48 protein-coding genes and 3 riboswitches (1 of these 51 running past the window's edge) are annotated in these 57,671 nt (G+C 49.1%); of the genes, 36 read left to right on the top strand and 12 right to left on the bottom strand.

The features are described 5' to 3' along the window. The 15 genes from E0496_RS04455 to kduD all read left to right on the top strand — a co-directional run. Window positions 1-1,172, top strand: partial view of a sensor histidine kinase gene (locus E0496_RS04455; RefSeq protein WP_141500546.1) — the 3' portion only. The gene continues 556 nt to the left of window position 1, outside the view; the window shows 1,172 of its 1,728 coding nt (coding positions 557-1,728); the start codon falls outside the window, past its left edge; the stop codon is at window positions 1,170-1,172. Window positions 1,173-1,271: 99 nt separating this feature from the next. Continuing rightward, a complete protein-coding gene (locus E0496_RS04450; protein ID WP_175598010.1) occupies window positions 1,272-3,008 on the top strand; it encodes a type 2 periplasmic-binding domain-containing protein in 1,737 nt (578 codons plus the stop codon). A 94-nt stretch (window positions 3,009-3,102) separates the two neighbouring features. After that, window positions 3,103-4,077 carry an ABC transporter permease gene (locus tag E0496_RS04445; RefSeq protein ID WP_139993699.1) on the top strand — a complete coding sequence of 325 codons (975 nt, stop codon included), beginning with the start codon at window positions 3,103-3,105 and terminating at the stop codon, window positions 4,075-4,077. 15 nt (window positions 4,078-4,092) lie between these two features. Further along, window positions 4,093-5,037, top strand: coding sequence for a carbohydrate ABC transporter permease (locus E0496_RS04440; protein ID WP_141500457.1), 945 nt, complete (start codon window positions 4,093-4,095; stop codon window positions 5,035-5,037). Window positions 5,038-5,056: 19 nt separating this feature from the next. Beyond that, complete coding sequence (locus E0496_RS04435) at window positions 5,057-6,076, top strand: endo-1,4-beta-xylanase (protein WP_141500456.1); 1,020 nt, start codon at window positions 5,057-5,059, stop codon at window positions 6,074-6,076. A 36-nt stretch (window positions 6,077-6,112) separates the two neighbouring features. Beyond that, window positions 6,113-8,158, top strand: coding sequence for an alpha-glucuronidase family glycosyl hydrolase (locus E0496_RS04430; RefSeq protein WP_141500455.1), 2,046 nt, complete (start codon window positions 6,113-6,115; stop codon window positions 8,156-8,158). An 853-nt stretch (window positions 8,159-9,011) separates the two neighbouring features. Further along, the gene (locus E0496_RS04425) at window positions 9,012-9,839 is read left to right on the top strand and encodes a DUF4362 domain-containing protein (protein WP_161601310.1); all 828 of its coding nucleotides are present in this window, start codon (window positions 9,012-9,014) and stop codon (window positions 9,837-9,839) included. Window positions 9,840-9,917: 78 nt separating this feature from the next. Continuing rightward, a complete protein-coding gene (locus E0496_RS04420; RefSeq protein WP_241674578.1) occupies window positions 9,918-10,388 on the top strand; it encodes a hypothetical protein in 471 nt (156 codons plus the stop codon). 89 nt (window positions 10,389-10,477) lie between these two features. Next, the gene (locus E0496_RS04415) at window positions 10,478-11,395 is read left to right on the top strand and encodes a helix-turn-helix transcriptional regulator (RefSeq protein ID WP_141500454.1); all 918 of its coding nucleotides are present in this window, start codon (window positions 10,478-10,480) and stop codon (window positions 11,393-11,395) included. A 90-nt stretch (window positions 11,396-11,485) separates the two neighbouring features. Then, window positions 11,486-12,049, top strand: a complete 564-nt coding sequence (locus tag E0496_RS04410) for a hypothetical protein (protein ID WP_141500453.1) — start codon at window positions 11,486-11,488, stop codon at window positions 12,047-12,049. 24 nt (window positions 12,050-12,073) lie between these two features. Further along, window positions 12,074-12,343, top strand: a complete 270-nt coding sequence (locus E0496_RS04405) for a histidine phosphatase family protein (protein WP_141500452.1) — start codon at window positions 12,074-12,076, stop codon at window positions 12,341-12,343. Window positions 12,344-12,461: 118 nt separating this feature from the next. Further along, entirely contained in the window at window positions 12,462-12,737 is a 276-nt protein-coding gene (locus E0496_RS04400) for a hypothetical protein (RefSeq protein WP_175598009.1), read from the top strand. Between the two features lie 227 nt (window positions 12,738-12,964). Then, complete coding sequence (gene kduI / locus E0496_RS04395; RefSeq protein WP_141500451.1) at window positions 12,965-13,795, top strand: 5-dehydro-4-deoxy-D-glucuronate isomerase; 831 nt, start codon at window positions 12,965-12,967, stop codon at window positions 13,793-13,795. Window positions 13,796-13,820: 25 nt separating this feature from the next. Continuing rightward, complete coding sequence (locus E0496_RS04390; RefSeq protein ID WP_141500450.1) at window positions 13,821-14,615, top strand: DeoR/GlpR family DNA-binding transcription regulator; 795 nt, start codon at window positions 13,821-13,823, stop codon at window positions 14,613-14,615. 4 nt (window positions 14,616-14,619) lie between these two features. Continuing rightward, window positions 14,620-15,375, top strand: coding sequence for a 2-dehydro-3-deoxy-D-gluconate 5-dehydrogenase KduD (gene kduD / locus E0496_RS04385; RefSeq protein WP_141500449.1), 756 nt, complete (start codon window positions 14,620-14,622; stop codon window positions 15,373-15,375). A 127-nt stretch (window positions 15,376-15,502) separates the two neighbouring features. Here kduD and E0496_RS04380 read toward each other — a convergent pair whose 3' ends face one another. Both E0496_RS04380 and E0496_RS04375 read right to left on the bottom strand, forming a co-directional pair. Further along, the gene (locus E0496_RS04380; protein ID WP_141500448.1) at window positions 15,503-15,928 is read right to left on the bottom strand and encodes a hypothetical protein; all 426 of its coding nucleotides are present in this window, start codon (window positions 15,926-15,928) and stop codon (window positions 15,503-15,505) included. A 5-nt stretch (window positions 15,929-15,933) separates the two neighbouring features. After that, a riboswitch (cyclic di-AMP (ydaO/yuaA leader) is annotated at window positions 15,934-16,095 on the bottom strand. A 46-nt stretch (window positions 16,096-16,141) separates the two neighbouring features. Continuing rightward, window positions 16,142-16,576, bottom strand: a complete 435-nt coding sequence (locus E0496_RS04375) for a hypothetical protein (RefSeq protein WP_141500447.1) — start codon at window positions 16,574-16,576, stop codon at window positions 16,142-16,144. A 441-nt stretch (window positions 16,577-17,017) separates the two neighbouring features. Then, window positions 17,018-17,216, top strand: a riboswitch (cyclic di-AMP (ydaO/yuaA leader). An 88-nt stretch (window positions 17,217-17,304) separates the two neighbouring features. Then, window positions 17,305-17,477, top strand: a riboswitch (cyclic di-AMP (ydaO/yuaA leader). Between the two features lie 119 nt (window positions 17,478-17,596). Here E0496_RS04375 and E0496_RS04370 point away from each other — a divergent pair. From E0496_RS04370 to E0496_RS04345, 6 genes are all read left to right on the top strand, one after another. Beyond that, window positions 17,597-17,995, top strand: a complete 399-nt coding sequence (locus E0496_RS04370; RefSeq protein ID WP_141500446.1) for a hypothetical protein — start codon at window positions 17,597-17,599, stop codon at window positions 17,993-17,995. A 147-nt stretch (window positions 17,996-18,142) separates the two neighbouring features. Then, window positions 18,143-18,196 carry a K(+)-transporting ATPase subunit F gene (gene kdpF / locus E0496_RS37125; protein WP_421923233.1) on the top strand — a complete coding sequence of 18 codons (54 nt, stop codon included), beginning with the start codon at window positions 18,143-18,145 and terminating at the stop codon, window positions 18,194-18,196. 19 nt (window positions 18,197-18,215) lie between these two features. Continuing rightward, window positions 18,216-19,895, top strand: coding sequence for a potassium-transporting ATPase subunit KdpA (kdpA, locus tag E0496_RS04360; protein WP_141500445.1), 1,680 nt, complete (start codon window positions 18,216-18,218; stop codon window positions 19,893-19,895). A 12-nt stretch (window positions 19,896-19,907) separates the two neighbouring features. After that, the gene (gene kdpB, locus E0496_RS04355) at window positions 19,908-21,947 is read left to right on the top strand and encodes a potassium-transporting ATPase subunit KdpB (protein WP_421923189.1); all 2,040 of its coding nucleotides are present in this window, start codon (window positions 19,908-19,910) and stop codon (window positions 21,945-21,947) included. A gap of 30 nt (window positions 21,948-21,977) precedes the next feature. Next, window positions 21,978-22,586: a potassium-transporting ATPase subunit KdpC gene (kdpC, locus tag E0496_RS04350; RefSeq protein ID WP_141500443.1), complete on the top strand. Its 609-nt coding sequence runs from the start codon at window positions 21,978-21,980 to the stop codon at window positions 22,584-22,586. A gap of 4 nt (window positions 22,587-22,590) precedes the next feature. Next, complete coding sequence (locus E0496_RS04345; protein WP_141500442.1) at window positions 22,591-24,915, top strand: histidine kinase; 2,325 nt, start codon at window positions 22,591-22,593, stop codon at window positions 24,913-24,915. Between the two features lie 80 nt (window positions 24,916-24,995). Here the strand turns inward: E0496_RS04345 and E0496_RS04340 are convergent, their stop codons facing one another. Further along, window positions 24,996-25,319: a winged helix-turn-helix transcriptional regulator gene (locus tag E0496_RS04340; protein WP_141500441.1), complete on the bottom strand. Its 324-nt coding sequence runs from the start codon at window positions 25,317-25,319 to the stop codon at window positions 24,996-24,998. 198 nt (window positions 25,320-25,517) lie between these two features. Here E0496_RS04340 and E0496_RS04335 point away from each other — a divergent pair, with 198 nt between their 5' ends. The 3 genes from E0496_RS04335 to E0496_RS04325 all read left to right on the top strand — a co-directional run bounded on the left by E0496_RS04335 (window position 25,518) and on the right by E0496_RS04325 (window position 27,963). Then, complete coding sequence (locus tag E0496_RS04335) at window positions 25,518-25,838, top strand: DODA-type extradiol aromatic ring-opening family dioxygenase (protein WP_241674576.1); 321 nt, start codon at window positions 25,518-25,520, stop codon at window positions 25,836-25,838. A gap of 68 nt (window positions 25,839-25,906) precedes the next feature. Continuing rightward, a complete protein-coding gene (locus E0496_RS04330) occupies window positions 25,907-26,653 on the top strand; it encodes a GTP cyclohydrolase II (RefSeq protein ID WP_141500440.1) in 747 nt (248 codons plus the stop codon). Window positions 26,654-27,000: 347 nt separating this feature from the next. Continuing rightward, a complete protein-coding gene (locus E0496_RS04325; RefSeq protein WP_141500439.1) occupies window positions 27,001-27,963 on the top strand; it encodes an aldolase catalytic domain-containing protein in 963 nt (320 codons plus the stop codon). Window positions 27,964-28,020: 57 nt separating this feature from the next. On the opposite strand, the gene E0496_RS04320 is transcribed toward E0496_RS04325, so the two are convergent. Then, window positions 28,021-28,323 carry a hypothetical protein gene (locus E0496_RS04320; protein WP_141500438.1) on the bottom strand — a complete coding sequence of 101 codons (303 nt, stop codon included), beginning with the start codon at window positions 28,321-28,323 and terminating at the stop codon, window positions 28,021-28,023. A gap of 153 nt (window positions 28,324-28,476) precedes the next feature. On the opposite strand from E0496_RS04320, the gene E0496_RS04315 reads away from it, so the two are divergent. Then, the gene (locus E0496_RS04315; protein WP_141500437.1) at window positions 28,477-29,814 is read left to right on the top strand and encodes a VWA domain-containing protein; all 1,338 of its coding nucleotides are present in this window, start codon (window positions 28,477-28,479) and stop codon (window positions 29,812-29,814) included. Between the two features lie 205 nt (window positions 29,815-30,019). On the opposite strand, the gene E0496_RS04310 is transcribed toward E0496_RS04315, so the two are convergent. From E0496_RS04310 to E0496_RS04295, 4 genes are all read right to left on the bottom strand, one after another. After that, the gene (locus E0496_RS04310) at window positions 30,020-31,399 is read right to left on the bottom strand and encodes a Glu/Leu/Phe/Val family dehydrogenase (RefSeq protein ID WP_141500436.1); all 1,380 of its coding nucleotides are present in this window, start codon (window positions 31,397-31,399) and stop codon (window positions 30,020-30,022) included. A gap of 78 nt (window positions 31,400-31,477) precedes the next feature. Next, window positions 31,478-31,738, bottom strand: coding sequence for a hypothetical protein (locus E0496_RS04305; protein WP_206669707.1), 261 nt, complete (start codon window positions 31,736-31,738; stop codon window positions 31,478-31,480). A 192-nt stretch (window positions 31,739-31,930) separates the two neighbouring features. After that, on the bottom strand, window positions 31,931-33,220 hold the full coding sequence (locus tag E0496_RS04300; RefSeq protein WP_141500434.1) for a glycoside hydrolase family 27 protein: 1,290 nt from the start codon (window positions 33,218-33,220) through the stop codon (window positions 31,931-31,933). A gap of 110 nt (window positions 33,221-33,330) precedes the next feature. After that, window positions 33,331-34,221 (bottom strand): AraC family transcriptional regulator, encoded by an 891-nt coding sequence (locus E0496_RS04295; protein ID WP_161601309.1) that lies wholly within the window; start codon window positions 34,219-34,221, stop codon window positions 33,331-33,333. A 60-nt stretch (window positions 34,222-34,281) separates the two neighbouring features. Here E0496_RS04295 and E0496_RS04290 point away from each other — a divergent pair, with 60 nt between their 5' ends. Further along, the gene (locus E0496_RS04290) at window positions 34,282-34,692 is read left to right on the top strand and encodes a gamma-glutamylcyclotransferase family protein (RefSeq protein ID WP_141500432.1); all 411 of its coding nucleotides are present in this window, start codon (window positions 34,282-34,284) and stop codon (window positions 34,690-34,692) included. A 107-nt stretch (window positions 34,693-34,799) separates the two neighbouring features. Here the strand turns inward: E0496_RS04290 and E0496_RS35500 are convergent, their stop codons facing one another. Then, on the bottom strand, window positions 34,800-34,955 hold the full coding sequence (locus E0496_RS35500) for a hypothetical protein (RefSeq protein WP_161601308.1): 156 nt from the start codon (window positions 34,953-34,955) through the stop codon (window positions 34,800-34,802). A gap of 189 nt (window positions 34,956-35,144) precedes the next feature. Between E0496_RS35500 and E0496_RS04285 the strand changes: the two genes are divergently transcribed. The 4 genes from E0496_RS04285 to E0496_RS04270 are packed head-to-tail and all read left to right on the top strand — an operon-like array spanning window position 35,145 to window position 39,812. Next, window positions 35,145-36,542, top strand: a complete 1,398-nt coding sequence (locus E0496_RS04285) for a copper resistance D family protein (RefSeq protein ID WP_161601307.1) — start codon at window positions 35,145-35,147, stop codon at window positions 36,540-36,542. Window positions 36,543-36,566: 24 nt separating this feature from the next. Next, window positions 36,567-37,421: a sensor histidine kinase gene (locus E0496_RS04280; protein ID WP_141500430.1), complete on the top strand. Its 855-nt coding sequence runs from the start codon at window positions 36,567-36,569 to the stop codon at window positions 37,419-37,421. After that, window positions 37,421-38,125: a response regulator gene (locus E0496_RS04275; RefSeq protein WP_141500429.1), complete on the top strand. Its 705-nt coding sequence runs from the start codon at window positions 37,421-37,423 to the stop codon at window positions 38,123-38,125. The genes E0496_RS04280 and E0496_RS04275 overlap by 1 nt, the downstream gene beginning before the upstream one ends. 34 nt (window positions 38,126-38,159) lie before the next feature. Further along, window positions 38,160-39,812, top strand: a complete 1,653-nt coding sequence (locus tag E0496_RS04270) for a GDSL-type esterase/lipase family protein (RefSeq protein WP_141500428.1) — start codon at window positions 38,160-38,162, stop codon at window positions 39,810-39,812. Window positions 39,813-39,953: 141 nt separating this feature from the next. Here E0496_RS04270 and E0496_RS04265 read toward each other — a convergent pair whose 3' ends face one another. Next, complete coding sequence (locus tag E0496_RS04265) at window positions 39,954-41,264, bottom strand: class II aldolase/adducin family protein (RefSeq protein WP_241674574.1); 1,311 nt, start codon at window positions 41,262-41,264, stop codon at window positions 39,954-39,956. 152 nt (window positions 41,265-41,416) lie between these two features. On the opposite strand from E0496_RS04265, the gene E0496_RS04260 reads away from it, so the two are divergent. Further along, window positions 41,417-41,812 (top strand): VOC family protein, encoded by a 396-nt coding sequence (locus E0496_RS04260; RefSeq protein ID WP_141500426.1) that lies wholly within the window; start codon window positions 41,417-41,419, stop codon window positions 41,810-41,812. A 51-nt stretch (window positions 41,813-41,863) separates the two neighbouring features. Here E0496_RS04260 and E0496_RS04255 read toward each other — a convergent pair whose 3' ends face one another. Then, on the bottom strand, window positions 41,864-42,709 hold the full coding sequence (locus E0496_RS04255; RefSeq protein WP_141500425.1) for a hypothetical protein: 846 nt from the start codon (window positions 42,707-42,709) through the stop codon (window positions 41,864-41,866). A 264-nt stretch (window positions 42,710-42,973) separates the two neighbouring features. Between E0496_RS04255 and E0496_RS04250 the strand changes: the two genes are divergently transcribed. From E0496_RS04250 to E0496_RS04235, 4 genes are all read left to right on the top strand, one after another. Next, the gene (locus E0496_RS04250; protein WP_338325818.1) at window positions 42,974-43,948 is read left to right on the top strand and encodes a DUF5071 domain-containing protein; all 975 of its coding nucleotides are present in this window, start codon (window positions 42,974-42,976) and stop codon (window positions 43,946-43,948) included. A 448-nt stretch (window positions 43,949-44,396) separates the two neighbouring features. Continuing rightward, window positions 44,397-45,431 (top strand): phenylalanine--tRNA ligase subunit alpha, encoded by a 1,035-nt coding sequence (pheS, locus tag E0496_RS04245; protein WP_141500423.1) that lies wholly within the window; start codon window positions 44,397-44,399, stop codon window positions 45,429-45,431. A 24-nt stretch (window positions 45,432-45,455) separates the two neighbouring features. Beyond that, window positions 45,456-47,897 (top strand): phenylalanine--tRNA ligase subunit beta, encoded by a 2,442-nt coding sequence (gene pheT, locus E0496_RS04240; RefSeq protein WP_141500422.1) that lies wholly within the window; start codon window positions 45,456-45,458, stop codon window positions 47,895-47,897. Window positions 47,898-48,097: 200 nt separating this feature from the next. After that, window positions 48,098-51,802, top strand: coding sequence for a cell division protein ZapA (locus tag E0496_RS04235; RefSeq protein WP_141500421.1), 3,705 nt, complete (start codon window positions 48,098-48,100; stop codon window positions 51,800-51,802). Between the two features lie 96 nt (window positions 51,803-51,898). Here E0496_RS04235 and E0496_RS04230 read toward each other — a convergent pair whose 3' ends face one another. Then, entirely contained in the window at window positions 51,899-52,579 is a 681-nt protein-coding gene (locus tag E0496_RS04230; RefSeq protein ID WP_141500542.1) for an SDR family NAD(P)-dependent oxidoreductase, read from the bottom strand. Window positions 52,580-52,841: 262 nt separating this feature from the next. On the opposite strand from E0496_RS04230, the gene E0496_RS04225 reads away from it, so the two are divergent. Then, window positions 52,842-57,482: a glycoside hydrolase family 3 C-terminal domain-containing protein gene (locus E0496_RS04225; RefSeq protein WP_141500420.1), complete on the top strand. Its 4,641-nt coding sequence runs from the start codon at window positions 52,842-52,844 to the stop codon at window positions 57,480-57,482. Window positions 57,483-57,671 lie beyond the last annotated feature (189 nt).

The raw sequence follows: 57,671 nt of genomic DNA, 5'->3' as shown, positions 1-57,671 counted from the left end.
ATTTGAAGATTGATCTAAAGGCAAGCACGATCGAGCAAATTTTCCAGAACCAGAATTTACAGGGCAATATCTACTTAGTGAACGATAAAGGGGACATCGAATTTACGACGGACCCTGCGGTGGATTGGCGCATGGATTCCGTTGCCTATAAGGCGCTGGAGTTTCCGAAGGATGCGATTGAATTTCAGGCCGAATACTCGTATGTGAGTTATTTGGAGGACTGGCGCATTATTGCGACGATTTCGGAGGAAGAGGTGCTGAAGGATGTGCGGCAGTCGAGAGAGTTTATTTTCGTACTGGCCTGCCTGAATATCTTTATTCCGACTTTAATTATTTTATGGATTACGCGTTCTTTGAACGAGCGGCTGGTTCGGATTTTGCGGCATATGAAAAAAGTGAAAAACCAAAATTTCGATACGATCAAGCAAGGCGAATACTTGGACGAAATCGGGCAATTAACGAGTGAATTCAATCGAATGACGATCCAGGTGAAAAGCTTGATTGATGATGTGTATGTTGCGGACATCCAAACAAAGTCTCTTGAGCTGGAAAGACGGAAGGCTCAGTTGAACGCTCTGCAAAGCCAAATTAATCCGCATTTTCTATTCAACGCGCTGGAAACGATCCGGATGCGCAGCTTGATTAAGGATGAGACGGAGACAGCGAAAATTATTCATAATATGGCTAAAATATTTAGAACCTCGCTCACATGGGGCAAGGACCGCGTGATGGTAAGCGAGGAAATTGAATTTATTGTTTGTTTTCTGGAAATTCAGAAGTACCGCTTTGAGGACCGGATGGATTACCACATTGATGTTGCTCCTTCGGCCAAAGACTGTCCGGTGCCGAAAATGATGTTTTTGCCTTTTGTCGAGAATGCGAGCATTCACGGCATCGAGCCGCTGAGGCATGGAGGCAAAATTGAGGTAAAGGTCGAGCGTGAAGCGAATGAGCTGATCTTTACCATTAGAGATAACGGCATCGGCATGAATGAGGACAAGGTTAGGCAGTTTTACGGTTATTTAGACAGCGAGGAAGAGATCGGTGAGCGGATTGGTGTACAAAATGTCATTTACCGCATGAAGCTGATCTATGGCGATCGTTTTCACTTATTGATTGAGAGCAGCCCCGGAGCAGGCACGTATATTCGGGTTAGGGTTCCGTTGGAATAGTGATGCTGCTGCTGGCCAGCGATTGAAGATATATGCTTTCCTAAGCAGGAACTATAGTTTAATGGGTAATCAAAGTGCATGGCATTTTTTATAATGAAAATGCTTACAAAAACAAATCGAACACGAGAGGGGTTAGAAAAAGTGAAAAAGAGAATGGTAATGATTTGTTTGGCTGCTTTCATGGTATTTACTGCTGCATGCTCGAATAGCAATGGCGGCAATACAAAGCCAACAGACAGCACGAACAACCCTAGTGAAACGACAAATTCAGACACAAAGCCAGTTGAAAAAGTAACCTTTAGTTATTTTAACGGCGTAGCCGCAGCTAAGGATACGAACACAAACGAGACAACAATCGGAAAAATTTTGGAGGACCAGACAGGTGTCAATTTTAAAATTGAGCATTTGGTCGGTGACCTGAATACGAAGGTTGGAACGATGATTGCTTCCAATGCTTATCCGGATGTCATGATTCCGGATGCTGCAATCGACAAAATTTTAGACGCTGGTGCTTTTATCGCCCTGGATGACCTTATTGAGAAATATGGTCCGAACATTAAACGGGTATATGGTCCATATTTTAATCAAATGAAAGCTGCGGATGGGAAAATTTACTTCCTGCCTTTCTCTAATACAGTTGGAGAATATATTCCAGATCCAAATATCAACCAAGGTGCTTTCTGGGTTCAACGCCGCGTGTTAAAAGAAGCTGGCTACCCAAAAATCAAAACGCTTGACGAATACATGGAACTCATCAAGAACTTTGTGGAGAAGCACAAAGATGAGGACTTAACTGGTTACGTAGCCCTGACACATGACTGGAGATTTTTCGCAACAGCAAACCCGCCAATGCATTTGGCTGGTTATCCGAATGACGGAAATGTCATTGTCGATATGAACACGTTTGATGCGAAGACATATGCAGCAGATGAGAATACGAAGCGCTGGTTGCAGAAGCTGAATCAAATCAATGCAGATGGTTTGTTCGATAAAGCTTCCTTTGTAGACAACTACGATCAATATTTGGCGAAATTGACTTCTCATAAAGTGGTTGGATTCTTCGATTACGGCTGGCAGTTTGCCAATGCGCAAAATGCGCTTAAAGACGCAGCTAAAGTAGACCCGACGCAGGATGATTTTGTATACTACCCGCTTCCGATTACATTTGACGGTCAAAAGGATCAATATCTTGACCCTCCTGGCTTTGTTAAAAACCGCGGCATGGGCATTACCGTAAGTGCCAAGGACCCTGAACGCATCGTTCAGTACTTGGATAATCTGTTGACAGACGAGAACCAAATTCTTCAAAAATGGGGCATTAAAGGGGAAACGTACGAAGTCAACGATCAAGGTCGGATGTACCGTACAGAAGAACAAATCGCCAAGATTGATGAACCTTTCAACGAAAAGTTTGGCTTTAAGTATTATTCTTGGAACTGGCCGCTGTACAACAACGGATCATCCTTGCCGGATGGCAACTCCGTAGCGCCGGGAATGCAAGCAGAAGTATTTCAAATGAGCTTGACCAATGAAGACAAAGCTATTCTCGAAAAATATGGTGTGAAAACCTATTCGGAAATGTTCGCAGCGCCAGATGACCGTCCATGGTATCCGGCATGGGGCATTCCGAAGGAGCAAGGCTCCTCGCAGCAAATTTGGGAAACGAAGAAAGACGAAGTTACGAAAAAGTATTTCCCGAAACTCGTCTTGGCTAAACCGGCTGACTTTGAGACGGTGTGGACAGAGTACACTGACGCTTTCGGCAAGCTGGACACGGCAGCCTATGAGAAATGGACGACGGAAGAAGTGAAAAAGCTGATTGAAGCAGTTAAATAAAAGGGTTAAGTAACGGTGGAGGACCGGACTTATGCAAGTGTAAGCCGGTCCTTCTTCTTATTCGCCTGATTCAGTCCGGAAGGAGAGAGATATGATGGATAGTAAACCAACAATGTCAACGTCAAGCCTGGTGTTGCCTAAGAAGCCAAAAGGACTGAAATATTTTGGTATCAAGCTGATTGAGCAGCGCGTGCTCGTTCTGATGTCTGTTCCATTCCTAGTATGGTTGTTTATTTTCAAGTACATGCCTCTGTGGGGGTGGACCATCGCATTTCAAGACTATAAGCCGGCCAAAAGCTTCGGTGAGCAGAAATGGATCGGGTTCGATCATTTTCAATTTTTGTTTCAGGATGAACGCTTTATCCGTGTTTTGCGCAATACATTGGCGATGAGCGGAATCAATCTGGTTCTCGGCTTTGTAACGGCGATTACGCTGGCATTGCTGCTTAATGAGGTTCGCAAGGTTGCTTTTAAACGGATCGTGCAAACGGTTAGTTATTTGCCGCATTTTATTTCATGGGTCGTTGCGGCAAGCATTGTCCAAACGACGTTATCGCCGGATGGCATTATTAATCAGATTTTGCTTTGGACTGGTTTTGTAGAAAAGGGCGAGGAAATTTTATTTCTAGGCATTCCTGAATATTTCTGGGGCATCTTCGGAGCAAGCTCCGTGTGGAAGGATGTAGGCTGGAATACGATCGTTTATTTAGCTGCCATGACGATGATTGATCCTGCTCAGTATGAAGCGGCAGAGATGGACGGGGCAGGACGCATCAAACGGATGTGGTACGTCACGCTTCCGGGTATTAAACCGGTCATTATCGTACTGCTGATTATGAATATCGGGTATTTGCTGGAATCGGGCTTCGAGCCGCAATATTTGCTGGGCAACGGCATGAACGTCGACTTTTCCGAAAACCTTGACATATTTGTTCTAAAATACGGAATTGCGCAAGGCAACTACTCGCTCTCGATTGCGGCGGGCATGTTCAAAACGATCATTAGCTTCATTTTATTATTTGCAGCGAATAATCTAGCGAAACGGATGGGTGAGTCCAGACTGTTCTAGAAGGAGGGGTACAGCATGAGTCAATCAGCAGCAAAAGCTGTGTCGTCGAAAAAAAGCCGCATACGCTCGTCGAACGGCGATCGAATTTTTGATATCTGCAATTATATTTTTCTTACCTTATTAATGGTTGTAACCTTGTATCCTTTCCTGAATACGGCCGCGGTCTCGCTCAACAATGCGACGGATTCGATCAAGGGCGGTATTTATTTGCTGCCAAGGATATGGACGCTGGACAATTATGCTTATGTACTGAAGGAGTCAACAATCTTCCATGCTACGCTCATATCGATCCTTAGAACCGTTATAGGAACGATTGCCACGGTGTTTTGCTCGGCGATGGTTGCTTATACGATTACGAGGCAGGAATATGTACTGCGGAAATTTGTGACGATTGCCTTTATTTTGACCATGTATTTTAACGGTGGATTAATTCCAAACTTCTTGCTTATCCGCGACTTGGGACTGATCAATAACTTCTGGGTTTATATTTTTCCGGGCTTGATAGGCGTGTTCAATTTGATTATCATTCGTTCCTTTATCGAAGGGCTGCCGGAGAGCATTTTGGAGTCGGCGAGAATTGATGGGGCTGGCGATTTTAAAATGTTTTACAGTATCGTCCTGCCGCTTTGTGTTCCGGTGCTGGCGACGGTCGCGCTGTTCTCAGCGGTATACCAATGGAATCAATGGTTTGACGTCTTTCTGTACAATTCATCGAATATCGATCTCAGCACGCTTCAATATGAACTGCAGAAGATTCTTCAGAATTCCAATGCATCGCTGACGACGAAGTCAGCGGGTGACGCCTTTGCGAATGCTGGAAACTCGGGTGCTAATACAGTGACGCCATTTGCAATTCGTGCAACGATGACGATTGTGGCATCCCTGCCGATCATCATGGTATATCCGTTCCTGCAAAAATACTTCGTCAAAGGAATGACGGTTGGCGGGGTAAAAGGCTAATGAGTGAGGAGGATAGGAGATGGATCACTTGGAGAATAAGCGTATTCCAAAGCTATCCGATGCTTTCGGAGCAGCATTCGATATCGGCGCTGCGGTTAATCCGCGCACCATTGAACGGGCTGGCGGGCTGATCGCTCACCATTACAATAGTCTGACCGCCGAAAATGAAATGAAGTTTGTCAGCCTTCATCCGGCAGAGGAGCGGTATACGTTCGAGGCGGCAGACCGCATCGTTGCGTTCGCTAGAGAGCATGGCAAGAAAATGAGAGGCCATACGCTGGTCTGGCATAACCAGACCTCGGATTGGCTGTTTCAGGAGGCCGACGGCAGCACGGTTAGCCGCGAGAAGCTATTTGACCGCTTGAAGTCCCATATTGATACGGTTGTTTCGCGGTACAAAGATGATATTTATGCATGGGACGTTGTCAATGAAGTCATTGCGGATGAAGGCTCCGAACTGCTGCGGCCATCGAAGTGGCTGGATATCGGAGGGCCGGAGTTTATCGCCAAGGCATTCCAATTCGCCCATGAGGCCGATCCGAATGCCCAGCTTTTTTACAACGATTATAATGAATCCGATCCGCTTAAGCGCGACAAGATCTATGCCTTGGTTAAATTGCTGATTGAGCAGGGCGTACCGATCCACGGCATTGGCCTTCAGGCGCATTGGAGCCTCTATGCTCCTGCGTTAGATGAAATCCGTGCAGCCATTGAGAAATATGCTTCGCTCGGGCTGCGGCTGCAACTGACAGAGCTTGATGTGTCGATGTTCCGGCATGAGGATAAGCGTACCGATTTGACTGCTCCAAGCGAGAAAATGCTGGAGCTTCAGGCAGCTCGTTATGAAGCTTTGTTTCAACTGCTGCTGGAGTATCGCAGCCATATCGACGCGGTAACCTTCTGGGGCGCCGCCGATGATTATACCTGGCTGAACGATTTTCCCGTACGGGGCAGAAAAAACTGGCCGATGCTGTTTAATGAGCGACACGAGCCGAAGGATTCATTCTGGAGCGTCATCAAGCAGGCGTCGCAGGTTTAAGCAGATGCAGCCAGAGTTAGCAAGGAGGCAGAACGAATGACGGGCAGTACAGCTTACAAGGCTTGGCTGAATTACAGCCAAGTCCCGGATGAGCAGTTGCGTGAAAAATATAGACGTATACTAGGCCAGATCAGTTTTGCGGGGACACCCTCCGGGATATTAGCGACAGCGGTCGAGGAGCTTCGCGAAGGCATTTTAGCAATGCTGGACATGACCCCAAGCCTCGTTACAAAACCGGAAACGGGTGGTTATCTGCGCATCGGGGTCCAAGCGGAGATGGAAGGCTCAGAAGAATGGAACTTGGGCAAGGAAGGGTATACGATTCAGTACATCGAGCAGCAGGAGCAATCGTTTATTAACCTAACTGGGGGATCGGAAATCGGTGTTTTGTATGGTGTGTTCCACCTGTTGCGATTCATTGGACAAGGGAATCCGGTGGAAGAGCTAGCTGTGAAGGAATCCCCTACGAATGAGCTGCGGATGATAAACCATTGGGATAATGCAGATGGCTCAATAGAACGAGGCTATGCCGGTCGTTCGATTTTTTACAGAAACGGGAAGATTGGCGAAGACACGCAAAGAATAAAGGATTATGCCCGGCTGCTAGCTTCGGTCGGCCTTAATGCGATTTCTATTAATAATGTGAATGTCCATGAGCTGGAAACGAAGTTTATTACCGAAGAACTGCTGCCTTCCGTTGCGGGTATTGCTGATATTTTTCGCGGATATGGGGTGACGCTGTTTCTGAGCGTGAATTTTGCGGCCCCTTTGCAGCTGGGAGACTTGAATACGGCCGATCCGCTGGATGCCGCTGTTCAAGGCTGGTGGAAGCAGGCTGTGGATAAGGTATACTCGTACCTCCCTGATTTTGGGGGCTTTATTGTAAAAGCGGACTCGGAGCATCGGCCAGGGCCTTTCGCCTATGGACGCGACCATGCGGATGGAGCGAATATGCTGGCTGATGCGCTGGCAGCTCATGGCGGGCTGGCGATTTGGCGCTGCTTCGTTTATGACTGCATGCAGGATTGGCGTGATCGGAAGACGGATCGTGCTCGCGCGGCCTTTGATCATTTTATGCCGCTGGACGGTCGCTTTCGCGATAATGTTTTGCTGCAAATCAAGAATGGCCCGATGGACTTTCAGGTTAGGGAGCCGGTATCGCCTTTGTTTGGCGCGATGAAGCAGACGAATCAGGTGATGGAATTCCAGATCACGCAGGAGTATACCGGACAGCAGCGGCATTTATGTTATCTGGTGCCGCAATGGAAGCAGGCTTTGGATTTCGATACGCAAGTGAATGGTGAAGGGTCCGAGGTGAAAAAAGTCGCGGACGGCTCGCTATTTGGGATGAAGCATAGCGGAGTGGCTGCTGTATCCAATATTGGCAGCGATGACAGCTGGACAGGACATATTCTTGCTCAGGCTAATTTGTTTGGTTATGGTAGGCTGGCATGGAATCCAGAAATAACCGCTGACGAAATTACCCTTGATTGGATTAGGGCAACCTTTGGGTGCGATCAGATTGTGATAGAAGCGATAAGTGGAATGCTGCTGCATTCTTGGTCGATCTACGAGAGTTACACCGCGCCGCTTGGCGTCGGTTGGATGGTGGCACCCAATCATCACTACGGGCCGGATGTCGACGGTTACGAATATTCGAGATGGGGGACCTACCATTTTGCGGATCGGGACGGCATTGGCGTTGATCGGACACAGGCGACCGGAACGGGATACACGGCGCAATATGCCGAGCCGAATGCTTCGCTGTACGAGAATATAGACACCTGCCCTGACGAGCTGCTGCTCTTTTTCCATCATGTCCCATATACTCATAAGCTGCACAGTGGAAAAACTGTCATCCAGCACATTTACGACACTCACTTTGCAGGCGCCGAGGATGCGAAATGGCTGGAGCGGGAGTGGGCAGGCTTGGAAGGTAGGATCGACGAAGGCCGGTTTGCGGACGTTGCGTCCCGCTTGGCAGAGCAGTCGCAGCATGCGAAGCAGTGGCGCGATATCATCAATACGTATTTCTACCGAAAATCCGGCATACCCGATGAAGGCGGTAGGGTGATTTATTAGTGGTGGGGTGTTAGGCAGTAAAGCGGGAGAACTTGAACGAATAGTTGGTCTAATCCGGCTGAGCAGCCCCAAATGGGCAGTATATGGCGGTGTTTTTGAGAAATAGATCTAATTTGTAGATCTATATTAGCGGAAACAGCCGAAATGGAAGAAATAGGTCTAAAAAATAGACCTATTTTGGCTGAGTTGCACCAAATGGGCAGTGTATAGCGGTGGTTTTGAGAAATAGATCTAATTTATAGATCTATATTAGCGGAAACAGCTGAAATGGAAGGAATAGGTCTAAAAAATAGACCTATTTTGGCTGAGTTGCCCCAAATGGGCAGTGTATGGCTGCGTTTTTGAGAAATAGATCTAATTTATAGATCTATTTTAGCGGAAACAGCCGAAATGGAAGAAATAGGTCTAAAAAATAGACCTATTTTGGCTGAGTTGCTCCAAATGAGCGGCAAGTGGCTTTGGATTAAAGAAATGTATTCAAGCTTCTGATGCGAAACGAGGATCGACCATTGCATGTGGGTAGATGTGCCTCACTTGCGCAAAGGAAATAAGTCCAAGCAAGTGAAGAGCCAGCGAAGGCGATTCTAACTTTCCAAAAAGCTATTTCTAACTCACCGCGAGGTGAAGTTGAAATAGCTTTTTTGATTGCACGATGTAAGTAAAGCAAGGATGCCAAGTCGAGTGGCTCTAATATCGCAAAGAGTTATCTTAAGAAGCGAGAGCGTTGCCTAGCTAAAAGCTGCTCACGGATCTAACACTCCAAGCTAAAAGCTGCACACGAGCTAGATTACCACCTAAGTCGAAGATGCAACTTTTACAATTTTGTAAACGTTTGTATAATTGGGGTGATAGCATGTTTTGGGCGAAAATGAAGTTTGCTATCGTCATGCTCGCAAGCACGGCAGCTATTACGGGCTGTATGTCCATTTCTGAGCAGACGATTGTTCCAACTAATAGCAGTGAGAAGCTGGTGCATGCTATTGAGGCTGGGGAGAAGGCTGCGGCGGCGCAGGTGACGGTAAGCAGGTCGATGCAATTTGGCCATGTGAATACCGATGTTTATGGCATTTTTGAGCAGGCGGAAGATGTCCGCGTTTTTGAAGATGCGTTTCGCAACGCAAGCCGAATCATGGGCATTCTTGATGTCAGAAGACCAGATTATGACATTGTCGTAAATCGCAATGGAGTGGAGCGTTCTGTTCATTTGTGGCTTCAACCGAGAATGGAGACAGGCATGTATACCGAGGTAGACGATACGGGTACCGGATACCGGCTAACTGCTGCCGCGACAGAAACGCTCAAGAAAATGATTTGGGGCCTTTATTACGACGAGGAATTAGCCAATCAAAACGGGAATGTTGTGCAATTGATGGGGAAATGGAGCAATCTGAACAAGTGGCATTCTTTCGTCGACAACGTAAAAGAAGGAATAGCGGATACCCTTCATATTACTTCCTATACTTTTGAAGGAGGGCCAATATTTTATGACTTGCTGTTTGACGGAAACCAAATTGAATATACGTTTGATAATACGCATGATGCGTATGGCAGCCCAATCAAGCCGACATCTGCTTGCAGTGCAATAACAAAGAAAAAAACGAATAAAGGCAAAGAGTATCGATTAACCGGTTGCGTTGGCAGTGAGCTCGAAAACCCTACCTTTAGTTTGCTTATTCCCTAATTATGAGGAGAAGCGGGCACAAGCCAAGTTGATCTGCCTTTTGCAACCAAACCTCTGTAAAGGAGCGGAGCTATAAATATGAAAAGAAGTCTGTTTCGATTAGCGGCAATGATGCCATTCATTGTGCTAGGATTTGCTTTTATACTGTTAAGTGGGTGCAGCGCGTCTGAGAAAGTGGAACACATTGAAGCTTTTACGACTGTGACGGATGAGGAAAATGAAGAGGGCATATTTGTGATAACAGGTTATATGAAGGTAAATGCTATTTCTAATATCGTACAAGGAAAAGGCTATATCAAGTCCGATGTGAAAACGATTGAAGATTCCTATGATTTGGAAGGGAATTTTATAAAGTCCGAATTTAAGTATTCTAGCGGAAGCAAGTCCAGTGTCACGATGCACGATGATGGTGGTAGCCGCAAAAAAGACCTCAAATCGCCTTCGACCATACTGATTCCTGATGGGCATGATGAAGGCGTTCATTCGATTTCATTGTCAGAGGAAGAAAAGAAACAGGTGAAAGCGCATGTGTTGTCTTATTTGAAATAAAAGAATTAAGAAGGGGATCAGCAGCCAGATGCAGAATGAATGATTAGCTGAAAAAGCCATAAATCGGATTGATGAAGGAGAAACCTCGAATGAAGCTGGACCGACTGCTCGCGATAACGATGACTTTGCTTAATCAAACCCGGGTCAGCGCAACATCGCTTGCCGAGCGCTTCGAGGTCTCTTTGCGTACAATATACCGGGATATGGAATCGATTAATCAAGCAGGCATTCCAATTGTTTCCTTTCCCGGCTCGGATGGCGGCTATGAGATTATGTCAGGGTACCGCATTGACAAGCAAATTCTGTCGCTCGATGATTTTTCTTCTATTTTCTCTGCCCTGCGGGGTGTCCGTTCCGTTACGGACAGCACTGACTTTGATGGTCTGCTTGAGAGAATTGGGGCAATCATGCCGAATCAGGCAAGAGCTGACCAAATGAATGTGGATTTTGATTTAACACCGACCCCGAACGATAAACAGAAAATTGTTCTGATCCACCAAGCGATTAAAGATTGCCAGCTTGTCCAAATCGATTACTTGGACAATAAAGGAACGGAAACCGAGCGGACGATTGAACCGATGGGGCTTTTTCTAAAAGGCTATGTCTGGTATTTGTATGGGTATTGCCTAATGCGTTCCGACATTAGAGTATTTCGTCTTTCTCGTATGCTGCAGATTAGGACCATGCCAGAGCGATTCAGCCGTCGCAATTATTCGCTGCAGGATGTGGAGCAGCAGTTCATGGGGATAGCCATTTTTGCCAGAGTGAGGGCAGAATTGCTGTTCGATCAGGAGTTAAAGACGAGAGTAAGGGATGAATTCGGAAGTGACGAGGTTGTGGCGAATGCAGACGGAACTATAACGGTCATCACTTTTTATTCATCCATGGAGAATGCGATTCGGAGCATTCTTAGCTATAGCAGCTATGTTACGGTCATCGAACCTCCGGACGTCATAGAGGAGCTGCAGCTGCATATTCGGAAGTTGGCCCTAAAGTACAAGGTATGAATAAGGTTATACAAGCTTCCGTGAAACCTTTCCTCTCTTTTATGCGTTTGGAAGTTCATAATGGAAATATTACGCATAATAGGAGGTATCATGAAGCGGATTGTTTTACTGGTCATGATCATCATTCTAACCTCATGCAGCAGCAAGGGCAGCGGAAATAATGAGGAAAAGGCAATGGACCCTATACTTATGGGGAAAATGGCGGCACCTAAACAGCAGCATAAAGATGAGCTTTTTGAAATGAGCGTTCATCTGGATAAGACTACCTTTGCGGAGGGAGAGCCGATCGTCTATTCCGCAAGCATAACTTATATCGGCGACGAATCTTCGATAACGGTTTGGGGGCCTCAAGCGAAAATCGTATTTTATATCACGGATGGCAAGCAGTTTGAAATGGAAGGCGCAAGTACAACGGAGCTTGCCCCAACGACTTATATAAAGGGTGAAAAACATCAATTTCCGTTCCAAAAAAGCGGTGGTTATGCCAGTGACGATCCAAAGGCTAGCTATTGGAAATCATTTTATGGGGAGAGGGATTTGCTGCTGCCGAAGGGAACCTACCTCATTGCTGCGAACAGCAATTTCTCGTTGGATGAGTCGGTAGTGGACAGCCATTACAATGGCTCCGTGTACGCTACCATTACGGTGGAATGAAAAGAAAAGGAGCAAGGAAAACGAATGACCAATCTCTATTTTGTGCGGCATGCCCATTCCGTATATACGCCAGATGAGGTCAATCGGCCATTATCCGAGCATGGTTGCAATGATGCAAAAAGAGTGACAGACCTGCTTAAGGAACATCACATTGATCTTGTTCTATCTAGTCCTTTCAAACGGGCGATGCAAACCGTAGAGGGAACTGCCGATTTTATTGACGAAGCTATTCACATTGTCGATGGTTTTAAGGAAAGAACTGAATGTCAGCAGCACAATAAGATGTCTTGTTAATATCGAGCACATACTGACATACTTCGAGGTGATGGAGATGTTCAATCCTAAGGTCTTCTTCTATTAGTTGTATTGGTATTCATGGCCAAGCGCCATAATCTAACCCGATACAACGGGGATGAAGATGTTTGCAGTAGAAGAGATTGCTTTGTGGGAAAATGAGCAAATAGTTTCTAAGCTTCAGATTAAAGCCAAGCAGCATAAGGACCCAAGAAGAAGCAAAACAAGGGAATACCGCAAAGGGATCAAAGGCGTACATTACGGCAAAGAATGCACCGAAGTAAAAAGGGACGGAAATCGTTTGTATCGAACGCGCATGAAGCAGCTGATGCGCCTTGAGCAATATGATTTGCTGCATGATTATCAACATACAGGCGGCTGGATCACTTGGTAAATGAAATATAGTTTCGCAAGAAAGAGGAGATTAAATCTCCTCTTTTTGGCGTTTAAAGCTATAGAAGGCAGCGAATTCTCGTTGCTGATTTCAAAAATAGAAGGTTTCATAAAAGGTACTGTTTATGTTCGTAAATGTGTGTTATTATAAAAACGAACATTATCAAACGATGGCTTATGCTTGCGAGTCAGGTATAGGCAATAAAACTATTAGGAGGCTTTTAAACCATGGAAGTACGCCACACTACAAACCCAACTGATGTGAAGCAATACGATACGGAACGTCTACGCAGTGAGTTTTTGATTGAGAGCCTGTTCGTACAGGATCAATTCAAAATGACATATACGCATTACGACCGCATGATCGTTGGCGGTGCTTTGCCCGTAAACGAAACGCTTGAGCTGGAGGATGCGGCAACGCTAAAAACGGAATATTTTCTGGAGCGCCGTGAGATCGGTTTCTTGAATATCGGCGGACCAGCTTCCATTTCCGTTGACGGAGAAGTGTATGAGCTGAATAAGCTTGAAGTGCTTTACGTTGGCAAAGGCAAACGCCAAGTGCTGTTGTCGAGTACCGACAAAGCAAACCCAGCTAAATTGTATTTTTGTTCCGCTCTTGCGCATGCCGAAATCGCTACCCGTAAGATGACCATGGAAGAAGCGAATCCGACGCATCTGGGCTCGCAAGAAACGTCCAATGAACGCGTTCTCTACAAATATATTCATGCAGATGGCATTCAAAGCTGCCAGCTGATGCTGGGTGTTACTAGCCTTCAAACGGGCAGTGTTTGGAATACGATGCCTTCGCATGTGCATGACCGCCGGATGGAGGCGTACCTTTACTTTGATATGAATGATGATGCGCGGGTATTCCATATGATGGGCGAGCCTTCGCAGACGAGACATCTTGTTGTGGCAAATGAGCAAGCGATCATTTCGCCTCCGTGGTCGATTCACTCCGGCGTTGGTACAAGCAACTATACGTTCTGCTGGTCGATGGCAGGCGAGAACTATACATTCACAGACATGGACGCAGTACCTGCAAGCGAGCTAAAATAGGAGTATTCGCTACAGGAGGTGCACCATGCTTGCTGCTGAACGGCATCGCAAAATTATTGAGAAATTAGAGCAGCTCGGCGCGGTGAAAGTATCCGAGCTGAGCGAGCAGTTTGGCGTTACGGAAAAAACGGTTCGTGAGGATTTAGAGAAGCTTGAGGAGAAAGGTCTTCTGAAACGGACGCACGGAGGAGCTGTTCCAGAACAAGCGGGCGAGGACAGCCTCTACCCGCTGCAGTTCCCAAACAGCAAGCATCAACAGGAGAAGTCGGCCATTGCCGCGCTCGCGCTCTCCTGCATTGAGCCTAATGATATTATTGCGCTGGATGCAGGCAGCACGACGCTTGAAATGGCGAAGAAGCTCCCTAACATGCCCGTGACCGTGCTAACCAATGATCTGCTTATTATTCGGGAGCTTACGGCGAAGGATCAGGTAAGGCTCGTCATCCCAGGCGGCTACCGCCATAATAACTTGCTGATTGGCGCCGAGTCGCAGGAATGGATTAAACGGCTGAATGTTCATAAGCTGTTTTTATCGACGACGGGCATTCACTTGGAATATGGGTTGACCATCTTTACGGAGGAGCTCGCCAAGCTGAAGAAGCTCTATATGGACAATGCCAAGACCGTTTATTGCTTGGCTGACCATAGTAAATTCGATAAAGGCGCATTAATTACATTTGCGGAGCTGAGCGAGATTGATTACATCATTACCGATGATGGAATTATGCCAGAGGTAGCAGCGAAATACGAAGCGCTTTCGATACGGATGATGAAGGCTGTGCTTCCCGAGAGCGGGAAGCGTACAAGAGGGAGGACTTGAACCGATGGGTTTGTTTGATTTGACTGGAAAAACAGCTATCGTTACGGGCGCAGGACGCGGCCTAGGAGAAGCGATTGCACTTGGCTTCGCACAAGCGGGCGCTGACGTAGTGCTCGTAACTAATAGTACGCCTGCCGACAAAGCGGCGAACGCGGTAAGAGAGCTTGGACGCAAAGCGGTGACGATACAAGCCGACATATCCGATCGTACGAAGCTCGCTGGGATCGTTGAACGTACCGTTGATGAGCTGGGACGTATCGATATACTGGTCAATAACGCGGGCATTATTCGCCGTACTCCTGCCGCAGACCACAGCTACGAGGATTGGCAGGCGGTGCTTGACGTGAACCTGAATTCCGTATTTGCTCTGTCCCAGCTTGCAGGCAAGCATATGATTGAGCAAGGCTCAGGGAAAATCATTAACATCGCTTCGATGCTGTCTTTCCAAGGCGGAATTAATGTGCCGGGCTATACATCCAGCAAGCATGCGGTAGCGGGGCTTACTAAAGCGCTTGCGAGCGAATGGGCAGCCAAAGGCTTGCAGGTAAATGCGATTGCACCGGGTTACATGAGTACGGACAACACCGAAGCCCTTCGCGAGGATCCTGTCCGCAGTGCTCAGATTTTGGGCCGCATTCCGGCAGGACGCTGGGGTACATCCGAGGATTTAATCGGTCCAGCGGTATTCTTGGCTTCCGCAGCTTCGGATTATATGAATGGCCATATTCTGGCCGTCGATGGCGGCTGGCTGGTCAGATAAACTAGTCATGTGTTCATATAACGAGCGTGACGTCATATTTTCAAGCCTGAACCATAAGGAATGAACAAAATAAGACAGCCCAGAGCGCTTATGTGTTCTGGACTGTCTATTTTTTGTTGTCATGCGATTAATCCAAAGAGACATAAGAGACAGAACGTTGACGTAAAACAGACTCTTCAAGGTTGGTTTTGTGCGAAGACGAATCAGCGGAATGTGCCAGGACCTGCAAGGCGGCAGTTGCGAATAAATCAAGTATGCGGCCGTCCTGATCCGTTTTGTCGTATTGAAAATGGTCAAGAGGTGGAAGTGGGATGCTGCCGATAAAGCTTTGAAGGAGATCGCCCCATCTGTCCAAGTCAATCGTATCCTCGGTATCGCTGGCAAATAGTTCACTCCAGCCAATTCCCAGATTGCTTGTTAAACGGAGACATACGCGATGACCAGAAGCATCGACGGCGAGAGCAGGGATGACAAACAGCTCAATACGAGTGACGGATAATGAAGGGGTCTGTTCTGCAAAATATTGCATTTGGCTTGCACAATTTGTCAACATAAATAAATCTCTCCTTTGTTCGCTGACGAGGTTAGCTGTCGGATTCGGGCTAGAGAGAATGCCCTACCAGGGTTACAAATCCCTGGATTCACCCCTTGCGAAACGATGAAAATCGCTCGCGATGGTTCCCCCGCTTTTTCTTTCGAAAAATTAAGCGTGAATAGTGTACTCTTAATTATACCCCTCAATTGCATTTCTGTAAATCTTATGCATTCAAAACAACGAGATATAGGAGATGGCTTGTGTGAAAAATAGGGCTTCCTTTTCTTCAAAATCACGGTTAGGGCAATCTAAATCCTCGTTGCCCACGCGGTGGGCGGCAGCCCTAAACAGCTGGCAAAGCCGATCATCCTGTCCGCATAATGCTGGGGTAATGAATACAGGCAGCTCATGTGTAGCGGAGAAATCAATAAATTTTAGTAGCATGCTGCACCAAGTTGTCCAATCTCGGGGTTTCTCGGCTTTGTTTAGGATGTGCTCGCTCCAGCCATAGCCTTCTTCAGCGGACAGGCGAAGATAAATATGATAGCCGGCAGGCCGGTCATTAAACGATTCTTCCAGCACGTACATTTGTATTCGCTTGAGAGTGAGGACTGCTGGCGTTAACCATTTGGGGCTGGGTAAGGGGTCTTTGATTTGAAAGGACATGTAGGAAATCTCTCCTTAACGTAATAGAATCCGAAGATGAAAGGCAACCAATAAGGCTTGCCGTCTATAGTAAACTGGAAACGAATCGCTGTAAAACAGCCGTTATCCCAGATAAGGTTTTGTTGCGTCATTTCTAAATCATTTGCAGCGTTTTGACGAAGAAAACGTGCTTATTCTGAAAAATGCTCGTTTATGCTTCAAAAATCTCGGCCTTGGAAAAATGAGACGTATTCTGTTGGAAAACAGCTGAATAGGCGAACGGATTATTTTCGTAAACAAGAGAAAAAGGAAGAAATAACGAGGTTCATCGAGGTAATCGTGAATGTAAGCGTTACATAACGAGCTGCGAGGCTCAAATTAACTTATTTAACCAGTAGGCTGCCTTTACAGAGGGGGAGCGCGAGGAGTAAGATTCGATACAGGAACGACGAATGAAGTTCGATTGACTGATCGCTGAGTTTCTGCGAAAGCGGAAAACGGGGGAACCATTAATGATGCTAGGCGCCTGTCCGATGTGAGAGTCGGATGTCGCATAGTAGGGGTGAATCTTCAGCCGGTACCATGGATACCGGTTTGAGGTAGGGCGACTCTCACCGCCCGAATCCGACAGCTAACCTCGTAAGCGTGGATATGGAGAGGAATGATGAAGTTTGTGATCGATTAACCTCGACCGCAGAGTGTCATGTACCTCTGCGGTTTTTTGCTGCCCAAAGCAGCTGTTTTCGCAAGAATGTACGATGCTGAGTCCTGTAATAGAAGGAACGGGGGAACCAACCGGACGATCCATGCTTAGTCGCAAGGATCGCTCCATGGGGTGAATCGCTGGCCAGCAGCCAAGCGTAGGGCAACTCTCAAGGCCCGAATCCGACAGCTAACCTCGTAAGCTTACTCGAGAGAGGCAACAACCAATGCGCTTCCCGCAGCTTATTAAGCTGTGGGCATAAGAAGCCGCGGGATTGGTTCCTCTTATCCCAAGGCTTCTTTTTTGTTGCCTTTTTTACCAAATGGAGGATAAAGAAGTTGGATGAAAATCATATAGTCGTTGCCGGTCTTAGCGAGGCAGGACACAGTTTTATTCGCACCTTGCAGTTCCGCCGCTTGAAATTTATTGTGCTTACGAACAGCAAGGCGGAGGAGAAGCGGCTGCGAAAGCAGGGCATTCAAGATGTGCTTTACGTCAATACGAATAACCGCGGCAGCTGGCAGCCGCCGGATGTTCCCATTCGCGAGGTGTTCATATTTGAGAATAGCTTGGCGCTGAGCTGCCGCTTCGTGCAATGCTGCCGGTCTTGGACCTCCAAGTCTATTTATGTGATTACGCAGCAGTGGAACCCACGAGCCATATATAAAGGGCTTGGAGCGAATCATATTGTGTTTTCACAGACCGGCGAGGTTGGTTTTTTGTTAAGCAGCAAATAGCATAGGAGGGATTTCCTTGTTGGACGTATATATGATGCTCATTTTCATTGCATGCTTTGGTTTATTTTACGGTTTTTTAGCTTGGTGCGGCAGCGTGGTTGATCCATCGGGAGGAGAACGCCCATGATCATTGTATCGATCGTCGCCTTGTTTATTTTCATCTATCTGGTTTATGCGTTAATTCATCCGGAAAAGTTTTAGTGGAGGAGGTTTGTTAGCCATGGATATTTTGCAAATGCTTGTCGTTGTCATCCTGCTTGTGCTGCTGGTGAAGCCGCTCGGCACTTATGTTTATCATGTGTTTTCCAATGAAGGGAACAGACTCGATAAGGTGTTCGGCAGCTCGGAGAGACTTATTTTCAAAATTATTGGACTTAAACGAAGAGAGGGCATGGGCTGGAAAAAGTATGTGCTTAGCTTTGTTGCAACTAACTTTATTCTCGCCGCTTTCAGTTATTTGATTTTGCGCTTGCAGCATGTGCTGCCCCTGAACCCGAACGGCACAGGGAGCATGGAGCCTACGCTTACCTTCAATACCGCAATCAGCTTTATAACGAATACGAATCTCCAGCATTACAGCGGAGAGAGCGCTTTGTCGTATTTCTCTCAAATGGCCGTCATCATGATGATGATGTTTACGTCCGCGGCGACTGGCTTCTCGGTTGCCATGGCGTTTGTCCGTGGAATTACGAGCAAGGGACAAACGATTGGGAACTTCTTCGAGGACTTTGTCAAAGCGCATACCCGGATTTTTCTACCGGCATCCTTTGTCATCACGCTCGTTCTCGTGGCGCTTCAAGTGCCGCAAACCCTGGACCCTACACTGACAGTCAAGACGCTGGAAGGAGCCATGCAGCAAATAGCGATTGGCCCTGTTGCTTCACTGGAATCCATTAAGCATTTAGGAACGAACGGGGGCGGGTTCTTTGGAGTCAATTCGGCTCACCCCTTTGAGAATCCGAATCCTTTAACGAACGTGATCCAAATCTTGTCGATGTGGGCGCTTCCTGCCTCTTTGCCCTATGCTTTTGGCCTGTTTGCCAAAAATAAAAAGCAAGGCTGGGTGATCTTCACCGCGATGATGTGCTTGTTTATCGTATTTCTGAGCTTTGCCTATACGTCGGAGAAAACAGGAAACCCTGCGCTGAGCGCGCTTGGCATAGACGCCTCGCAAGGCAGCATGGAGGGCAAGGAGGTTCGATTCGGCATAGCGCAGTCGGCGTTGTTCACAACCGTGACGGCAGCGGCTACAACCGGTACGGTCAATAATATGCATGATACGTTGACACCGATTGGCGGGCTGGTGCCGCTTGGTGAAATGATGCTGAATGTCGTTTTTGGCGGCAAGGGAGTCGGGCTCATCAATATGCTGATGTATGCCATATTAGCCGTCTTTATATGCGGGCTGATGGTCGGACGGACGCCGGAGTTTTTGGGGCGGAAAATTGAGCCGCGTGAAATGAAGCTCATCACAGTGGCGATCCTCATCCATCCCTTCATTATATTAGTGCCGACCGCCATCGCCTTTATGACGGATTTGGGGCAAGGAGCGATTACAAACGCAGGTTTCCATGGCATAAGCCAGGTCCTGTACGAGTACACGTCTTCAGCGGCAAATAACGGCTCGGGCTTTGAAGGCTTAGGAGACAATACGCCATTCTGGAATATCAGCACTGGGCTCGTCATGCTGTTTGGCCGCTATATTTCGATGATTGCTATGCTGGCTGTTGCAGGTTCGCTTATGAGCAAGCGGCATGTTCCAGAGTCGCTTGGTACGTTTCGCACGGACAATGCCTTGTTTACGACGCTTCTAATCGGCACGGTTCTTTTAATTGGAGCTCTTACTTTTTTACCGGTCATCGTGCTTGGGCCGATTGCAGAATATTTAACGCTCGGATAATGGATGAGGTGAATGATAATGAAAGCAGATAAGAAGAAGACGATGTTGTCGGCGGATGCCGTTAAGCAAGCTTTGCGTGAGAGCTTTTTGAAGTTGAATCCCGCAGTCATGATCAAAAATCCGGTAATGTTCGTTGTCGAGGCTGGGGCGGTGATCGTACTGCTAATGGTGGTGTTTCCAGCTTATTTTCAGTCGCAGGAGCGGCTCGGATTTAATATTGCTGTTTTTCTGATCTTGTTGTTTACGCTGCTGTTTGCCAATTTTGCAGAAGCAATCGCGGAGGGCAGAGGAAAAGCGCAGGCCAGTTCACTCAAAAAATCAAAGCAGGACATGAGCGCGAACAAATTGATTGGAGAGTCCGTTAACGTTGTATCGTCAACAGAACTGCGCAAGGGTGATGTCGTCATCGTCTCCCAAGGCGAAATGATTCCGGGTGATGGCGAGGTCATTGACGGGCTGGCTTCCGTAGACGAATCGGCAATAACGGGAGAATCGGCACCGGTTATTAAAGAAGCTGGCGGCGATTTCAGTTCCGTCACGGGCGGAACGAGAGTCGTTAGCGATCAGATTAAGGTACGGATGACGAGTGAGCCTGGACAATCGTTCATTGATCGTATGATTTCATTAGTTGAGGGTGCAAAGCGCCAGAAAACGCCAAATGAAATTGCGCTGAATACGTTGCTGATCAGCTTGACGATTATTTTTCTTATCGTGGTCGTAACTTTGAAGCCTATCGCGAACTATCTTGGTATTTCATTAGAAATCCCAGTGCTGATTGCATTACTAGTATGCCTTATACCAACAACAATCGGCGGTTTGTTATCAGCGATCGGAATCGCAGGGATGGACCGAGTGACCCAGTTTAACGTGCTCGCGATGTCAGGCAAGGCAGTGGAGGCGGCAGGCGACATCAATACGATGATTTTAGATAAAACAGGAACGATTACATTCGGCAACCGGATGGCTAGCGAGCTCATTCCCGTATCAAGCAGCAGCATCCAGACGCTAGCCGAATGGGCAGCCATAAGCTCATTGAAGGATGAAACGCCTGAAGGAAGATCTGTGCTGGAATGGATGAAGAAGCGGGAGATGAGCTTCCAAGAAGCAGTAGCTGAAGGAGGAGAATTCATAGCGTTCAAAGCCGAAACGAGGATGAGCGGGATCGATCTAGCCGATGGCCGCTGCGTTCGGAAGGGCGCCGTCGACGCCGTTCGCAAATGGGTAATCTCGCAGGGAGGAACCATCCCAGCAGACCTCGAGCAAATAGCTAATACGATTTCTACACTAGGAGGAACGCCGCTGGCAGTAGCAGTCGACAAGGAGCTGCATGGCGTCATTTATTTGAAGGATATCGTGAAGCCCGGAATGAGGGAGCGCTTCGAGCAGCTGCGGGAAATGGGAATCAAAACAATTATGTGTACGGGGGATAATCCACTGACGGCAGCGACGATCGCCCGTGAAGCGGGTGTCGACGATTTCATTGCCGAGAGCAAGCCGGAGGATAAGATCGCGGTCATTCGCCGCGAACAGGCCGAAGGGAAAATGGTAGCGATGACGGGTGACGGCACGAACGATGCGCCGGCTCTCGCGCAAGCGGATGTTGGCCTTGCGATGAACAGCGGCACGATTGCGGCGAAGGAAGCTGCCAATATGGTGGACCTGGACTCGGACCCGTCTAAAATGATTGAAGTAATCGCGATCGGCAAGCAACTGCTCATGACAAGAGGCGCGCTTACGACCTTCAGCATCGCAAACGACGTTGCCAAATATTTTGCCATTATTCCGGCTATGTTTATGCTGGCCATCCCGGAGATGGGCGTACTCAATATAATGAATTTGGGCTCGCCGCTATCCGCTATTTTGTCCGCGTTAATCTTCAACGCCCTCATTATTCCGCTGCTTATTCCGCTTGCGGTCAGAGGGGTTGCGTACAAGCCGATGAGCGGGGCAAAGCTGCTTGGCCGAAATGTGCTGATCTATGGATTAGGCGGTGTCCTTGTTCCATTCGTAGGCATTAAGCTGATTGATTTTGCCGTGCAGGTATGGATTTAATACTACTATATAAGAAAGAAGGCCTGAACAATGAGCGAACAAACGGAAGGTCGTCGAGGCTTTGAATTGGCATCCATCTGGATTCCCCTGCGAATAAGCCTGTTATTCATGGTATTATGCGGGATCATTTATCCCCTAGTTAGCACGGGAGCAGCGCAGCTGCTCTTTCCTAAGCAAGCGAACGGAAGTCTGGTGAAAGACAGCTCGGGGCAAGTTGTCGGATCTGAGCTGATTGGTCAAACCTTTACTGATCCAAAATGGTTTCAAGGACGTGTATCTAGTATCGAGAATAATGCTGCCAGCTCGGGCTCGAACAACTACGGGCCATCCAATCCGGCTTTAACCGAACGCACAAGGGCTTCGATTGAGGCGTGGAAGTTGCAAAATCCGGATGTTCCGGTCAGTCAACTGCCGTTAGCATTAATCACGAACTCTGGTTCTGGGCTTGATCCGCATATTACTCCTCAGTCGGCAATGGTTCAAATCGCGAGAATAAGCAAGCTTACCGGTGAACCGGCAGCTCAGCTCGAAGCGCTGGTTAACAAGCATATTGAAGGCCGTGATTTAGGGCTGTTCGGCGACGAGAGAGTGAATGTGCTCAAGCTGAATCTCGCGTTGTCCGCTTTGCTTGGAGAGTAGAGGCATGGCTCCCTTAAAGAGAAAAACGCCAGAGGAGCTGCTGCTGTCGATGGCAAAGCTGCATCACGGGCGCCTGAAAATTCTCATTGGCGCGGTGAGCGGCTCAGGAAAAACCTACTACTTGTTGCGGGAGGGCATGCGGCTCAAGCAGGCTGGCATTGATGTTGTCTTGAGCGAAATGAATGACCCGCAAAATGAGGAAACCCTTCAGCTCGCGAAGCCATTTGAGCAAGTTCCTTGTATCGGATGGCGAGAGGGCTGCATAGAGCAGGCAGATCTGGATCTTGAGGCTATAACCCTGCGTAATGCGGAGGTCGTTCTCATTGATGGGCTTGCCCATCTTAACCGCAGAGGCGCCAGGTTTCGTACGAGGCTTGAGGATGTGCAGTACCTTATTGGCATAGGAATCAGCGTAATCACGACCATTAATGTATACGAGCTGGCGGGTGTGGATGAGATTGCTTGGAAATGGACCGGTATACGGCCAGACTGCACAGTGCCGGCTCATACGCTCGAACTGGCTGATGAGGTTATCCTTATCGACGTGTCGCCGGAAACACTGCTCAAGCGGTTTGAAGAGGGGCTGCTTGGCGTACATTCCTCGCGAGCTATTCCCTTGCGCGGGAACCTTGCTGTCCTTAGAGAGCTGTCTCTGCGCCTTGTAGCTGAGGGTGTGAACGAATCGCTGGAGAAGCATCGTGGGGAGCTAGGGCTGACTGGACCATCCGGTATTTCTGAGCGAATTCTAGTCACGGCCCAATACCATTGGAATAGTTCTTTGTATGTAAGAAGGGGGCAGCAGATTGCGAAAAGGCTGAATGGAGATATCTTAGTTGTTTCCTTCATCGATCCTGCGAAGAAGCTGTCCAAAGAGGAGCAGGCCTTCAAAGCCGCTATCCGAAAGCTTACCAATAAGGTAGGCGGGGTATTTCAGGAGCTGCCGCTTGCGCACCGCCGCTATCTGCCAGCTGCGCTTGTATGTTACGCGGAGCAGCATCAGGTTACGCGAATTATAATGGGGCATTCGAAGCAGAGCAGCTGGCAGCAATTGTGGCAGGGATCGATTGTCGACAGCGTGCTTCGCAACCTGAGTCAGATTGATTTATTTCTAATGGCGGACCGCGCAGAGCTTGAAGGAGAACGAGTTTTGCCTGTTAAGAATAGACGCGATTCCCAAACAGCCTTGTTTCGGAGATTCAGCCAGCTGGAGCGCGAGCAGCAAGCGGAGACCATCCGAAGAGGACATTTTAGCTTGTATATAGGAGCAGCTCCAGGCGTTGGGAAAACATACCGCATGCTCTCTGAAGCGAATTTGCTTCGCCAGAAAGGCATCGACGTCATCATTGGCATTGTGGAGACGCATGGCCGGGAAGAAACAAAGAAGCAGATCGGGGAGCTGCCTAAGGCTGATCTGCTGGCGGTCCACTATCGTGGAACGGTGCTGGAGGAAATGGATACCGAAGCGATCATTCGCCGTAATCCTGAGGTCGTGCTGGTTGATGAGCTGGCTCATACGAATGTGCCAGGCAGCATCAGAAAAAAACGCTATGAGGACGTCATCCATTTGCTTGAACATGGCATAGCGGTCATATCGACGATGAATGTGCAGCATATCGAAAGTTTAAATGATGCCGTAGAGCAGGTTACGGGGGTTCGAGTGAGGGAAACGGTACCGGATGCGATCATTCGTTTAGCTGATCAGGTAGAGCTGATTGATGTTACGCCACAAATGCTTCAGCAGCGGATGAGAGACGGGAAGATCTATGCACGCGATAAAGTGGAGCAAGCGCTTGGCGCTTTTTTCACAACAGGTAATCTCATTGCGCTTCGTGAGCTTGCCCTGCGGGAGCTTGCTGATGATGTTGATGAGCGGCTGGAATCATGGGACCGAAATCAGACGCTGCGTGGTCCTCTCCACAGAAAGGAAGTCATTTTCGTCGGCGTTGATACCCGCGGGGATGCAGAACGTCTGATCCGCCGCGGCTTCCGTATCGCCTATCGCCTTAAGGCGCAGTGGCATGTTCATCATGTGCAAGGCGAAGCCTTAACGAATGAAGCGAAAGCGAAGCAAGAAGTGTTGATGAGGCTAACCGAGAGGCTTGGCGGCATATTCGAAATTTCAAAAGCAGAGAGCAGAGCGCATATCGCGGGGACGCTGTTGACAGCGGCCAACCGGGCAAAGGCGACGCAGCTTATCATCGGGCAACCAAGTCAGAGGGGCTGGCGGCAGCTAATGCTGCGCGGTAATATCGTAAAGGAGCTGCTTCAAACCGCTCGCCATCTGGATATGCTTGTAGTAGCCAATCGAAATGTGACTTTGCGCCCATAAGGAAATGAAAAAAGGAATATCACGAAGCGGCTGCTCTTTCTCCGCTTGCGGGATATTCCTTTGGTGCTAAACGTTCGGAATTAAGCTTGAATCACCGGTTCAATCCAGTCCTGCGACCAAATTTGAATTTCACGGATAATCGGCTCTAGCGCGCGGCCCTTCTCCGTTAATGAATATTCTATGCGAACAGGGATCTCGGGATATACCTGTCTGTCGACGATGCCTTCATTCTCCAAATCCTTGAATCGCTCTGACAGCAGTCGGCCGCTGATCGGCAGGGCAGACTGAACGGCGCAAAAACGCTGCGGGCCGGACAAAAGCTGGAATATGATAAGTCCGTTCCAACGTCTGCTAATAATGTCCATACCTTTTTGAAACCGTGGACATAAATTAGATTGATCCATGCGTATCACCTCTTTTTACTTGCATTCAGTATAACCTTAATATCTTATTTATACAAGCACACCTGAATAATGTTAATTACTTGACTATCCTTAGTTATAAAATTATAATTAGTTACGAATAGTAAGTGAATGTGGAGGGACGCACAATGAAATCCTTATTTCTGGCGCATGAATCACCGATGCTCGCAGTCGAGCAAAATGAATATAGCGAATGCGCTCGGCGAGGCACTGCGTAGCTTAGGTGCTCAAAATATACTGCAGATTGGCAGCGGCGTTACCGTTCACCATTTGCGAGCGGTCAAATGGGGACAGAAGGAAGCGGAGAACTGGGCCGTAGAGTTTGACGAATGGCTGATTGAGAAAATGAGCAAACAGGAATTAAATTCCCTATTCGAGTATGAAGGACTTGCTCCGCATGCTAAAATGGCAGTACCCCGCGCGGAGCATTTTGTTCCTATATATAGCGCTTGGCAGCGGAGATCCCGAAGCAGCGCCACAGGTCGTTTATCGGAGCTATGAGTTTGGCACATTGAGTTATTTATCTATGCAATTTTAATCTTATACTTATTCAGAGAAGGTGAGCAAGCATGATTAAACCGAATATAGCAGCTATTATTAAAGATAAGTTAAAACGAACGCAAAACGGAAATGACGATATTTACGTTATAGGCCCGGTCAAGCTTCCTGTTGAACTCGACGGGGAAACGAAAACATTTCATTGGTACAGCTGGCTCCGCAAGGAGGCAGGCGCGGAATTATCTCCTGAACAGCTGGTCGAGGATCTCAACCGTTTCTCCTATGCGGATCTTCAGCAATCAAGCGTACTCGTATACGGCGATTTCGAAAATAATGAGGATGCGCTTATCCGCATGCATAGTATATGCCACACAGGTGATATCTTCGGGAGCGCGCGATGCGATTGCGGCTTTCAATTGAAGCAATCGATGCGCATCATTACCGAGCATGGCTCAGGCGCTTTGTTTTATCTGGCAAACCATGAAGGACGTGGGATTGGTCTGTTCAGCAAGGCGATTGCTTATTTGCTGCAGGAGGAAGGCCATGATACGGTCGATGCGAACACGGAGCTTGGTTTTGCCGACGATGCGCGCGATTACAGTGAGGCGATTGCCGTCCTTAAACTGCTTCGCACATTGCCGGTCTCGATTATTACCAATAATCCGCGCAAGGTAGAGGCGCTTCGCAAATCAGGTCTCAACGTTGCGGGCAGAGTTCCGTTATGGGGCAACACTTCCGTCTACAACGAGAAATACATTCAAACGAAGATGAACCGTTCGGGTCATTTTGGACAAGAGCCCCATACGCTTGTGAAATAAACAGTAAGAAGAAATGAAAACTGTACTTGGGCAGCCGTAGGCGACTAGGTACAGTTTTTTTGCGAAAACATTTAGCGTCTTCCCATCGTCTAAGCCTTAATGGAACAATAGGCAGATGGAAGGAGCCCATGGATAATTGCTGCAAAAGAATGGTTATAATAGAAGCATTAAATGGCGATGGAAAAATGGAATTAGTGGGAAATGTCCAGTTCCGCAAAGACCTGTCTGAAAATGTGAAAAAGCTTTTAGAATAGCCATAAAACGACAAAATTATTTTGCGTTCCTCTTCTATTTCAAGTATGATGAGAAAAAATGAACTCATGTTCACATTAAAGGAGTATCAATGCATGCAATCAAAAACGAGCCATTGTAAAATTGTTGACTGCACGATCCGTGATGGCGGACTCGTGAATAACTGGGATTTTAGTGTCGAGTTCGTTCAGCATTTGTACCAAAGCTTGAACGAAGCCGGCGTCGATTATATGGAAATCGGCTACAAAAACTCTCCAAAGCTGCTTAAAGGTGCTGAAAGTGCTGGCCCTTGGCGTTTTCTGAACGATGATTTCCTGAAAAAAGTGATTCCGAACAAAGGCAACACGAAGCTGTCCGCACTCGTTGATATCGGCCGCGTTGATGAGAACGATATTTTGCCGCGCAGCGAAAGCTTGCTGGACCTGATTCGCGTAGCCTGCTATATCCAGGACGTAGATAAAGCGCTTGAGCTGGTTAATGTATTCCATGAGCGCGGTTACGAAACGACTTTGAACATTATGGCTCTATCGAACGTGATGGAAAACCAACTGATCGAAGCTTTCGAGCTCATCAATGATAGCGTGGTTGATGTTGTTTACGTGGTGGATTCCTACGGAAGCCTGAAACCAAACGACATGAGCTACCTGGTAGAGAAATTCAAGAAGCATCTTCCGAACAAGCGTCTTGGCGTGCATGCGCACAACAACCTGCAGCTTGCTTTCGCGAACACGCTGCTTGCAGCGGAACAAGGCGTTGAGCTTCTGGATGCTTCCGTTTACGGCATGGGCCGCGCAGCGGGTAACTGCAACACCGAGCTGCTTGTAGCCGAGCTCAAAAATACGAAGTACAATATTCGTCCCGTACTCGATATGATCGAGAAGTTCATGATTCCACTTCGCGAGAAGGAAGAATGGGGCTACATCATTCCTTACATGATCACAGGTATTCTGGATGAGCATCCGCGCTCCGCAATGGCGCTTCGCGATTCCAAGGATAAAGACAAGGGCGTCGAGTTCTACGACCGCCTTACAACGCCTGAGATTTCCCACAACAAATAAATAGCAAGAAGCGCCGACCCTTCCTTTCCGGAGTGGTCGGCGCTTTTTTTGTTTAAGTTATTGCTCTGACAGCTCGCCATCGCCGCGCACGGCAGCCGCTTGATGCGGCTCGTTCGGATGGAAATAACCTTTTCCGCGAAACGTTTGGCCGCTTTTGGCAACTGCCGTAAGCTCAACCCCAATATCTTCGCTGCGCCCAAACCATGCTAATAGCTCGCGGTCGCCTACGCCGTTAATATCTACATACCACAAACGGTCACCGTATTCAGTAACGCGTACAAGCTCCGCAGAGGTAAAGGAAAGCTGAACGGTATGGTGCTGATAGGTCATTTCGAATGCGATTAATTCAAATGTTTCCATGGGTGAGGTCCTCCTGAGTACAATACTTGATGCAGCCGGCAGTGGGACTCGCCGCATGTCTGTAAACGATTGTAATGGGAATAGCTCGTTTATGCAACATTCCATACCCAATATTCGTCAGATTAGGAAATACAAAGCTAGGGGGTAGAAGGAATGAAGGTACGTGATGTGCAGATAAAGCTGAACAAACAGAGAAAAGGCTTTAGCATGCATTTGGTGGTATCGCTGGTTATGCTGCTTATTCTCGGGGCATGCTCGTCAGCGTCGGACAGAGCAAGCGATAATGCTGGACGAGGGGATGGGACGAATTCGACAACTAGGGGAGAGGTCGGCGAATTGTCGAAGAAAGGAGAGGATAGGGCTGGCAGTGAGAACCGCGCGCTATCTATTTCTGAAGAGCCAACGAGAGGCAAAGAAGGCGGCAAACGGGGATATCCAAATTCGGATAAGGACGTGCAGGCGGGCCAACTGACGGCTGGGGAATGGGATGACCTTGCCTCATGGGAGCGATTTGGAAATTTGCTGAATTCGCAAGAAGCAGATAGCAGCAAGCAATTGTGGGAGTTTTGGAATTTCAACAGGCTGGAGGTCATCGTGACCGCGAATGGAAAATCGGTTTCGGACGCAAGCGTTGAGTTGTTGGCAGGCAATCAGCCCATATGGACGGCACGGACGAATACGGAAGGAAGAGCGTTTGTTTATGCGGGCCTATTTGATCAGGATATGGCGAAGGCGAATAGGGGGAATTTCACGGTTAAGGTGCAATCCGGGCAAGAAAGCAAAACGACGCAGCAGCTGCAAATTCCGCAGCAGGGCAGCGTGAAGGTTGATCTAGGGAAAAGTGCCAAGCTATCCAATCAGGTCGATCTCATGTTTGTGGTGGATACGACCGGCTCGATGGAGGATGAGCTGAATTACTTGGAGGCAGAGCTGAAGGATGTCGTCAGGCGCGTGTCTGATGAGCATGGGAATCAGCTTGGCATGCGCGTTAGCGCAAACTTTTACCGTGACAAGCATGATGAGTATATCGTGAGGCCGTATCCTTTTACGACGGATATGAACAAGGTGATTGACCAGTTCAGCAAGCAGAAGGCCGAGGGGGGCGGGGACTATCCTGAGGCTGTGGATCAAGCGCTGCAGGATGCGCTATATGAGCATGATTGGAGCAAGGAGGCACGCGCCCGTCTGCTGTTCCTTGTACTGGATGCGCCTCCACATGATGATGCGCAGGTCATTGACGAAATGAAGAAGCTGACGAAGGAAGCGGCCGCGCAAGGCATTCGCATCATTCCGCTAGCCTCAAGCGGCGTTAGCATCGATACGGAATATTTAATGAGATTCATGGCTACGGCAACAGGAGGCACGTATTTGTTTTTGACCGACGACAGTGGGATCGGCAGCGATCACTTGGAGCCGGCGGTAGGCGAATATGAGGTTAAGCTTCTGAATGATTTGCTCGTAGAGGTCATTAATCGTTACGTGCAGGACTAGAACGAGTATACATTCATCTGATTAAAAAGAGTTAGTGAAGGAAGAACAGAAAAAAGGAAATCCCTCGCAGCAGCAGCTGCTTAAGGGATTGCCTTCTTTAATGCCTATATAAATCGTGTGAGGCATCGACCGAGAATATCACCAATCGGCGCTTGGTATTACTGACCAAGTGTGAGAACCAAATCCATGTGGTAACTTAGCGAGGTTAATAGAGCTTACCCTGGCGATAGAGCACGGTAGACAGCTTCATGACGGCATGGTTATAGCAGTTTTGACGGAGCGGGAACGGATCTCCGAAGAACGCAGGCAAAATGCCGTTTAGCGTTTTTTGCATTTTTTCGTAAAGCATTTGATAGACCTGGTCTTCACTGAAAAATTGCGTTTCTCTTCCTTGCAGCCATTCGAAATAGGAAACGATAACGCCGCCTGCATTGGCAAGTATATCTGGAATGATGATGATCCCTCTTGCAGTTAAGGCTTCATCTGCCTCGCCTGTGACAGGGGCATTCGCTCCTTCTACGATAATGCGGGCTTTTACGAGTTCTACATTATCTTTGTGAACTTGTTCTTCTAGCGCAGCGAGGATAAGCACATCGACATCCAGATAGAGAACATCTTCACGCGCCAGAATTTGCGCTTTTAAATCTAAGGCAGCAAGGGAGGCTTCATCAAACGGAAGGTCTCCTTGATGCTGTGAGGCGTATTCCAGCAGGGCTGGGATCGAAAGGCCATCGGGGTTGTACAACGTGACGTTCCGGTCACTTACCGCGACGACCTTATTGTGCAAATAGGAGCATTTATAGGCCTCCAGCGCAGCAACCGATCCAACATTTCCAAAGCCTTGCACGGCGATCGACAACGGCTTGTCCGCATGAGCGAGCGCGGTTTGAACGAATGGATTGGTGCTGCCAGCCAGCCAACTGCTTTGCGCTTTCAGGAAATCATGCAGCATGTAACGGAAAGTGAAGTAGACGCCCTTTCCAGTCGCTTCCCTGCGGCCAAGCGAGCCGCCGTTAATGACGCTTTTGCCGGTGAAGCTGCCTAGATAAGGTTGACCGGGATGGATGCTCTTATATTCGGCCATCATCCAGTCCATCTCACGCTCGCCAGTCCCCATATCTGGAGCTGGGATATCCTTGTCAGGACCCAGTACATCGCTGAAATATTGTACGTATTTTTTGCAGATGAGGTATAGCTCTTTCGCTGTGTAATTGCGCGGATTGATCACAACTCCGCCTTTACCACCGCCGAAGGGTACCTCATGGAGCGCATTTTTCAGTGTCATGAGCGCAGCGAGATTCGTTACTTCATCCTCACTGACGGATTCATGGAAGCGAATGCCGCCTTTGTAGGGGCCGAGTGTATCGTTATGCTGAATACGGTAAGCCGGAATACGCACGACGTCGCCGTTATCAACGGTAATACGCAAGAAAGCTTTATGTACTTTGTTCGGCGTAGATAGAATGGCCGCAAGCGAAAGAAAGGCTTGCTCGCGTGCTTTTTCCTGCAAATTCGGCAAAAAAGCTTTGTCTCCCATTAGTGCGTTTAAGGATTGCTGTACGATGGCTCCTGTTTGGCTTGCCATAACTAAACGACCTCCTCTGATTTCATGAATGAGATGATTTCTACGCAAAAGCGTTGTCCCTTTTTTTTTGATGCTGTGCTACAAGTGCAGCAATAACAGCAAAATCAGCTGCAGCAGAAATGGATAAGGGGGCAGCACTGGTTTACGTATGAAATCTAACTGTAACATATTGGAGAGGTTAAACCAAAATAAACGAATAGGCAACTTTAGGATGGCGTGGCCTTGCTCGATCACCTGTAACGCAGATAAGTTGATTCGGCTGCTTTTTTGCAAACCAATTTCTTCGTATTCCGATTCATATTGCTGCATATTGCTGTGTATCCAATCATATTGATGCATATCGAAGCATATGATTTCTTCTCATTTGTTTTAGGGGGAGGGACAAAACAAAAAACCAGCCCAACACGACAAGCGTGCGGAAGCTGGTTTTCTGAGAGGCTTCATGCCATGTGATCCTGAACGTGGCTTGGTGAAGCTGGGCTAAGCGTCACGTATAAGTAAGCCAGGTTAGTTGTCCTAAAGCGCAAACCTTTAAGTTAGCTTAAGCAAAATAGAGCTGTGGGGAGCGAGCGTGAATGAAAGCTCGCTTAGCACACCGAGATCCTCGCGGGCCCACAAGTTGCGGACTAGCGGTGCTTCGCTTAAGCCAAGCTGCGCCAAGGTAACCGTGACGGTATCGGCATGCTCGCCTGCGTTGAACAATGCCACATAACGGGTACCCGCCTCATCCTCCGACGTCCAAGCAATGCGCTCTTCGTCACGGTATAGCTGTCTTGCGCCGCGGCCGCTGCGGTGCAACGCAAGCACCTCTTCGTTTGTCAGCAGAGACAAGGTCCATTCATCGTTATCCCGAAGCTCGCCGCCGAACATTAAAGGTGAGCGGAAGATCGCCCAAAGCGACATCATCGTGACTTGCTCATCCTTCGTGAATCTCGTCCAGCGGTCGCTTCCCCCGCCATCTACAGAGCGAATGCCAAGGTGACCGAGCGGCAGCATATCGCAATCCGGCCAAGCGCCTTCTGCAACATGCGGCGCCCATTTCTCGCAGCGTTCGAACATCTCATGCAGCAAATGCCACAAATCCCAATAATCATCGGTCATCCGCCACATATTAGCGAGCTCATTAAGCTTCTCAGCGTGCTCAAGTGGGGCAGGACCCGGTGAGAGGCTAAGCACCATCGGCCTTCCCGACTGCTCGATCGCATGCCGGATTAGCTTAATCTCATCCAAGTGAATCCCATACAGCCTGGAGGCAGCGATATCATCTACTTTGACGAAGTCAACTCCCCAGGAAGCGTATAAATCAAACAAGGAATTGTAGTATTGCTGAGCACCGTCTTTGGAAGCGTCCACGCCATACATATCGGTATTCCATGGACAGATGGAATTGGGATGCGCAATAGATCGGGCGGTTGCATTAGTCCCAAGCAGCTTGGTATCTGCATGAGCGGCTTGCCGCGGAATGCCGCGCATAATATGAATGCCGAATTTCAAACCTAAGGAATGGACATAGTCGGCAAGCGGCTTAAAGCCTTGGCCATTGGCAGCTGACGGAAACCGATTAACGGCAGGCAGCAGGCGAGAATATTCATCCATTTCCAGCGGGACGAAGGGGCGGTATTGCGAGGAGTTCGCTCCAGGCTCATACCACTGAATATCGACGACGACGTAATCCCAGCCGAAATCCTTCAAATGCTCGGCCATATATTCGGCATTTCCTCGAACTTCCTCTTCTGTTACACTGGCGCCATAGCAATCCCAGCTATTCCAGCCCATAGGCGGCAATGCAGCGTAGGAATGATGCTTTACTGTTTTTGTCATCGAATTTCGTCCTCTCTTATCGTAAATATTGCTCTATGCGATAATCGTAAAACGAAACAGCAGTAGGTGGCTAGCATAATTTATTGCGGTCATATGTAAAATATTGCTCTTTAATCGAACTGTAATCGGTCGATAGACGGAAGCTCCTTCGCTAATCGGAAGTCCGCAGGGGGAAACCCGACGCGGCTTCGGAATACCTTGCTGAAGTAGCTTCCACTTGCAAAGCCGACCGTATAGGCGATCTCCTCTACCGAGAGCGTGCTGCCGCGAAGCAGCTCGACAGCCTTTTCAATTCTGAGCTTGGTGACGTAATCCATCGGAGAACTGCCTGTCGTTTGGGTGAACATTCTTGTAAAATAATACTTGGACAGCCCTGCGGCGGCAGCTACATCGTCGAGGCTTTGCAAGCGGTGAAATTCGCCTTCCATGAAGGCAGCAGCTTGCTGGATCGGCTGTGGCCAATTCGCTTTGACTTGCCGCTGCGCTGTGTTTGACTGCAACAGCTCCATCATAAGTCGATAAACGAGCGCTGAAGCTTGAAGGCTGTTTTGAATCCGGTTGCTCCTTGCATCGGCGTACAAGCTTTGCAAGCAGCGAACCACAGCGCTGGTAGGCTCAAAGGACGGCGTTGCGCCTACCGTTTGCAGCAGTTCCCTCCAGAGCCCTTGCAGGTGCTGCTGTCTGATTAATACAAAATAAAAAGTCCAATGGTCGCTTGTTTCAGGTAAGCAGTAATGGTGATTGCCCGGGATTTCCGTAAGGAAGGCAATTCCGGGATGAATCTCGCGGGTTTCCCCCCCGAGCCGGAAATGACCGAACCCGGAGATCGTATATTGAAATAAATAAAGAGGCCCGTCAATCCGTTTCATGCCGTCCCAGTAATATTCGGGGTCGGTCACTTCCTGATAGCCGGTGGCAAACAACTGGTACAGCGGAAGCTGCGGCGAATCTTGAAAACGATAGCCATATACCCCATAAGGCTGCTGAACAACCACGACCATGAACACCTCCAAGCCTAGCATGAGAAAGTTAGGTAATTTATTATAGAAAGGGAGAAAAAGTTGTCGTCTATTTCGGTTTTTATCTATGGAACCTTGCTTCCGGATCAAAGCAATCACGCTGTCGTCGCTGCCTACGCGGAATCGTATCGCCCGGGGCAAATAGTTGGCTGCATGGTCGATTGCGGAGACTATCCGGCACTGGTTCGAGATCAAACTGCAAAGCAGCGCACTAGTATTATAATCGGTCTTTGGATTGCCGTCGATAGAGCAGGCCTTGCTGCTATGGACGTGCTTGAAGAGTTTCACGGTATAGAAGAAGCCAATGACTACGAGCGGATTTGGGTCTCTGATGCAGAGGACATCAGTCTGGCCGGTTGGGTTTATATCTGGGAATCGTGCAGAGGGATTCCGGTTTTAGAAGACGCCTATTGGCCCGACTTTTATGCGCGGAAAAAAGCAAAGGAAAACTAAAAAGGACATTCCCCCTCAACTTGGAAATGTCTCTTTTAGCTCATGCTTTTTCGATTGCAGTATAGAGCAGCGCTAGCCGTTTAATCTTGCTGGAAAAGCCTCTTCTTCTAGGTTTGCGGGTCTTCCTCATGCTCTTCTGCGGCATAAGCGATCAATGCGACCTCCGAGCCGTAGGTCTCGGTCAATTGCTGCTCCAGCTTGCGGATGGCATCAAGCGCGTCGCCTTGGGTGCTAAGCTCCGCAATTCGGTAATCCTTATCCATTTTTCAAGGACATCCTTTCTGCTTTCGTAGTGTATTATTTGTAGAATTGCTTATAATGCTTGCGGCTATACATAATTCTATTCAAACTATGTTTTTTAGCAGCACAGCCGGAATTGTTCTTTTGACAACGGTCTAGTAAACTAGAGCTGAATGACATAAAGGGACGTGACAACTTTGGGTATGGATAGGATGAAAGAGACGATAAAGCGAGCAAGGCCGATCGGATGGACGAACGGTTTGGCGGCTGCACTTCTGATTCTGCTTGTAACAGCATTGGGATCGCTGCTGCTCCCGTCGCAGGCTCTCGCTGAGCCGCTGACCGGCAGCGTTGCAGCAGCGTTTGACCCTCATGAGCAGGTAGGGCATACTCATTCTTCAGAACATGGCAGTGATGAAGGCATTACGGTGGGGCAGGTTTTGTTTTTTGCGATAAGAGCCGTTTACTATTTGGCGTTTATGTTTGTGTCGGGGATCATGCTGTGGTCCATTGTGATTCCGATGAATGAGGATTCTAACGCACGAAAGCTGTTTGGAAAATGGGAGATTTATGCACTGCGAGCGTTTTTGCTCGCCGTTCTCTTGTTTGTCTTCAAGCATATCACAGAGCTGCTGAAAGGCTATGGTGGAGGCAGCCCGAACGAGTGGCTCCGATTGCTGACGGAAACGGCAACCGGGCATTCTTGGCTGGCTATCCTCGTGCTGTCGCTGCTTGGTTTTGCGGTTGTACGGCTGCCCGATTCCTTCAAAATCATATGGGCGCTCCTGCTTGCAGCGGCGGAGAGCTTTAACGGACATGTTATGGCGTTGCCAGATTATACATTCGCGGTTGTATTTGATTTCATACATATGGCAAGCTCAGCAATATGGGCAGGCGGTCTGCTTTTGCTGTTGTTATTTTGGCGGGCAGATCGCAAGGAAGCGGGCCGTTTCGCGGAGCGCTTCACCAAAATTGCGTGGCTTACGATTCTTCTGCTTACGGTAAGCGGAATTGCTATGACGGCGCTAATGCTGCCAAGCTGGCGTTATTTATTTTATACGAACTGGGGCTTGCTGCTGCTCGCGAAAGCGCTGTTCGTGCTTCTTATCGCTGTTGCTGGCTTCTTTCTTCGTCGACGCGCCAAGAAGGGCAAGCTGCCAAGCGGCAAGCTGCTGAAGCTGGATGGTCTTCTGATGGCACTGGTGCTCATTGTAGCAAGCATTTTTACTTATGTAAGCCCTGAGCCTGCTACGGAGCCATTTTCCCATCACCAAATGGGCGATAAGCTGCATTATACGCTTGAGATTAAGCCTAACGGACCCGGACCGAACCGTGTAACGCTAAAAATATGGCTGCCTGAGCAGCTCGGAGCTCCAGCCTCGGTTCGTTTGCTGCTGCATTCGAAGGATCATCCGAAGCGTGCCGCCATTGAGGTTCCATTACAGGCGGCAAGCGGCGAAAATTATTTATCCTTCCCTGGCTTTACGGAAACGGATTATGAATCAGACAAGGTCGAGCTGCCTACGCGAGGCGAATGGGAGGCAGAGCTGCTCATTACGGATCAGAGCGGTGCGGAGACGAAGCAGATCATTGCTTTCCGCAATGATTAACGGCAAGCGGAAGGAGAAGCATCAATGTCCTACAAATGGCTAAAATGGCTTATCCTATGGATTCCGACCGTCACCATCGGCTTATGGGAATATTTGCGGCATACGTTTTTATTACCCGTCATTTCAATGGATTTGGGCAATGTATTGGCGCCGGTATTTGTATTTCTAATCACGCTGACCCTGCTGCGGGCACTCTTTGCCAAGCTGGAGCAAACGCAGGAGACGCTGCAGCGGGAACGGGTGGTCAAGGCGGCCTTCGAGGAGCGCGAACAATTGGCACGCGAGCTGCATGACGGTATTTCGCAATCGCTTTTTATGCTGTCGGTGAAGCTCGATAAACTGGAGAGGTCGCAAATCGATTCGGATACCAAGCAAACGACGGAAGAGATTAAGAGAACGGTGCGGCATGTGTATGATGACGTAAGGCAATCCATAGCAAACTTGCATGATGCGCCTCTGCCTGCGGACATGTCGTGGATGCAAAGCATCCATCATTTGACCACGGAAATGGAACAGACTAGCGGCATCCGTACATCCGTCGAGTGGCATGTGCAGGAGGGAGTGCTGTCGCATAAGCAGAAGGTGGAACTGCTTGCCATTATGCGGGAGGCGCTGATGAACGCCCAAAAACATGCGAAAGCGGAACAAATTATGATCCGTGGTGAAAGTGAAACGGGATCTGGTCAATCGACCAGCCATTTTCGCTGCTCGATTATAGACGACGGCATCAGTGTATCGGCGGATAAGCTTTTTGTGAAAGGGAAATACGGCGTTAAAATGATGCAGGACCGTGCAGAAGCGATGGGCTGGAGCGTGACGGTGCAGCCGGCGAATCCGCGCGGCACGATCGTGGAGATTATCGGAGGGAGCGCAGTCTAATGACGGAGAAAATAACGCAGGTGCGCGTGTTTTTGGTCGATGACCATCCGCATGGGCGAGAAGGGATGCGCGATATCGTCCTTACCGACAACACCTTTGTTATTGTCGGTGAGGCAGCCAGTGGAGAGGAGGCGATAGCCGCTATCCCCCAAGTGCAGCCAGATCTGGTGCTGATGGATATTAATATGCCTGGCATGGGAGGGCTTGAAGCGACCCAGAAGCTGAAGCTGCTTATGCCAGGCTTGAAGATCGTCATGGTCACGGTCTCGGATGATATTACGCATTTATTCGAGGCGATTAAGCGGGGAGCACAGGGCTATTTGCTCAAAAACCTGGCTCCTTCCTCCTGGATGGAGTATTTACGTGCGATTTCACTCGATGAAGCTCCGATGTCGAAGGAGCTCGCCTTCCGCTTGCTTCAGGAATTTTCTGTGAGCAAGCCGGAAGAGCGAAAACGGCCGGCGCTTAAGGCACAATCACTGGACAAACATGCAGCGGTGATGACAACGCCGCTAACCGACCGGGAGAAAGAGGTGCTTGAACGGGTATCCACGGGCGCTTCTAATCGCGAGATCGCCACTGAACTGGGTTTGTCCGAGCATACGGTAAAAAACCATCTCAAGAACATTTTGCAGAAGCTTCATCTGGATAATCGGGTGCAGCTGACACGTTACGCTTTCGAACAGGGCATGGTGGAAAGATAGGAAATATCCAATACGGCTGCCAAAGGAGAGTCATATGAACCCTTTATACGGAAAGGATTCCGCAATTCCAGAGGAGATCAAAATCGTTTTTTTAGGAGACAGCATTACGGACGAAGGCCGGTTTATCGCTTTCATGGACGCCTTTTTCCTTGAACATCTTCCGAAGCACCGGATAACGCTCATTAATCTCGGAGTGAGCAGCGAGACGGCTTCCGGGTTAAGCGAGCCAGAACATCCATTTCCGCGCCCTTGCGTGCATGAGAGACTGGCCAAGGCTTTAAGGGATACGAATCCGGACTGGGTCGTTCTTTGTTATGGCATGAATGACGGCATCTACTATCCATTCGCCGAAGAGCGGTTTGAAGCGTATAAGCAAGGCATGCTCAGCGCAGCAGGCAAGATCAAGGATGCGGGAGCAAAAGTCATCATGATGACGCCGCCGCCGTTTGATCCGCAGTCCTTCTCGGGAGGCAGCTTGCAGCCGCTTGGCCAAGTGACATATAGCTATGCCGCGCCTTTTGAAGATTACGAATCGGTTTTGAAGCGTTACGCGGATTGGATCTTGTCATTAGAGCAACCTGTAGATGCAGTCGTACCTATTCATGATGCGATCCTTCATGAATGGAGCCGTGAGCGTTCAGCGGATGCAAACTATAAGAGCGGCGACGGCATACATCCGGATTTTCGGGGACATTGGCAGATTGCGCGAGCGCTGATTCGCGTGTTATTCAATATTTCTTTGGAGCAAAGACCAGACTACGTGGATCATCTGGAGAGTTCTCCCCTCTTCCAAACGGTTATGCTCCGCCATCGCTTACTGAGCTCGGCCTGGAAGGAGCATGTCGGCCATACGAATCCGTCGAAGGCTGACGCCTCTCCACTCGCACTTGCTTTAGCGAAAGGCGAAGAACTTGCGAGCGAGATTCGGAAAATAGCCATAGGAGCAAAGGGAGATCCAGTCAATAAGCATTCGATATGGCGAGGCTATGAACGGATTGATTTTATGCTTGAGGGCAGAGAAGGACTCCTTATCTTTCCTAAGAAGAGTGCAGACGGAAAGCCATGGCTGTGGCGTGCTGAATTTTTTGATGCGTTCTCCTATCCGGATATGGCGCTGCTGGAGCAGGGCTGGGCGATTGCCTATTATGGGTTAAGCAATCAGTATGGCTGTCCTGGAGCCGTAGAACAAATGAACGGCTTTCAAAACTTCATTACGGCTGCGTACGGATTAGCCCCAAAAACCGTCCTGTTTGGTTTCAGCCGCGGCGGGCTTTATGCCTGCAACTATGCTGCCAAGTATCCGATGCAGGTCAAGCTTCTTTACTTGGACGCTCCCGTTCTGGATATTCGCAGCTGGCCGGGCGGAAAAGGCGCGGGGACAGGAGCTGAGGCGGAATGGGCAGAATGCCTGGCCGTATATGGGTTGACGGAAGAGACTTCGGCTTTGGCGAGAGTCTCGCCGATCGATCGGGTAGATGAGCTAGCGGATACGAATATCCCGGTAGTGATAGTAGCGGGTGATGCGGATATTCCGGTACCGATCGGGGAAAATGCGGCACCCTTTGCGGAGCTCTATCGGAAGCTGGGGGGAACCGTATCCCTCATCGTGAAGCCCGGAGTGGGTCACCATCCCCATAGCTTAGAAGATCCTGAGCCGATTCTTGCTTTCATTCGGCAGCATGCTTGATTCAAAGCTTTTTTTGCTGTCTATTTCTAAAGGTGGCTATGTCTCTGAAAAGGAACTAAAAAGCGACCTTTCCCCGGTATTGCAGCGGGGAAAGGTCGCTTTTTCTTAAGCAAGGTTGTATGAAGGAAGGCGGCCATCTGTTTAATTTAAGTGGAATGCCGTTTCAAGCTCCTGAATCCGGGCATCCTCCATATGGACGATTTGTCCGATGCTCTTCGCGTCAATAATTGCTTTGGCGCTGTATTCTGCAACTTCCAACCGGTCAAACGTATTGAGCAAGCTTTGCCCCGTTACAATGACGCTGTCATTTTCGATAATAACGATGGGCGTTTGCGGCTTAAACATCGCGGCTGTCTCTGCCGGAGCTCTGTATAGGTCGCCATAGGGAAGCTTAGGTATGCTGCGCAGCAGGATATAGCTCTCGGGAATGGTTCGCGAATCCAGTGCCTCTCCCGTCACCGAAAAAGCCATTACGTTTGGAGGATGAGCAATGATGACTGAATTGACATGGGGCTGTGTTTCGTAAATATGTTGATGGAACCTGACCGAGCGGCTCGGCGTTTTACCGGCTTCCCTGCGGCCGTTATCGATTCGGACTAAGTCACTCGGCTGCAAATATTTACGATCTCTATTGTAAGGAGTTATGATAAAGGAGTTTTCGCCGATCCGTTGCGAGAAGGTACCTTGCGTGCTCGTGAACAGACGCTGGTCGTAGGAGCGTTGAATGAGCTTGCACATTTCCCGCCGTGCTTCTTTCTCTTCACTACTGTAGGATACGGGCAGGAACTCATATTTAATTTCATGTCGCTTATCGATGGCTGGCTCCACTGCTAGTGAGATCGGGTGACCGATACGAGTTGCTTGAATTTCAAGGCGTGCGCAGAAATCGAGCGTTTCGAAGCGCTGGAACGCCTCGAACAAGTTTTCTCCTCCCACGACAACGCCATGATTTTCAAGCATGACAGTGTTGAAGCCTTGCTCAAACACTTGGGCAATATTCTCGCCCAGCTCCATGCTGCCCGGCAGTCCGTATTTTGCCATGCCCACCTCGCCGCATACCAGATAATCATTAGGCAGTAGATGTACATTAGGTACCTTCCGCACCATGCTGAAGGCGACGAGTGCTGGAGGATGGGCGTGAACAACGGCTCGCAAATCCGCTCTGCGCGCGTAAATAAGCTTGTGGAACGGATATTCGCTCGACGGTTTATGTTTGCCAATGACCGTTCCGTCTTTTTTTACACATACGATATCCGATCTCGTAAGCTCGCCCTTGTCAATTCCCGCAGGCGTTATCCAAAGATCGCCGTTCTCGTCAAGCACCGACAGGTTGCCTCCTGAGGTCGTGGTCATGCCATATTCATATATGCGGTCCATCATCATCAAGATTTGGTCCGATGGGTGCAGCAGGTCGAATTGCATAAAATCATCCCCTTTGTGTATTAAGCCCATCGTACCTTAATTTGTATCTTTTGGATGTGATCTATGTTACAGGGGGCTGTTATTAGGCTGTAATAGGCAGGAAGAGCAGGTATAGATCGTCGAATATATGTTATAAATGAAAGAAGAAATACATCTTGTCTCAGAAAAGGAGCAAAAACGCGATGTCAACGGTAACCCCGTTTTTAATGTTTGAAGGCCGTGCAGAGGAAGCAATGAATTATTACATCAGCTTAATGGAAGATTCCAAAGTGATCAGCATAAAACGTTATGGAGCGAATGAGGCAGGCAAGGAGGGGAGCGTAATGCTTGCGACATTCTCTTTAAAAAGCCAAAATATCATGTGCATAGATAGCCATGTCCAGCATGCGTTTACATTCACCCCTTCTTTTTCGCTATATATCACCTGTGATACGGAGGAAGAAATTAATCGCTTGTATGAAGCATTAAATGCGGGAGGCAGTATTCTTATGCCGCTTAATGACTATTCCTTCAGCAAAAAGTTCGGATGGGTAGTTGATCAGTTTGGCGTTTCGTGGCAATTGACACTTCCCCATTGAGGAAGCAGAAAGAGGCAGCCGTTATCGGCTGCCTCTTTCTGCTTGATTGGCCTATTCGATGCAATAGGATAATCTCGTCGCTTCCCTATGAAAACCATGAGCTTCCAATGTCCTGCATAGAATAGCGAGTGAAAAAGTGTCAACCACACCTTGATCCTGATAATCTCTGACAAACGACAGCAAGGTTTCAACCTCTACTCCGTCTACAAAATCGCGTATCTCATCTGTTTCTTCGTATGGAATTTCTTGACCATGCCACGGATGAGGGAGGTACATCTGCTTGAGTGCAGAGGTTGTTACAGCCATTACTCCTAATCGATCTGCCGTGGGGAGGATGATCTGTTTTTGCCTGATGGCACGCAATTGTTGGATATAGTCGAACGGGTCAGCAATAGGCTCGAAATGAAAGGTTTGTATGGCTGCTTCTCTGACGACAGCTCTTTGCTTCTCCCACTTATTGTGATCAAAATATTCGGAACCTTCCGGCTCATTCTCTTCTTTAAGGCAGTACTTCACATACTCTTCTTTTGTTGTGAAATCATTCATGAGCAGCCCTTCATGCCCGTAAAACTTTAAACGGAAAAAGTCCTTTAGGTTGCTTGCGACAAGCCGTACACAATTACCAAAATCCATGGGAGAGACACATACGATGGGTGCTTCCTCCAAGTTTGTTACGGTGCCGAAATCTGTTAAAAAGGCATAATGGATCCCGTCCATCCCCGTGTTTGCAAAAACGATAGCATCCGCAGGGGAGCATGGGTATCCCCCATTGACTTCTTCATTGAATCCAAGGAAATACCCCGTTGGCGTTTCTAAATAGGGAACTTCAGGGACGAATTTTTTCTCCCAGTGGATGATTTTTTTTAAAAGTTCAGGGATGATTATCGGATCTTTCAATGCAGTTCCCACTTTCGTTAATATTTGTATATCGTATTATCTTACAATACTATAGGTTTGGTGAATAATAGAAAGATATAAATCTATAGGTGAAAAAGGAGAATCATTAGCATTCTCGAAAGCAGTAAGAGCAAAATCGTTGAAACAATACGTAAAAAAGAATGTGAGACGATCCCTGATCAGTTACTCGTGACTCGCTTCTAAGGGGGCTTGTTGGTTTTGAATAGATGGAATTTCTCCTATTAAATGAACTGAAAGCGAGGAATGAAAATGGAGGATATAAACCTTTATCTCCCAAGGGATAAACATGATTTTGAGAGAGTAGCTCAATTGCATTATCTGGATAAATCGATTTTGATTCCGATAATTCCTACTCTTGTAGAATGGCTGCAAGACATCAATTGGCCCATTGCGATGGAAGTGGCAAACGTACTGCTAAAACATCCAGCGGAATCCATACCGCACATCAAAAATGTGTTAAAAACAAAGGATGATATATGGAAAGAATGGTGTCTTCGGTTTTTTGTGGAGGAGCTCCCCAATCCCTACATCGAGCAATTTAGAGCAGATCTCATTAGAATTGCTTATTCGCCTACGGAAGGAGAATTGTTAGAAGAAGTAAATGAAACGGCTTTAAAGATACTGGACCTAATGAAAAATGACTTTAATCATCCCCAACTGCAATTTGTGATGGATATCATGGGTGATTTTAACAAGCCTTGGTTGATAGCTGGTGGCTGGGCCGTGGATCTCGGACTTGGCTGCATGACGAGAGAGCATGAGGATATCGATATTTGTGTATATCGTGAGGATGCACAAGCTGTGCTGGATTATTTGAAAGATTGGGAAATTAAAGTCGCGGTTCCCGGCGAGCACCGTCTTGTTGACTATGAACAGCTTAGCGACCTTTCGCTGCCGAGATACTGCTTGCATCTTTTTAGGGGAGATGATTTTTTAGAGATTCTGTTTACAGAACGTCTGGGAGATGAGATTCTTTTTCGCAAAAACAACAATATCACGATGCCAATGGAGCAGTTCGCCCTCAGAGACACAGCAGAGAGACCCTTCGTAAATCCAGTATGGCAGCTGCTGTTTAAAAGCTTGGCTCCGAGAGAAAAGGATTTGGCGGATTTCCAGCAGTATCTACCCCTGTTAAAGGATGAGGAAAAGCGCTGGCTAACAAATGGAATTCGCCTGATGAAACCGGATTCGGACTGGCTGGATAAGCTGTCTGTTTAATGAATGCTAGTTTTTAGCCTTGAATTGTGCCACAGCAGTTGCATCGCCTCCGCTGATTGCATATAATATAGATTATTGTTCCATATCCGAAGTAAAGCGATGATGGAGAAGAGTAAGCAGTGCTTTCGTACAGGGAGAGGACGCCGCAGATTGAGAGCGTCTTTATGAGATAAGGCTGCTGAAGATTCACTCCAGAGCAGGCACCTGAAACGCCATGGCGGCATGCCGCACGGCGCGAGTAGGGAAGGCCCGGTTCCCGCCGTTATTGGGGCTAAGGGATTGCAATCCGCTGCCATTTGGCAGGCGTAGGCTTCGTATGAAGTTTTAGCGCGCGCGAGCTGGAAAGTAATCCGAATTAGGGTGGTACCACGGTTCTTTCGTCCCTTCAGGGAGAGAGGGCTTTTTTTTGTGTCAAGATGCAGGAAAGATGATACGGAGGCGAAGAAGAATGAAGGAAAGATTGGAAGGCTTGCGCACCGAAGCGCTGCAAGAGCTTCAGCATGTGGATACTCCCCAGCAGCTTAATGATTTGCGCGTCAAATATTTGGGCAAAAAAGGCGCTTTAACTGAAATTTTGCGCGGCATGGGCGGCCTTAGCGCCGAGGAGCGTCCGATCATCGGGCAAGTAGGGAACGATGTGCGTGCGGCTATTGAATCCGTGATCAACGAGAAGCAGGACGCATTCCAGCAGGCCGAGACGAATAACCGCCTTCTTGCGGAAACGCTGGACGTTACACTGCCAGGCAAGGCATTGCCTACGGGCTCGGTTCACCCGCTTAATAAAGTAGCCCAAGAAATTGAAGATGTGTTCATCGGCCTTGGCTACACCATCGCTGAGGGTCCAGAGGTGGAAACCGATTATTACAATTTCGAAGCATTGAATCTGCCGAAAAACCATCCAGCACGCGACATGCAGGATTCCTTTTATGTGACGGATGATATTCTGATGCGTACGCACACTTCACCGGTACAGGTTCGTACGATGAAAGCGATGAACGGACAAACGCCGGTTAAAGTCATTTGCCCCGGCAAAGTATATCGCCGCGATGATGACGATGCGACGCATTCGTTTCAGTTCAATCAGATCGAGGGACTTGTAATTGGAAAAAATATCCGCATGAGCGATTTGAAAGGCACGCTGCTGCAATTCGTGCAGCAAATGTTCGGTGCTCAGGCGCAAATACGTCTTCGCCCAAGTTTCTTCCCGTTCACAGAGCCAAGCGCAGAGGTTGACGTGACGTGCGTACAGTGCGGCGGCAAAGGCTGCCGGATGTGCAAGCATACCGGCTGGCTTGAAATTCTCGGCTGCGGCATGGTTCACCCGCGCGTACTGGAAATGGGCGGATATGACCCGGAAGAGGTTAGCGGCTTTGCCTTCGGCATGGGCGTTGAGCGCATCGCCTTATTGAAATACGGCATTGACGATATTCGTCATTTCTATACGAACGATCTAAGGTTCCTTGGCCAATTCGCAAGAATGTAGCAATGAGAGAAGGGAAGAAGAGCGATGAGAGTATCCTATAAATGGTTAAATGAATATATCGACCTGTCCGGATTCACGGGGGAAGAGCTTGCGGAGAAAATGACGCGCGGCGGCATCGAAATCGACGTTGTCGAGTCTCGCAATAAAGGCGTAAACGGCGTTGTCGTCGGTTATGTGAAGTCGAAGGAAAAGCATCCGGATGCGGATAAGCTTAACGTTTGTAAGGTGGACGTTGGCACAGGCGAGGAGCTGCAGATCGTATGCGGCGCCAAAAACGTTGATGCAGGCCAGCTTGTTCCCGTTGCCGTAATTGGCGCTGTACTGCCCGGCGATTTCAAGATTAAGCGCGCGAAGCTGCGCGGCGTGGAATCCCAAGGGATGATTTGCTCGGCGAAGGAGCTTGGCCTCAATGAGAAGCTGCTGCCGAAGGAGCAGCAGGAAGGTATCTTAGTTCTTCCCGCAGCTACGAAGATCGGAACGCCGATTGGCGAAGTGCTGGGCATTGACGATCAGGTGCTTGAGCTGGACCTGACGCCTAACCGTTCGGATTGCCTCAGCATGATTGGTGTAGCCTACGAGATTGGCGCATTGACCGGCCGCGAGGTTCGTTTGCCAGAAACGGTTATCAACCATACTTCTGTTAGCACAGAAAGCTTAGTATCGGTCAAAATAAGCGCTGAAGAGCATTGCTCGCACTATTCGGCCCGTTATATTAAAGGTGTGAAAGTAGGCGAGTCGCCGCTTTGGCTGCAAAACCGGCTAATCGCTGCCGGCATTCGCCCGATCAGCAACGTGGTTGACGTTACGAACTTCGTTATGCTGGAGTACGGCCAGCCGCTTCATGCGTTTGACGCTGACCGCTTGCCAGGCGGCCGCATCGATGTCCGCCTTGCCAAAGCGGGCGAAACGCTGGTCACGCTTGATGACCAAGAGCGCAAGCTTGAGCCGCATATGCTTGTCATTACGGATGGCGAGAAGCCGATTGCGCTTGCGGGCGTTATGGGCGGAGCGAGCACCGAGGTTACAGGCGAGACGGTTAATATCCTGCTGGAATCGGCCAAGTTCGATGGCGGCACGGTGCGCAAAACGTCGCGTCAGCTTGGACTTCGTTCAGAATCAAGCATTCGCTTTGAGAAAGAAGTTGATCCGGCTCGCGTCATTCCGGCTTTAGACCGAGCGGCATCCCTCATCGCGCAGCTTTCCGAAGGCTTGGTGACCGAAGGAATTGTAGAGGCATCAACAGCGGCTGTGAAGCCAGTTCAAGTGCCAGTATCCTTGGAAAAAATCAACGGCTACCTCGGTACGGAACTATCCCGGCTAGAGGTTCAAACGATTTTTGGACGTCTGCACTTTGAGTACGAGCTCTCTGACAGCAATGTATTCACGGTAAACGCGCCGACGCGCCGCGGCGACATTACGCGTGCCGTTGATCTGATCGAGGAAGTCGCCCGCCTTCACGGCTATGATGAAATTCCGACGACGCTTATCCACGGGGATGTCGTGCCTGGCTCTTTGACAAAACCACAATCGATTCGCCGCGAACTGCGTAAACGGCTGTCGGATGCTGGCCTTCATGAGGTGGTGAGCTACTCCTTCACCGGACCTGAGCGTACGAAGCTGTTCCCTGCTCTGGCAGAGCACACGAACCCTGTGAAGCTTGCTATGCCGATGAGCGAGGACCGCAGCGTGCTTCGCACGACGCTTGTCGTACAATTGCTGGAGACTGCTGCTTATAACCGCAACCGCAAGAACGAATCGGCAGCGCTGTTTGAAATCGGCAGCGTCTTTCACACCGATGAAGAGCAATTGACGCGTTTGCCTCAGGAGAAGCATCGCTTTGCAGCGCTGCTGACAGGCAACCGCACGGAAGCGCAATGGAATGCCAAAGCATCGCAAGTGGACTTCTATGATGCGAAGGGTATTTTAGAGACAATATTTGCGGTGCTGGGACTTACGGCAAGCGTATCGTACGAAGCTGCACAGCCGGAGCATTTCCACCCAGGACGTACGGCCGCCGTTCTTCTTCACACGCCTAAAGGCAATGAAGTGATTGGTTACGTAGGCCAACTGCACCCTGCACTTCAATTGCAGGCAGATCTTGCAGATACGTATGTGCTTGAAATTGGGCTCGATTTGATTTATGAGCTTGCTGATTCAGGAATCGAGTATAAGGTTCTTCCGCGCTATCCGGCTATGCAGCGTGATATTGCGCTCGTCGTTGACCACGAGGTAGCAGCTGCGAAGCTGACAGGCGTAGCCTGGGAGATCGGAAGCGAGTTATTGGAGTCTGTTCGCGTCTTCGACGTATACACGGGGGAAAAGCTCGGAGCAGGCAAAAAGAGCGTCGCGTTGTCGCTTATTTACCGCCATGGAGAACGCACGCTGACGGATGAGGAAGTAACGGAGCTGCACGGCAAGGTTGTTTTACAATTAGAACAATCTTTTGCAGCGGAATTGCGCAAGTAGGCAGGAAACCTTTAAAGCCGCATCGAAATAGTTCCTAGTGAGCTATCGATGCGGCTTTTTCCTTTTAAATATAAGGCATGATTCGGTTTTTGGATGATGATTATGCCTATATTTCAACGGGAAACGGAAAACGGCTCTTTAAGAGAGCCAAATCAGCCGTTTACGCTTGCTCTACTTGGACAATAGGAGGATTCGCCTTAATGGATGCTGAACAAACGGTAGTTACGGTTGATATATATGGAGTTCAATATAAGCTAAAAGGTCATTCTAACGTCGAATATATGAAAAGGGTTGCAGCAGCCATCGACGAAAGCATGAAGAAACTCGCCAAGGGCTATCCAAGGCTGGATATGCCTAAGTTGGCTGTGCTCTCAGCGGTGCAAATCACTGAGGAAGTTTTCCGTTTAAGACGAGATAATACAAGGCTTCTTGAAGAGGAAGCCCGGCTTACGATTTTGCTGACGGAGCTGGAGCAGATCAGTGAGCAGGCGGTTTCCCTGCAGGCAGAGCTGGCGGAGACGAAGCGGATGGCGGCGGAGCAGCTGCAGAAGGCGAAGGAAGCTGCAGAAGCCGAACTGGCTGATATGCTGGCGTTAGCGGCAGAGCAAACATCGGCCAAGCAGGCAGCGGCTGCCGAAGCTATCAAGGTGCAGGAAGAGACGATTCTTCGTCTTACGCAGGAGAACGTTGAGCGGATCGCAGCGCTAAGGACGAAAAAGGATGCCCAGCTGGCCGAGGTGCAGGCGGAGAAGGAGGCGGCGCTTGCAGAGCTTACGGGTGCCAAAGAGGAAGAACTGGCGGAACTGAAGCGCAGCAAAGAAGAGGAGCTTGCGGAATTCAGCAGCAGAAAAGCGTTGGAGCTGTTGGAAATTCAGGATCAGAAGGAAGCGGCGCTGGCGGCGCTTAAGAATGAAACAGATGCTGCCATCACGGAGCTGAGAGACGGGAAGGAAGCAGAGCTATCAAAGCTGCGCAGCGAGAAGGAAGCTGAGGTAGCTGCGCTGCGTGATATCTGGGAGAACCAGGAGATCGAGCTGGAGCTTGAGAAGGAGAGCAAGCTCTCCGAGCTGGAGCACGCAAAGGCTGAGGAGCTTGCAGCGCTGAGGCGAGAGAAGGAAGAGCAGCTGAGTATAGTAACCGCTGAGCTTGAAGCGGCGCTGGAGGCGGTGAAAGCTGAGAAGGAGACGCTGCTGGTTGAGCTCGAAGAAAGCTGGCAGAGCAGATGGGACGATCGGGAGCAAAGCTGGCTTGCGCATACCGAGGCATCCCAAATCGAGCTTGCTAAGCTAGGCGAGGAGCGCGAGCAAGCGTGGAAGGCAGAAACGGCTCAGGCGGAGCAGGCATTCAAGGCTGATCTGGAGCGGAGGCGTAATGGCTGGTTGGAGGAGCGCGCTAGGCTGCAAGCGCAGGCGGCGGAGCTGCAGCAAGGCTGGAGCACCGAGAAGGAAGGGCTGGAGCAGCGTGCAGTAGAGCTGGAGCAAAGCTGGAGCACTGAGAAGGAAGAGCTGGAGAAGCGTGCTGCCGAACTGCAGCAGAGCTGGGGCGCGGATAAGGAAGTGCTGGAGCTGCGCATTGCCGAGGCAGAGGAGCAGCTTGTACAGGCGATGGAGCAGGAAGAGAGCTTCCGAACCTCCTATGCACAGCTGGAGCAGGAGGTTCGCGAGCGGGAGAGCGAATACGAGCAGATTCAAAGTGAGCTGAAAGACACGCGCAGCCAATTGGAAGAGCTGCAAGCAGCGAAGGAGCTGGCTGCGGCGCAGGTGCAAGAACTGGAGCAGAAGCTGGCTCACGAGAGGAGCCATGTCTCAGCAGCGGACAAGCGGGCAACCGATCTGCAGCAGCGCCTGAAAGAAGCAGCAGAGCGTGAGCAGCAGCAAGTGGAAAGGCTCCAACAGCTGGACGAACTGCGCATCGAGCAAGAAGAACAGCTGCTGCAGCTGCGGCTGGAGCAGGAGGTGCACGAGCAGCGGCACCTGAAGGAAAAAGAAGAACAGCGTGAGCAATTGCGCGCAGAGTTTGAGCAGCAGCGCGATTTGCTTGAAGAAGTGCATGTGCAGCAGCTTCTTTCCCTTCAAGAGGAGCAGCGTGAGCTAGTAAGGTCGCTTCGCCAGGAGCAGGAAGAGCAGCTGAAGATCGTTGAAGCGGAAAATGACGAGCTGTTTAAGCAAATGAGTGCAGAAAGCAATGGCCGGTTTGAACAGCTGATTGCTGATCGGGATTTGCGAATCAAGGAACTTACGGAGGCGCATGAAGCTCATCTATTGCAACTGGCTAACCAGCATGAAGAGCAGCTGCTTGAGCAAGAAATGCAGCACGAGGATCAAATAAAGCAGCTGGTGCGCGAGCAGGAGGCGAAGGCGGCAAGCAAGGCTTCTGAGCATGAACAGCAAGCCGCACAATGGGCTGCGAATCACCAAGCGCAAATGGCCGGAAAAACTGCGGAATATGAAGAACAAGCCGCTCGATTGGCTGCAGAGCACGAAAGCAGATTGAGACAACTCACAGACCAATACGAAGAGCAGCTGCTGGAGCAAGAAGTGCAGCACGAGGATCAAATGAAGGCGCTGGTAGGTGAGCATGAGGCGCAGACAGCGGGCAAGGCTTTGGAATACGATGAACAAGCCAAGCGTTGGGCAGTGGATTACGAAGCTCAGATTGCCAAAAAGGATGCGGAGCACGAAGAAGAAGCGGCGCGGCGGGCAGCGGATTACGAAGCTCAGATTGCCAAAAAAGATGTGGAGCAGAGAGCGCAAGCCTCGGAACTGGCTGCAGCGCATGAGAGCAAGTTGAAACAGCTTGTAGATCAATATGAAGAGCAGCTGCTGGAGCAGGAGTTGCAGCACGAAGAGCAATCGAATCAGCTGGTAAGCAAGCATGAGGAGCAAGTCGCTCGCAAGGCTTCAGAGTACGAGGGACAAGCCGCTCAAAGGGCGATCGAAATTGATAACAAAGTTAAACAGCTCACTGACGAATACGAAGAGCAACTGCTGGAGCAAGCGGTGCAGCATGAAGACCAGCTCAAGCAGTTGACTGAAGAATACGAAGCAAAATCCAAGGCATTCGCTGCTCAGCAAGCGGCGCGTTCTGAACAGCTAGTTGACCAGTATGAGGAGCGTTATATCGAACTTGCCGCAAAGCAGGAGGATGTGCGCAGGGAACTGGCAGAAGAACGTGAGGAGCGGCTGGCGCAATTGGCTGCGGAGCACGATGAGCAGTTGAAACAATTGACGGTCAATCACGAGGAGCTGCTGCTTCAACAGCAGCATGATTATGAGACAGCGATCCAGAAGCTGCAGGCGCAGCTGGATCAAATCGAAAGAATTGCGGCTTCTGCTGCGGAAGGCGAACAAAATTACAAAGCGGAACTCGACAAGCTGGCGGCTAAAGAAAATGAGCTGACCGAGCAGCTTGAGTGGACGGCTGCCCGCGAGCGAATTGCTGCGCAGCAATTGGAAGCGGCATCCGCACGTGAACGAGAATTGACCGAGCGTCTGAAAGAACAGGAGCGAATAGCTGAGCAAACGGCAGCGGAAGCGATACGTTTGGAACGGGAGAGACAGAAGCGAGAGGCTGAAGACCGAGAGCTGAGAAACCGGCTCGAGCGCGCCATGCAAGAGGCGGCTGCGGCATCCGAACTGAAGGTTGAGCTTAATGAGCATACCTCGAAGCTAGCAGAAGAGCGTGACGAAGCTGCGCGCAGGGCAGAGAAGCTCGCTTATGAGCGTGATGAAGCGGCAAGCGCAGTGGAGTCGCTCTCCTATGAACGCGACGAAGCGGCACGCTCGGCAGAGAAGCTGGCGGGGGACCATGCCGACTTGCTAGAACAGCATCATAGGCTCAAAAACGAATATTCCAAACTGCAAACCGAATATAACGAATGGATTGAGCTGATTGAGCACAGTTGATTCATCAAAAAACCGCAGTAACGAGCAATGGCCTATGCCAGCGCTTGTTACTGCGGTTTTTTGTTTTAACCCCCTTGGGGGCGAGTATTCGCCAGTTTAGCCGTAAGACACGATAGTACCTGTGGGGCCAGCGGCGGACAAGCTGGCGAGGCGGATCAGATCCGGCGTAACAATTGCGGGATCTTTGCCTGTCGCATGCATCTCTGTGCGAATCGTGCCGGGGTTATACAGGTTTGCGAGGATGCCATACTCGTATTCCTCATCGGCTAGCGTTCGCGTCAGCGATTCAAGTCCTGCCTTGGCAGCGCTGTAAGCCGCATACCCCCCAGCTCCATTCCACGATAACCCCGAGGTAATGTTAATAATTCGACCATATCTGGCTTTGCGCATTGTAGGCAGAACAGCCTTTGTCAGAAGGAAAGGTCCCGTTAAATTCGTTGCGATTTGAGCTTGCCAATCATCGGAGGTTAATTCCAGAACCGTTCCGGATTCGAGCACGGCGGCATTATTCAATATAATATCAATGCGTCCAAAATGGTTCAAAACGGAAGCAATGGCATCTTGCACCTGCTGCTCATCCGATACGTCCGTTTGCAGGGCCAGCGCGGACTTTCCTGTTCTTTCTTTTACGGCCAAAGCGGTTTCCTCAAGCTTCGAGAGGCGTCTGCCGAGTAAGGCGACTTCCGCTCCATCCGCTGCAAAAGCAATAGCTGCCGCACGTCCTAACCCTGTACCGGCTCCGCTAATAATAGCGACTCGATCATGAAGTGATCCCATCATGATTCCTCCATTCGCTGTTTGTATGGTGAATATCTTAACAGAGGGGAAGCGGCAGGGGAAGGGGGCGCATCATCAATTTTTTTTAGCGGTTAAGCAAATCTTTATTATATTTAGGTGACTGAAATTTGGAAAGCGCAGCAAGGAATCTAAAATTACTGCACCAAAAGGTAAAAACAAAGTATACCCTTCGCAATTGTATAATGAGCTTGGGTCATTTGTGAAAGCGATTACAAATTGAGAGCAGAGAGGGAGCGACAAAATGAACCATATTACCCAGCATAGATGGGGGAAAAAAATGCTGTCTTTGGTGCTTGCGGGAGTTCTTGCCACGAGCATAACAGCCAATGCGGTTCCGCGGGCACATGCGGCAGAGAGTATTGTATTTAAAACACAAAGTGGAGGAGTCTTTGACGGCATGCCATTATTCGATGGCAATCCGGAGCATTTGGACGCTTATGTGGACACGTATTTTGCATATACCGGACTTGAGGGACCGGCAGTTTATGTTACAGGATCGCGTAACCATTATACGCTTACTCAGGGGGCACATGCAGGGAAAGTTATTCCGGGTGCGCTAGCAGCTGCCGATAATGTGCAGGGCGTCTCTACAGACTTTCCGGCACTGGTTGGTATGGGACAGACCTGGAACAAGGAGCTCCTTGCTAATATCGGTAAGGTGATGGGGAATGAAAAAATCAGCTTGCTGAAGGTGAAGCAGGGCGAATCCAATATTCATGGCGGCACGAATGCATCGGCGACCGTTGCTTTTACGGTAGTTAGCGACATGCGGATTAATCCTCTGAGCGGAAGATTTGATGAAGGCTACTCGGAAGATCCTTATATGGCGGGAACACTGATTAACGAAATGGCCACAGGCCTTAGCGGAATTAATCAACCGGCCAGTGATGACGGATTTTGGATGCGCGCAGCTGTCGGCACCAAGCATTATTCCGTTTATAATGCGCAGTGGTTCCGCGAGAGCGCAAACAATAGCGCCGGAGCAAGAGCAATGTTCGAGTATCAGACACGCAGTCCGCTGAAGGGCCTCGAATCAGGCTCCATAGCAGGTGTGATGACATCCTTCGGCCGTACAAATGGGATACCCAATATTTTATCGCCACTGCAGCTGCATGCGAATGATTTCTCCAAATATGGCGTATACAGCTCACCTGATTTTAATGGAGATGCCCATGTATCGAGCTCAGGCAATCTGAGCAACGGTTATGATGCGAACTACGCGATTGACCGCACGCATGCCACTGTGCTGATGGCACTGGCTGAGGCCAATGCGGGACGTCCATCCGGTACGACTCCTGCGGATGTGCCGGATTTGGTGGCACTTGTGAACAAAGGAGAGTATGGCATTACCGCGGAGGATCTGATTACGGCAGCAAGACCGCATGTTAATCAGATGGTACGCGTAGGTATCTTTAACGAAGTTGATGCTAACGGGATTCCTAAATTTTATCCGTTTGCACAGGATGCCAAAGACGTGCGTACGGCAGCGGCAGCGACTTACAGCGTTCCGGAGCATCAGCAGATTGCGATGCAAGCGGCGCAGGAAAGCATTGTTTTGCTGAAAAATGACGGCGTTCTGCCGCTTGCGAAAAACAAAAATGCGGCGGTTTCCGGCGTATACGCGGATGCGAGATTCAAAACGACCTACTCGGTAGGCACGACGCCTGCGCTTCCGCAATCGGGCATTTCCCCGTTGCTGGCGATAATTAACGCAAACGGCGCGAATCATGTATCGTACGATTCGGCTGGGAAGGTCATTGCGCTTACCGCGATGAGCAACAATCAGACGGTTACGGCTAATGTATATGATCCTGCCACAATTACTGCAGGAGCTCAGCTGGTAACAACGGAGGACCCGCTGAATCCAGCCGATGCCTCTCAGCTTTTTGAGGTGTTCGATTGGGGACAAGAGGGCTACAGCTTGCTGTCGCTCAAAAATAACCGTTGGGTTACATCGCCGACCAGCAATAACGCTTCGGTTGGCAATACGGATGGAACCACACTCAATCTGACCAATAACGATTGGGACTTGGCAGCGATGCTGGGCAACACGAGCGCAATCCCGCCAAGGCTTCGCATCGAGCAAAACGCGGACCAAACGATATCGCTGGTCGCGAACGGCTATAGAAGCGGCTTCTCCGGCGATTTTACGAACTGGTATTATTCGAATGGCCGTTTCATTACGACAGGTGCGGATGCCAAGCTGAAGACTGCGGCAGCTGTGCTCGGCAATCAATCGAATGCAGCCATTCGCAGTGCCGATGTGAAATTCAAAGAAACGGTTGTAAAGGAAGTCGGACAAGATACCATCGCACGTGCGGCGATTGATGATTATGCGGTTGTTTTCGTTGGCGCGGTTCCGCGTCATAGTGCAGGGGAAGGCAATGACCGCTCCAGCTTGTATATGGGTGATGCTGATTACGAGCTGGTGGACAAGGTGTCTACTGCTTTCGCGGCGCAAGGCAAAAAGACGATCGTCGTTGTCAAAAGCAGCTTCCCGGTTGGACTGGAAGACATTCAAAATAACCTGAATGTAGCGGCTATCGTCTATCAGCCATATGGTGGCCAATATGACTCCCAGGCGCTTGCACAGGTACTATACGGTGACTATGCGCCAACGGGCCGTCTGACTTCCACATGGTATGCGGACATGTCCGCTTTCCCAGAGATTAATAAATATGTTATTCCGGAAGGCAATAAAACGGCATCAATGGCGACGATTGACCCGCGTTTCACATTGGATATGACGAATGCAGATCCGATCGAGTCCAAGCTTACTTATATGTATACAGATGCTCCGATTACGTATCCGTTTGGTTTCGGCCTCTCGTACAGCAGCTTTGCTTACAGTGATTTTACAGCTCCAGTGAGCGCAAGCGGGAAAAAACCGTTTACTGTTTCTGTAAAAGTGAAAAATGAAGGCTCCGTCAACACGTCGGAAGTCGTTCAGCTCTATATCAAAAACAATCAATCGGGCTACGGTGACTCTGCACCGAAGCAGCAGCTCGTCGGTTTTGAGAAAATCGCTCTAGCTGCGGGGGAAAGCAAAACGGTTGCCCTGACCGTTGACCCTGGCGACTTCGGTATCTGGGATGTCAATAAAGACAGCTTCATTGTGGAAAACGGAGCTTATACGCTGATGGTTGGTTCATCCTCCAAGGCTATTCATGATGAGAAACCGATTCAAATCAATAGCGAGACCATTGCTGCTTTGCAGGTCTATAAGCCATTTAATGTATTTGACCATGCTTTCGTATCCCATGAAGTCATTTACCATGAGGTTTCTAAGGAACGCACCGCACAAAGCTTGAAAGCGAAAAAGGTAGTTGGAGGCTATTATGCCGTCCGCTCCAAACAAAACGGTTCTTACGTAGCGTTGCCGAATGTAGATTTGACAGGAACAAAAAGCGTTAAGGCTTCGGTTGCTTCCGATGCTGCAGGCGGTATCATCACTTTGCACGCGGATTCGCCAAACAGCGCACCGATCGCTATGATCGAGGTTCCAGCAACGCAGCCTAGATCCTATACGATTGCGAATGCATCTGTTCCGGTAACGGAACTTGGTTATGTCGATGTGAAAGCAGATTTGAGCAATACGAGCTTGAAGGGCAAACACAATCTTTATGTCGTGTTTAAAGCTGCTGATCTTCGTATTGACAGCTTGGCATTTGAAAGTGAATCGGTAGTCAGCAGCGCAAGTCAAATTGCTGCGGGCCAAACAAATCCTGCTGTCGTTGTAAAGAGTGACCGTGCTCCATTTGCGGCAGTTGCAGCGAATCTCGAGAACTGGGTGATCGACCCAGCGGCAAGCGGCTTGAAGTTAGCTTCGGTCTCTATATCGGAATCAGGTTCAGAAGCGACGCTGCAATTCAGCGGAACAGCGCAAGCGGCAGCTATCGGGATTCAAGCTAAAGCTGCAGCCTTCGACGGCAATTTGATTGACAGCAACAAGCTGAACCTTACGATTACTACTTCTTCTTCCGGAGGAGGAAGCACACCAGGGGCAGGAGCGCCTAGCACAGAAACGCCAGCCGTGACCGTAGCAGCTGCGAGTGCAGCCGATACGGCTAAGGTGAAAAACATCAAAGCTGATGGCGTTACAGTGGCTGGAGCGCCAGTAGGCATCAAAATCAGCAAATTAAGCGGTGCCTACGCAACAGCAACCGTGACAATCGAGAAAGACGCAAGCAAGAAGGTAACAGCTTTGGCGTTGGTTGCCGAAGACGGCACATTAACGCCGGTACCAAGCCAGATTACAATCGATGCAAGCGGCAAAACGGTCATTAAAGCGCTTGTCTCCTTAAGCGGTACTTACGTAGCCGTTAACTCGGAGCGTGTATTTACAGACGTGGCAACCAAAGCTTGGTATGCTGAAGAGATTGCTAAGGCCAATAGCCTGCTTCTGATCAACGGCGTCTCTTCCTCGACGATGCAGCCAGGAGCTTCGACAACGAAAGCACAAACGCTCATGGTTGCCCTTAACGTACTTGGCTTAGCACCTCAGAAGAGTGAAGAGGGAGCGAAGTGGTATGACGCAGTCGTGAAAGCAGCTAGTGAGCATAAGCTGGTTAGTTATTCTACGTTGGCGTCGGATACGCCAATGTCGCGTGAAGGCATGGCTGCCGTGCTTGCCAATGCCCTTCAGTATGCGGGCATTGAAACTGCGCTTAGCGAATCAGAAGTGAGCAGTCTGCTTCAAGGCTTCTCGGATGCGGCAAGTATTTCTAAAGAAAACCGTGCGGCAATGGCTATTGCGGTTAAATACGGTATTTTCAAAGGAAATCCTTCACAGCAATTGCAGCCTTCCGGCACCATTACGCGTGCGGAGCTGGCCGCTGTAGCTCTTCGTACTCACAGCGCCATTATTGACCTTATTTCTTAATTAGCATGAGGTTTGAGTAGTTAAACAGGATAGAAAATAAAAAAAACACAGACTGAAAACAGTGATATGCTCCCATCATAGTAGACAGTAGAAAAAACAAAACCTCTACTTCTACCATGATGGGAGTTTTTGCTTTGTCAAAAAGGAGTCCAATTTCATTAGATGTAAAACTACAGGTTGTAAAAAGAT

This window comes from Paenibacillus luteus (assembly GCF_006542765.1).
GTDB classification, from domain to species: domain Bacteria; phylum Bacillota; class Bacilli; order Paenibacillales; family Paenibacillaceae; genus Pristimantibacillus; species Pristimantibacillus luteus.
Note: the sequence above shows the minus strand (reverse complement) of the source record. Positions and strands in the feature narration are given on the sequence as shown.

Coding starts and splice junctions, on each gene's coding strand:
- E0496_RS04450 (WP_175598010.1), top strand. CDS start 1,272: ATGCTTACAAAAACAAATCGAACACGAGAGGGGTTAGAAAAAGTGAAA.
- E0496_RS04315 (WP_141500437.1), top strand. CDS start 28,477: ATGAAGGTACGTGATGTGCAGATAAAGCTGAACAAACAGAGAAAAGGC.
- E0496_RS04235 (WP_141500421.1), top strand. CDS start 48,098: ATGGATGCTGAACAAACGGTAGTTACGGTTGATATATATGGAGTTCAA.
- E0496_RS04410 (WP_141500453.1), top strand. CDS start 11,486: ATGAAGCGGATTGTTTTACTGGTCATGATCATCATTCTAACCTCATGC.
- E0496_RS04400 (WP_175598009.1), top strand. CDS start 12,462: ATGAAGATGTTTGCAGTAGAAGAGATTGCTTTGTGGGAAAATGAGCAA.
- E0496_RS04280 (WP_141500430.1), top strand. CDS start 36,567: ATGTCCTACAAATGGCTAAAATGGCTTATCCTATGGATTCCGACCGTC.
- E0496_RS04330 (WP_141500440.1), top strand. CDS start 25,907: ATGATTAAACCGAATATAGCAGCTATTATTAAAGATAAGTTAAAACGA.
- E0496_RS04285 (WP_161601307.1), top strand. CDS start 35,145: ATGAAAGAGACGATAAAGCGAGCAAGGCCGATCGGATGGACGAACGGT.
- E0496_RS04340 (WP_141500441.1), bottom strand. CDS start 25,319: ATGGATCAATCTAATTTATGTCCACGGTTTCAAAAAGGTATGGACATT.
- pheS (WP_141500423.1), top strand. CDS start 44,397: ATGAAGGAAAGATTGGAAGGCTTGCGCACCGAAGCGCTGCAAGAGCTT.
- E0496_RS04375 (WP_141500447.1), bottom strand. CDS start 16,576: ATGTCCTTTCAAATCAAAGACCCCTTACCCAGCCCCAAATGGTTAACG.
- E0496_RS04265 (WP_241674574.1), bottom strand. CDS start 41,264: ATGGGCTTAATACACAAAGGGGATGATTTTATGCAATTCGACCTGCTG.
- E0496_RS04335 (WP_241674576.1), top strand. CDS start 25,518: ATGAATATAGCGAATGCGCTCGGCGAGGCACTGCGTAGCTTAGGTGCT.
- E0496_RS04440 (WP_141500457.1), top strand. CDS start 4,093: ATGAGTCAATCAGCAGCAAAAGCTGTGTCGTCGAAAAAAAGCCGCATA.
- kdpA (WP_141500445.1), top strand. CDS start 18,216: ATGGATATTTTGCAAATGCTTGTCGTTGTCATCCTGCTTGTGCTGCTG.
- E0496_RS04260 (WP_141500426.1), top strand. CDS start 41,417: ATGTCAACGGTAACCCCGTTTTTAATGTTTGAAGGCCGTGCAGAGGAA.
- E0496_RS04420 (WP_241674578.1), top strand. CDS start 9,918: ATGAAAAGAAGTCTGTTTCGATTAGCGGCAATGATGCCATTCATTGTG.
- E0496_RS04435 (WP_141500456.1), top strand. CDS start 5,057: ATGGATCACTTGGAGAATAAGCGTATTCCAAAGCTATCCGATGCTTTC.
- E0496_RS04380 (WP_141500448.1), bottom strand. CDS start 15,928: ATGTTGACAAATTGTGCAAGCCAAATGCAATATTTTGCAGAACAGACC.
- E0496_RS04390 (WP_141500450.1), top strand. CDS start 13,821: ATGCTTGCTGCTGAACGGCATCGCAAAATTATTGAGAAATTAGAGCAG.
- E0496_RS04230 (WP_141500542.1), bottom strand. CDS start 52,579: ATGGGATCACTTCATGATCGAGTCGCTATTATTAGCGGAGCCGGTACA.
- E0496_RS04415 (WP_141500454.1), top strand. CDS start 10,478: ATGAAGCTGGACCGACTGCTCGCGATAACGATGACTTTGCTTAATCAA.
- E0496_RS04270 (WP_141500428.1), top strand. CDS start 38,160: ATGAACCCTTTATACGGAAAGGATTCCGCAATTCCAGAGGAGATCAAA.
- E0496_RS04250 (WP_338325818.1), top strand. CDS start 42,974: ATGAAAATGGAGGATATAAACCTTTATCTCCCAAGGGATAAACATGAT.
- E0496_RS04320 (WP_141500438.1), bottom strand. CDS start 28,323: ATGGAAACATTTGAATTAATCGCATTCGAAATGACCTATCAGCACCAT.
- E0496_RS04300 (WP_141500434.1), bottom strand. CDS start 33,220: ATGACAAAAACAGTAAAGCATCATTCCTACGCTGCATTGCCGCCTATG.
- kdpB (WP_421923189.1), top strand. CDS start 19,908: ATGATAATGAAAGCAGATAAGAAGAAGACGATGTTGTCGGCGGATGCC.
- E0496_RS04275 (WP_141500429.1), top strand. CDS start 37,421: ATGACGGAGAAAATAACGCAGGTGCGCGTGTTTTTGGTCGATGACCAT.
- E0496_RS04405 (WP_141500452.1), top strand. CDS start 12,074: ATGACCAATCTCTATTTTGTGCGGCATGCCCATTCCGTATATACGCCA.
- E0496_RS04345 (WP_141500442.1), top strand. CDS start 22,591: ATGGCTCCCTTAAAGAGAAAAACGCCAGAGGAGCTGCTGCTGTCGATG.
- pheT (WP_141500422.1), top strand. CDS start 45,456: ATGAGAGTATCCTATAAATGGTTAAATGAATATATCGACCTGTCCGGA.
- kdpC (WP_141500443.1), top strand. CDS start 21,978: ATGAGCGAACAAACGGAAGGTCGTCGAGGCTTTGAATTGGCATCCATC.
- E0496_RS04295 (WP_161601309.1), bottom strand. CDS start 34,221: ATGGTCGTGGTTGTTCAGCAGCCTTATGGGGTATATGGCTATCGTTTT.
- E0496_RS04430 (WP_141500455.1), top strand. CDS start 6,113: ATGACGGGCAGTACAGCTTACAAGGCTTGGCTGAATTACAGCCAAGTC.
- E0496_RS35500 (WP_161601308.1), bottom strand. CDS start 34,955: ATGGATAAGGATTACCGAATTGCGGAGCTTAGCACCCAAGGCGACGCG.
- E0496_RS04445 (WP_139993699.1), top strand. CDS start 3,103: ATGGATAGTAAACCAACAATGTCAACGTCAAGCCTGGTGTTGCCTAAG.
- kduI (WP_141500451.1), top strand. CDS start 12,965: ATGGAAGTACGCCACACTACAAACCCAACTGATGTGAAGCAATACGAT.
- E0496_RS04325 (WP_141500439.1), top strand. CDS start 27,001: ATGCAATCAAAAACGAGCCATTGTAAAATTGTTGACTGCACGATCCGT.
- kduD (WP_141500449.1), top strand. CDS start 14,620: ATGGGTTTGTTTGATTTGACTGGAAAAACAGCTATCGTTACGGGCGCA.
- E0496_RS04305 (WP_206669707.1), bottom strand. CDS start 31,738: ATGCATCAATATGATTGGATACACAGCAATATGCAGCAATATGAATCG.
- E0496_RS04310 (WP_141500436.1), bottom strand. CDS start 31,399: ATGGCAAGCCAAACAGGAGCCATCGTACAGCAATCCTTAAACGCACTA.
- E0496_RS04425 (WP_161601310.1), top strand. CDS start 9,012: ATGTTTTGGGCGAAAATGAAGTTTGCTATCGTCATGCTCGCAAGCACG.
- E0496_RS04225 (WP_141500420.1), top strand. CDS start 52,842: ATGAACCATATTACCCAGCATAGATGGGGGAAAAAAATGCTGTCTTTG.